Source organism: Streptomyces wedmorensis (assembly GCF_000716445.1).
Classification (GTDB): Bacteria; Actinomycetota; Actinomycetes; order Streptomycetales; family Streptomycetaceae; genus Streptomyces; species Streptomyces wedmorensis.
The window spans coordinates 1-54,383 of the sequence record NZ_JNWK01000048.1; the positions used below are offsets into that span (position 1 = coordinate 1).

General features: G+C 71.6%; 51 protein-coding genes and 1 pseudogene. 14 read left to right on the forward strand and 38 right to left on the reverse strand.

What is annotated here, in order from left to right:
• Nucleotides 1–641 (forward strand): TerD family protein (locus OO54_RS30445; protein WP_033208804.1); only part of this gene is annotated, 641 nt, incomplete at its 5' end.
• Nucleotides 642–662: 21 nt separating this feature from the next.
• Here OO54_RS30445 and OO54_RS30450 read toward each other — a convergent pair.
• The 4 genes from OO54_RS30450 to OO54_RS30465 all read right to left on the reverse strand — a co-directional run bounded on the left by OO54_RS30450 (nt 663) and on the right by OO54_RS30465 (nt 5,668).
• Nucleotides 663–1,682, reverse strand: coding sequence for a 1-aminocyclopropane-1-carboxylate deaminase (locus tag OO54_RS30450; protein WP_033208807.1), 1,020 nt, complete (start codon nt 1,680–1,682; stop codon nt 663–665).
• Nucleotides 1,683–1,834: 152 nt separating this feature from the next.
• A complete protein-coding gene (locus OO54_RS30455; RefSeq protein WP_033208810.1) occupies nt 1,835–2,536 on the reverse strand; it encodes a GntR family transcriptional regulator in 702 nt (233 codons plus the stop codon).
• Nucleotides 2,537–2,590: 54 nt separating this feature from the next.
• On the reverse strand, nt 2,591–4,027 hold the full coding sequence (locus OO54_RS30460; RefSeq protein ID WP_033208813.1) for an alkaline phosphatase PhoX: 1,437 nt from the start codon (nt 4,025–4,027) through the stop codon (nt 2,591–2,593).
• Nucleotides 4,028–4,213: 186 nt separating this feature from the next.
• Complete coding sequence (locus tag OO54_RS30465; RefSeq protein ID WP_033208816.1) at nt 4,214–5,668, reverse strand: hypothetical protein; 1,455 nt, start codon at nt 5,666–5,668, stop codon at nt 4,214–4,216.
• A gap of 209 nt (nt 5,669–5,877) precedes the next feature.
• On the opposite strand from OO54_RS30465, the gene OO54_RS30470 reads away from it, so the two are divergent.
• Nucleotides 5,878–7,716 (forward strand): endonuclease/exonuclease/phosphatase family protein, encoded by a 1,839-nt coding sequence (locus OO54_RS30470; protein WP_033208819.1) that lies wholly within the window; start codon nt 5,878–5,880, stop codon nt 7,714–7,716.
• Nucleotides 7,717–7,728: 12 nt separating this feature from the next.
• On the opposite strand, the gene OO54_RS30475 is transcribed toward OO54_RS30470, so the two are convergent.
• Nucleotides 7,729–8,442 carry an antibiotic biosynthesis monooxygenase family protein gene (locus tag OO54_RS30475; protein ID WP_033208820.1) on the reverse strand — a complete coding sequence of 238 codons (714 nt, stop codon included), beginning with the start codon at nt 8,440–8,442 and terminating at the stop codon, nt 7,729–7,731.
• Nucleotides 8,443–8,536: 94 nt separating this feature from the next.
• Between OO54_RS30475 and OO54_RS30480 the strand changes: the two genes are divergently transcribed.
• A complete protein-coding gene (locus OO54_RS30480; protein ID WP_033208821.1) occupies nt 8,537–8,980 on the forward strand; it encodes a GNAT family N-acetyltransferase in 444 nt (147 codons plus the stop codon).
• Between the two features lie 72 nt (nt 8,981–9,052).
• Here OO54_RS30480 and OO54_RS44100 read toward each other — a convergent pair.
• Nucleotides 9,053–9,220 (reverse strand): annotated as a pseudogene (locus OO54_RS44100) (SDR family NAD(P)-dependent oxidoreductase); the annotation flags it as partial.
• Nucleotides 9,221–9,354: 134 nt separating this feature from the next.
• Here OO54_RS44100 and dapA point away from each other — a divergent pair.
• Complete coding sequence (dapA, locus tag OO54_RS30485) at nt 9,355–10,239, forward strand: 4-hydroxy-tetrahydrodipicolinate synthase (protein ID WP_033208822.1); 885 nt, start codon at nt 9,355–9,357, stop codon at nt 10,237–10,239.
• Here dapA and OO54_RS30490 read toward each other — a convergent pair.
• The 4 genes from OO54_RS30490 to OO54_RS30505 form a co-directional block, all read right to left on the reverse strand.
• Complete coding sequence (locus tag OO54_RS30490) at nt 10,218–10,436, reverse strand: hypothetical protein (RefSeq protein ID WP_033208823.1); 219 nt, start codon at nt 10,434–10,436, stop codon at nt 10,218–10,220. The two genes, dapA and OO54_RS30490, sit on opposite strands and share 22 nt — an antisense overlap.
• Before the next feature lie 194 nt (nt 10,437–10,630).
• Entirely contained in the window at nt 10,631–11,614 is a 984-nt protein-coding gene (dapD, locus tag OO54_RS30495) for a 2,3,4,5-tetrahydropyridine-2,6-dicarboxylate N-succinyltransferase (protein WP_033208825.1), read from the reverse strand.
• 109 nt (nt 11,615–11,723) lie between these two features.
• Nucleotides 11,724–12,275, reverse strand: a complete 552-nt coding sequence (locus tag OO54_RS30500; protein ID WP_017238617.1) for a TetR/AcrR family transcriptional regulator — start codon at nt 12,273–12,275, stop codon at nt 11,724–11,726.
• A complete protein-coding gene (locus tag OO54_RS30505; protein ID WP_033208826.1) occupies nt 12,275–12,595 on the reverse strand; it encodes a DMT family transporter in 321 nt (106 codons plus the stop codon). The genes OO54_RS30500 and OO54_RS30505 overlap by 1 nt, the downstream gene beginning before the upstream one ends.
• Before the next feature lie 63 nt (nt 12,596–12,658).
• Here OO54_RS30505 and OO54_RS30510 point away from each other — a divergent pair, with 63 nt between their 5' ends.
• The gene (locus OO54_RS30510; RefSeq protein ID WP_051787298.1) at nt 12,659–13,723 is read left to right on the forward strand and encodes a DUF7847 domain-containing protein; all 1,065 of its coding nucleotides are present in this window, start codon (nt 12,659–12,661) and stop codon (nt 13,721–13,723) included.
• Nucleotides 13,724–13,788: 65 nt separating this feature from the next.
• On the opposite strand, the gene OO54_RS30515 is transcribed toward OO54_RS30510, so the two are convergent.
• The 9 genes from OO54_RS30515 to OO54_RS30555 form a co-directional block, all read right to left on the reverse strand.
• A complete protein-coding gene (locus OO54_RS30515) occupies nt 13,789–14,127 on the reverse strand; it encodes a metal-sulfur cluster assembly factor (protein WP_017238620.1) in 339 nt (112 codons plus the stop codon).
• Entirely contained in the window at nt 14,124–14,585 is a 462-nt protein-coding gene (gene sufU, locus OO54_RS30520; protein WP_017238621.1) for a Fe-S cluster assembly sulfur transfer protein SufU, read from the reverse strand. The genes OO54_RS30515 and sufU overlap by 4 nt, the downstream gene beginning before the upstream one ends.
• Before the next feature lie 10 nt (nt 14,586–14,595).
• Complete coding sequence (locus tag OO54_RS30525) at nt 14,596–15,864, reverse strand: cysteine desulfurase (protein WP_017238622.1); 1,269 nt, start codon at nt 15,862–15,864, stop codon at nt 14,596–14,598.
• Nucleotides 15,861–16,625, reverse strand: coding sequence for a Fe-S cluster assembly ATPase SufC (gene sufC, locus OO54_RS30530; protein ID WP_033208829.1), 765 nt, complete (start codon nt 16,623–16,625; stop codon nt 15,861–15,863). The genes OO54_RS30525 and sufC overlap by 4 nt, the downstream gene beginning before the upstream one ends.
• 7 nt (nt 16,626–16,632) lie before the next feature.
• Nucleotides 16,633–16,950, reverse strand: coding sequence for a bifunctional 3-phenylpropionate/cinnamic acid dioxygenase ferredoxin subunit (locus OO54_RS30535; RefSeq protein ID WP_017238624.1), 318 nt, complete (start codon nt 16,948–16,950; stop codon nt 16,633–16,635).
• Nucleotides 16,950–18,131 carry a Fe-S cluster assembly protein SufD gene (sufD, locus tag OO54_RS30540; RefSeq protein ID WP_033208830.1) on the reverse strand — a complete coding sequence of 394 codons (1,182 nt, stop codon included), beginning with the start codon at nt 18,129–18,131 and terminating at the stop codon, nt 16,950–16,952. The genes OO54_RS30535 and sufD overlap by 1 nt, the downstream gene beginning before the upstream one ends.
• 61 nt (nt 18,132–18,192) lie before the next feature.
• Nucleotides 18,193–19,608: a Fe-S cluster assembly protein SufB gene (gene sufB / locus OO54_RS30545; RefSeq protein ID WP_033208832.1), complete on the reverse strand. Its 1,416-nt coding sequence runs from the start codon at nt 19,606–19,608 to the stop codon at nt 18,193–18,195.
• A complete protein-coding gene (locus OO54_RS30550; protein ID WP_033208834.1) occupies nt 19,605–20,330 on the reverse strand; it encodes a helix-turn-helix transcriptional regulator in 726 nt (241 codons plus the stop codon). Before OO54_RS30550 ends, sufB begins: the two co-directional genes overlap by 4 nt.
• 103 nt (nt 20,331–20,433) lie before the next feature.
• Nucleotides 20,434–21,243 carry a DUF72 domain-containing protein gene (locus OO54_RS30555; protein ID WP_033208836.1) on the reverse strand — a complete coding sequence of 270 codons (810 nt, stop codon included), beginning with the start codon at nt 21,241–21,243 and terminating at the stop codon, nt 20,434–20,436.
• 106 nt (nt 21,244–21,349) lie between these two features.
• On the opposite strand from OO54_RS30555, the gene OO54_RS30560 reads away from it, so the two are divergent.
• The 3 genes from OO54_RS30560 (at nt 21,350) to OO54_RS30570 (ending at nt 24,094) form a co-directional block, all read left to right on the forward strand.
• Nucleotides 21,350–22,300, forward strand: coding sequence for an ABC transporter ATP-binding protein (locus OO54_RS30560; protein WP_033208838.1), 951 nt, complete (start codon nt 21,350–21,352; stop codon nt 22,298–22,300).
• Complete coding sequence (locus tag OO54_RS30565) at nt 22,297–23,061, forward strand: ABC transporter permease (RefSeq protein ID WP_033208840.1); 765 nt, start codon at nt 22,297–22,299, stop codon at nt 23,059–23,061. The genes OO54_RS30560 and OO54_RS30565 overlap by 4 nt, the downstream gene beginning before the upstream one ends.
• Before the next feature lie 64 nt (nt 23,062–23,125).
• Nucleotides 23,126–24,094: a COX15/CtaA family protein gene (locus OO54_RS30570; RefSeq protein WP_033208843.1), complete on the forward strand. Its 969-nt coding sequence runs from the start codon at nt 23,126–23,128 to the stop codon at nt 24,092–24,094.
• 58 nt (nt 24,095–24,152) lie between these two features.
• Here the strand turns inward: OO54_RS30570 and OO54_RS30575 are convergent, their stop codons facing one another.
• The 4 genes from OO54_RS30575 to OO54_RS30590 all read right to left on the reverse strand — a co-directional run bounded on the left by OO54_RS30575 (nt 24,153) and on the right by OO54_RS30590 (nt 27,668).
• Nucleotides 24,153–25,103 (reverse strand): immunity 49 family protein, encoded by a 951-nt coding sequence (locus OO54_RS30575; protein ID WP_234439427.1) that lies wholly within the window; start codon nt 25,101–25,103, stop codon nt 24,153–24,155.
• A gap of 12 nt (nt 25,104–25,115) precedes the next feature.
• Complete coding sequence (locus OO54_RS30580; protein WP_033208844.1) at nt 25,116–26,228, reverse strand: amidohydrolase family protein; 1,113 nt, start codon at nt 26,226–26,228, stop codon at nt 25,116–25,118.
• Nucleotides 26,229–26,298: 70 nt separating this feature from the next.
• A complete protein-coding gene (locus OO54_RS30585; protein ID WP_033208847.1) occupies nt 26,299–26,619 on the reverse strand; it encodes a hypothetical protein in 321 nt (106 codons plus the stop codon).
• 101 nt (nt 26,620–26,720) lie between these two features.
• Nucleotides 26,721–27,668, reverse strand: a complete 948-nt coding sequence (locus OO54_RS30590) for a heme o synthase (protein ID WP_033208848.1) — start codon at nt 27,666–27,668, stop codon at nt 26,721–26,723.
• A gap of 314 nt (nt 27,669–27,982) precedes the next feature.
• Here OO54_RS30590 and tkt point away from each other — a divergent pair, with 314 nt between their 5' ends.
• The 5 genes from tkt to pgl are packed head-to-tail and all read left to right on the forward strand — an operon-like array spanning nt 27,983 to nt 34,571.
• Nucleotides 27,983–30,070 (forward strand): transketolase, encoded by a 2,088-nt coding sequence (tkt, locus tag OO54_RS30595; RefSeq protein WP_033208850.1) that lies wholly within the window; start codon nt 27,983–27,985, stop codon nt 30,068–30,070.
• Between the two features lie 37 nt (nt 30,071–30,107).
• On the forward strand, nt 30,108–31,226 hold the full coding sequence (gene tal, locus OO54_RS30600; protein WP_033208852.1) for a transaldolase: 1,119 nt from the start codon (nt 30,108–30,110) through the stop codon (nt 31,224–31,226).
• Nucleotides 31,227–31,231: 5 nt separating this feature from the next.
• Nucleotides 31,232–32,764: a glucose-6-phosphate dehydrogenase gene (gene zwf / locus OO54_RS30605; protein WP_033208854.1), complete on the forward strand. Its 1,533-nt coding sequence runs from the start codon at nt 31,232–31,234 to the stop codon at nt 32,762–32,764.
• Nucleotides 32,761–33,804, forward strand: coding sequence for a glucose-6-phosphate dehydrogenase assembly protein OpcA (gene opcA, locus OO54_RS30610; RefSeq protein WP_033208857.1), 1,044 nt, complete (start codon nt 32,761–32,763; stop codon nt 33,802–33,804). The genes zwf and opcA overlap by 4 nt, the downstream gene beginning before the upstream one ends.
• Entirely contained in the window at nt 33,801–34,571 is a 771-nt protein-coding gene (gene pgl, locus OO54_RS30615) for a 6-phosphogluconolactonase (RefSeq protein ID WP_033208860.1), read from the forward strand. Before opcA ends, pgl begins: the two co-directional genes overlap by 4 nt.
• Before the next feature lie 73 nt (nt 34,572–34,644).
• Here pgl and OO54_RS30620 read toward each other — a convergent pair whose 3' ends face one another.
• The 15 genes from OO54_RS30620 to uvrC form a co-directional block, all read right to left on the reverse strand.
• Entirely contained in the window at nt 34,645–35,769 is a 1,125-nt protein-coding gene (locus tag OO54_RS30620; protein WP_033208863.1) for an acyltransferase family protein, read from the reverse strand.
• A 74-nt stretch (nt 35,770–35,843) separates the two neighbouring features.
• Nucleotides 35,844–37,409, reverse strand: a complete 1,566-nt coding sequence (locus tag OO54_RS30625) for a PH domain-containing protein (protein ID WP_033208866.1) — start codon at nt 37,407–37,409, stop codon at nt 35,844–35,846.
• Entirely contained in the window at nt 37,406–37,906 is a 501-nt protein-coding gene (locus OO54_RS30630) for a PH domain-containing protein (RefSeq protein WP_033208868.1), read from the reverse strand. Before OO54_RS30630 ends, OO54_RS30625 begins: the two co-directional genes overlap by 4 nt.
• A gap of 4 nt (nt 37,907–37,910) precedes the next feature.
• Nucleotides 37,911–39,575: a glucose-6-phosphate isomerase gene (pgi, locus tag OO54_RS30635; protein ID WP_399522062.1), complete on the reverse strand. Its 1,665-nt coding sequence runs from the start codon at nt 39,573–39,575 to the stop codon at nt 37,911–37,913.
• Nucleotides 39,576–39,623: 48 nt separating this feature from the next.
• On the reverse strand, nt 39,624–40,838 hold the full coding sequence (locus tag OO54_RS30640) for an MFS transporter (RefSeq protein ID WP_033208871.1): 1,215 nt from the start codon (nt 40,836–40,838) through the stop codon (nt 39,624–39,626).
• 136 nt (nt 40,839–40,974) lie between these two features.
• Nucleotides 40,975–41,310 (reverse strand): RNA polymerase-binding protein RbpA, encoded by a 336-nt coding sequence (locus tag OO54_RS30645; RefSeq protein ID WP_071891222.1) that lies wholly within the window; start codon nt 41,308–41,310, stop codon nt 40,975–40,977.
• A gap of 77 nt (nt 41,311–41,387) precedes the next feature.
• Complete coding sequence (secG, locus tag OO54_RS30650) at nt 41,388–41,618, reverse strand: preprotein translocase subunit SecG (RefSeq protein WP_017238647.1); 231 nt, start codon at nt 41,616–41,618, stop codon at nt 41,388–41,390.
• A 97-nt stretch (nt 41,619–41,715) separates the two neighbouring features.
• A complete protein-coding gene (tpiA, locus tag OO54_RS30655; protein WP_033208874.1) occupies nt 41,716–42,492 on the reverse strand; it encodes a triose-phosphate isomerase in 777 nt (258 codons plus the stop codon).
• A 6-nt stretch (nt 42,493–42,498) separates the two neighbouring features.
• Entirely contained in the window at nt 42,499–43,710 is a 1,212-nt protein-coding gene (locus tag OO54_RS30660; RefSeq protein WP_033208877.1) for a phosphoglycerate kinase, read from the reverse strand.
• A 105-nt stretch (nt 43,711–43,815) separates the two neighbouring features.
• Nucleotides 43,816–44,826 (reverse strand): type I glyceraldehyde-3-phosphate dehydrogenase, encoded by a 1,011-nt coding sequence (gene gap / locus OO54_RS30665; RefSeq protein ID WP_033208879.1) that lies wholly within the window; start codon nt 44,824–44,826, stop codon nt 43,816–43,818.
• Between the two features lie 218 nt (nt 44,827–45,044).
• Complete coding sequence (locus OO54_RS30670; RefSeq protein ID WP_033208882.1) at nt 45,045–47,996, reverse strand: M14 family metallopeptidase; 2,952 nt, start codon at nt 47,994–47,996, stop codon at nt 45,045–45,047.
• Between the two features lie 164 nt (nt 47,997–48,160).
• Nucleotides 48,161–49,150, reverse strand: a complete 990-nt coding sequence (whiA, locus tag OO54_RS30675) for a DNA-binding protein WhiA (protein WP_017238652.1) — start codon at nt 49,148–49,150, stop codon at nt 48,161–48,163.
• The gene (locus OO54_RS30680) at nt 49,141–50,166 is read right to left on the reverse strand and encodes a gluconeogenesis factor YvcK family protein (RefSeq protein ID WP_033208885.1); all 1,026 of its coding nucleotides are present in this window, start codon (nt 50,164–50,166) and stop codon (nt 49,141–49,143) included. Before OO54_RS30680 ends, whiA begins: the two co-directional genes overlap by 10 nt.
• Nucleotides 50,163–51,140: an RNase adapter RapZ gene (gene rapZ, locus OO54_RS30685; protein ID WP_051787300.1), complete on the reverse strand. Its 978-nt coding sequence runs from the start codon at nt 51,138–51,140 to the stop codon at nt 50,163–50,165. Before rapZ ends, OO54_RS30680 begins: the two co-directional genes overlap by 4 nt.
• Nucleotides 51,137–53,131 (reverse strand): excinuclease ABC subunit UvrC, encoded by a 1,995-nt coding sequence (uvrC, locus tag OO54_RS30690; RefSeq protein ID WP_033208887.1) that lies wholly within the window; start codon nt 53,129–53,131, stop codon nt 51,137–51,139. The genes rapZ and uvrC overlap by 4 nt, the downstream gene beginning before the upstream one ends.
• Before the next feature lie 58 nt (nt 53,132–53,189).
• On the opposite strand from uvrC, the gene OO54_RS30695 reads away from it, so the two are divergent.
• Nucleotides 53,190–53,954: an SDR family NAD(P)-dependent oxidoreductase gene (locus OO54_RS30695; protein WP_033208889.1), complete on the forward strand. Its 765-nt coding sequence runs from the start codon at nt 53,190–53,192 to the stop codon at nt 53,952–53,954.
• Nucleotides 53,955–54,383 lie beyond the last annotated feature (429 nt).

Genomic DNA, 54,383 nt, shown 5'->3' on the forward strand with positions numbered 1-54,383 from the left:
ACCCCCGGCTCGCCGCCCCGCCGGCCCCGCCCGCTCCCCCTGCCGCCGCCCCCGTCTCCACCGGCAAGATCAACCTCGACAAGGGCCGGGTCAGCCTCCAGAAGAACCAGACGGTGTCCCTGGTCAAGGGCGGCCGTCCGCTGCTCTCCCAGGTCAAGATGGGTCTCGGCTGGGAGCCCGCCTACCGGGGCAAGGACATCGACCTGGACGCCTCCGTCATCGCGTACGGCCCGCAGCGCAACCACCTGGACAGCTGCTACTTCGGCAAGCTGTCCATCCTGAACGGCTCGGTCAAGCACTCCGGCGACAACCTCACCGGCGAGGGCGCCGGCGACGACGAGGTGATCGTCGTCGACCTCGGCCGGCTGCCGGCCGACGCCACCGGCCTGGTCTTCACGGTCAACTCGTTCTCCGGCCAGAAGTTCACCGAGGTCGCCAAGGCCTACTGCCGGCTGATCGACGCGGCGACGGGCGAGGAGCTGGTCCGCTTCGACCTCACCACCGCCGAGCCGCAGACCGGCGTGATGATGGCCAAGCTGATCAAGCAGTTCTCCGGCGAGTGGGAGATGACGGCGATGGGCGAGTTCGTGAAGTCCCGGACCGTCCGGGGCATGGTGAAGCCGGCCGCCCAGGCACTCTGAGCGACCGGCCCCGCCGCGCGTCTACGAGAACAGCGCGCTGTAGGCGTTGAGGGCGGGCTGGCCGCCGAGGTGGGCGTAGAGCACGGTCGAGTCCCGGCCGATCTCTCCCCGGTCCACCAGGTCGACCAGGCCCGCCATCGACTTCCCCTCGTAGACGGGGTCCGTGACCATGCCCTCGGTGCGGGCGGCGAGCCGCATCGCGTCGAGGGTGGCCTCGTCCGGGATGCCGTACACGCCTCCGTGGTAGCGCTCGTCCAGTTCGACGTCGGCCGCCGTCACCTCGCGTTCGACACCGATGAGGGCGGCCGTGTTCCGGGCGATCCGGGTGATCTGCTCGTGGGTGGGGACGGGCTTCGCCGAGGCGTCGACGCCGATGATCCGGCGGGCCGGTCCGCCCTCCTCGGCGAGCGCGGCGAAGCCCGCGACCATGCCGGCCTGGGTGGAGCCGGTGACCGAGCACACCACCACCGTGTCGAAGAAGACGCCGAGCGCGCTCTCCTGTTCGGCCACCTCGTACGCCCAGTTCGCGAAGCCGAGACCGCCGAGCGGGTGGTCGGACGCGCCCGCCGGGATCGCGTACGGCTTGCCGCCGCCCTCCTCGACCTCCCGCAGCGCCTGCTCCCAGCTCTCCTTGAACCCGATGCCGAAGCCGGCCTTCACCAGGCGCACGTCGGCGCCGGTGAGGCGGCTGATGAGGATGTTGCCGACCTTGTCGTAGACCGCGTCGGGCCAGTCGACCCAGCTCTCCTGGACGAGGACGCACTTCAGGCCCGCGCGTGCGGCGACGGCGGCGACCTGACGGGTGTGGTTGGACTGGACGCCGCCGATCGAGACGAGGGTGTCGCAACCCTGCGCGAGGGCGTCGGCGACCAGGTACTCCAGCTTGCGGGTCTTGTTCCCGCCGTACGCCACGCCCGAGTTGCAGTCCTCGCGCTTGGCCCACAGCGTGGCCCCGCCGAGATGGTGCGTGAGCCGTTCGAGGGGGTGGACCGGGGAGGGCCCGAAGAGGAGCGGATAGCGGTCGAAGTCGGTGATCGGCAAAGCGGCTCCCGGTGGGTGACGGCGGCTGGTCGACGGTCCTGGACGCGCTACGGCGGGCGCTACGACGCCGGGCGCTGCTCGGGGGCCCGATCGGCACGGCGCCACGGTGGCGGGCCCTTCACGGGCGGCCCGCCTGATCGGCAAGACACCCCCTAGGGCGCCGGGGGCCGTGTGGGGGCCGGGATGCCGGTGACCTCGGCGACCTCGATGGCGTCGTCCGCGAGCTGTTCGAGGGCCGCCCAGATCTCGGTGGTGACCCGGACCGCCTCCTCCGCGTCCCCGGCCGCGCACGCGTCGATGAGCCGGGCGTGCAGTTCGGCCGATCCGCAGCTTCCGGCGTCGCCGAAGAGCCGCCGCTCGACGCGGCGGATGAGGGGGGTGTACCGGGCGATCGTGGCGGCGGCCGCGTGGTTGCCGCTGGCGACGACGAGGACCTCGTGGAGCTCGTCGTCGGCGTCGAGGGCGGCCTCCACGTCGGAGGCGCGGACGGCGGCGGCGAAGCGCTCGTTGGCCTCGCGCATGGCCCGGATGCCCTCGGGGCCCAGGAGGGGCACTCCGGTCCTGGCGGCGAGCTCGTGCATCACCCGGACCACCGAGGCGGCGTCCCGGACGACCCGGCTGACCGGCCGGGTGACCCGGGTGTAGCTCTGCGGCTTGGACTCGACGAGTCCCTCGTCGCCGAGCCGGACCAGGGCCTCGCGCACGGGTGCGCGCGAGAGCCCGAGCCGGTCGGCGAGATCGGCGTCCTTGAGCTGGGCGCCGGGCGCGAGGTCGCCGCGCACGATGGCCTCGCGCAGCGCCTCGTACGCCCGGTCACGCAGCAGGGTCCGGCCCACGGGTTGCAGAGCGTCCATGGACTGACATGTTAGATGTCAGTCCATGGACCTGAACAGGGATCAGTTTCGGCCTCAGCGACGGGGCTGGCGGCGCCACGGGCCGGTGATCGCCACCATGATGCCCGGATCCTGGATGTTGGCGAACAGCGTGTCGCCGTCGGGCGAGAAGGTCACCCCGGTGAACTCGCTGTCGTTGAGGTCGTTCCGGGCGATCGGGTACGTGCGGCCGGAGTCGGTGGCGCCGAAGAGGTGCTGGACCCCCTCGCCGTCCTCGGCGATGACGAGCCCGCCGTACGGCGAGACGGTGATGTTGTCGGGGCCGTCGTAGGCGCCGTCCTCGGCGGGCGTCGCGTTGACCCCGAGCAGCACCTTGAGGGTGAGGGTGCGGCGCTTCGGGTCGTAGAACCAGACCTGGCCGTCGTGCGCGGCGCCCGGGCTCTCCTCGCGCGCGTAGGAGGAGACGACGTAGGTGCCGCCGTCGGCCCACCACATGCCCTCCAGCTTGCGGGCGCGGGTGACCTGGCCGTCGGCGAACTGCTTGCGGACGGCGGTGGTGCGGCCGTCGCGGTCGGGGACGTCGACCCAGTCCACGCCGTAGACCGTGCCGATCCGGGTGGCGCGGGAGAGGTCGTCCACGAACCGGCCCGTGGAGTCGGTGCACTTGAAGGCCTGGAGCACACCGGCGTCGTCGGCGAGGGTACGGAGCTTGCCCCGGCCGTGCTCGAAGCCCGCCGGCGGCGTCCAGCGGAAGAGCAGCCCGTTGGGGTTGGAGGCGTCCTCGGTGAGGTAGGCGTGGCCGCGCTTGGGGTCGACGACGACGGCCTCGTGGTCGTAGCGGCCGAAGGCCTTGACCGGCTTCGGGTCGCGGTTGGCGCGGCGGTCGCGCGGGTCGACCTCGAAGACGTAGCCGTGGTCCTTGGTCATGCCGTTGACGCCGGCGCGGTCGGAGTTCTCCTCGCCGGTCAGCCAGGTGCCCCAGGCGGTGCGGCCGCCCGCGCAGTTGGTGGAGGTGCCGGCGATGCCGACCCACTCGGCGACGGTGCCGTCGCGGTGCACCTCGACGACCGTGCAGCCGCCGGCCGCGGCCGGGTCGTAGACGAGGCCCTCGGTGAGCGGCACGGGGTGCGCCCACTTGGCGCGGGGGCCCTTGAGCTCGTGGTTGTTGACCAGGTACGTGGTGCCGCGCGGGCCGGCGAAGGCGGCCGTGCCGTCGTGGTTGGACGGCGTGAACTCGCCGCTCTCCAGACGGGTCACACCGCTGTGCGTGATGACGCGGTACGAGAACCCGGCGGGCAGCGCGAGTATCCCCTCGGGGTCGGCTTCGAGCGGCCCGTACCCGAGCGCGTGCCCGTGGCCGTGGCCGTGGCCGTGCCCGGCCCCGTACGCCTCCGGCTCGTCGGACGCGAGCGCCTCGGGCGCGGTGGCGAGAGCACCGACGGCACCGGTGAGGGCGAGGCCCGCGCCGGCGGCGGCGGACTGCTTGGTGAACTCTCTGCGGTTGAGGGGCATGGTGTGGCTTTCTCCCTGTGGTGGCCGGATCTCGCGGGCCACCCTGCCGCGCGCCCGCGAACACCGCCTGAACACCACGGGAACACCGGTGGGCGCCACCGCCCCACTCCCACCGCTCCCACCGACACCGGCCGGGCCGACCGCCGGCCCCTCCGCCGGGACACCCCGGCCGGCGTCGACGGCGGGTCAGGAGCCCGATCGCGACCGGGTCTTGAAGGCGGCCTTGCGGGCGTCCTTGGCGGCGGCCTTGTCGCGGTGGAGGCGGCCCATCGCCTCCAGGACCTCCGCGGTGGCCGGGTGCTCCACTCGCCAGGCGGTCTCGAAGAAGCCGCTGTGGCGTCCGGTCAGGCCCTCGATCAGCTCCTGGAGCTCCTCGAGGTCGCCGTCCGCGCCGAGCTGGGCGGCGATCGTGTCGATGGCCAGCCAGAAGATCATCGCCTCCGAGGGCGCGGGCACGTCGGAAGCGCCCCGCTCGGCGAGCCAGACCCGTGCCAGGCCGCCGAGTTCGGGGTCGTCGAGCACCTCCCGTACCGCGGGCTCCGCCTCGGTGCCGACCAGGGACAGCGTCTGCTGGCAGTGCAGCCGGCGCAGCGGCGAGGCCGCGTCCGCGCCGCGGGCGGCGGCGAGGAGCTCGCGGGCGGCGGTGACCGCGTCGCGGCCGGTGAGCCAGGCGGCGGTCTCCTCGCGGGCCGCGGCCTCCGGGTAGCCGGCGATCCCGTCCAGGAGCGCGTCGGCGCCCTTCTCGGCCAGGTCGCCGACGGCGGGCGCGTCCACACCGGCCTCCAGCATGCGGGCCCGGACGCCGTACAGCCCGAGGGGGGTGAGGCGGACCATGCCGTACCGGGAGACGTCCTCGTCGTCGACCGGCGGCGCGGGCTCCTCGCCCTCCTCGGCCATCAGGGCCTCGTCGACGGGCTGGTACTCCACGAGCCCGATCGGTTCGAGGAGCCGGAACTGCTCGTCGAGCCGCATCATCGCGTCGGAGACCTGCTCCAGGACGTCGTCGGTCGGCTCGCCCATGTCGGCGGGGACGACCATCGACGCGGCGAGCGCGGGCAGCGGCACCGGGCCTTCGCCCGCGCCGCCCTCGCTGGCGGTCAGCAGGTAGAGGTTGCCGAGGACGCCCTCGAGGAAGTCGGCCTCCACCTCGGGGTCCCAGTCCAGCGCCTCGAAGTCGATCTCGCCGTCGTCGCCGACGATCGCGTCCAGGTCGTCGAGGACGGGGGCGACGGCGTCGGCGAAGACCGCGTCGAAGCCGTCCAGCCAGAGCGCGAGGACGTCCTGGGGCGAGCCGCCCGTGACGAGCGCCAGGTTCTCGCCGGCCGCGGCCCGCCCGGGGGTCACGCCCTCCTCGGTCTCCTCGCCGTCCTCGACGTCCACGAGGCCGGTGTCGACCGCGAGCCGCCAGGCGTCGGCGGCCAGGATCTCGGCGTCCTCCTCGTCGGCGAGACCCAGGACCTCGACGGCCTCGGCGAGTTGCTCGTCGACGAGCTCGCCGCCCGCGTCGACCCGGGTGTCGGGCCCGGCCCAGCGGGCGAGCCGTACCGCCTGGACGAGGAGGGGGGCGGCCAGGGCGTCCCGCGCCAGCTCCGCGTCCGCACGGAGCCGAACGGGGGGAAGGGTGGGGTGGTCCGCTGACATCTGGGGGGTCTCCTCGACGCGTGCGTGGGTGTGGGCGAAAGGGCTCAAAGAGCGGTCTCAGCGTAGACGCATCCGGGGGTCCGTCCGCCGGTTCACGGATCCGTCAGCCTTCGTACACCCGTCGACTCTTGACAAGTCCACCGCTCTCGAAAGACATTGACGCGCGTAGATCCATCTGCCGATCGTCCAAACACCCTCGGAGTGCTCTGATGTCTTCCTCCATACCGAGATCCGCCGCGGTCTCCGCCGTCGTCGCCGCCGCCCTCGCCGCCGGTCTGCTCGCGAGCTCGTCGAGCGCCGCCGCCGAGGACGCCGCTGCCGGTGTCCGCATCCACGACATCCAGGGCACGACCCGCGTCTCCCCGCTCGTCGGCAAGCAGGTCACGGGCGTCACGGGCATCGTCACCGGCGTCCGCACCTACGGCTCGCGCGGCTTCTGGATCCAGGACCCCGAGGCCGACGCGGACCCGGCCACCAGCGAGGGCGTCTTCGTCTTCACCAGCTCCGTCCCGACCGTCGCCGTCGGCGACGCGGTCAGCCTGAACGGCACCGTCACGGAGTACGTCCCCGGTGGCCTGAACTCCGGGAACCAGTCGCTCACCCAGATCTCCAAGCCGGTCGTCACGGTCCTCTCCAAGGGGAACGCCGTCCCGGCCCCCGTCACGATCTCGGCCTGGTCGGTGCCGGACGAGTACACCCCCGAGGGCGACCCGGCCGCGGGCGGCTCGATCAACGGCCTGACCCTGGACCCCGAGACGTACGCCCTGGACTACTACGAGTCCCTCGAGGGCACCAACGTCCGGATCGACTCCTCGCGGGTGGTCGGCGCCACCGACGCGTACGCGGAGCTCTGGGTGACGGTGAAGCCCTGCGAGAACGACAACGAGCGCGGCGGCACGGTCTACGGCTCGTACGAGTCCCAGAACACCGGCCGGCTCCAGATCCAGTCGCTGACCCCGCTCGCCCAGCAGCCGTTCCCCAAGGCGAACGTCGGCGACCGGCTGACCGGCACGACCGAGGGCCCGCTCGACTTCAACCAGTTCGGCGGCTACACGCTGACGGCCCGCACCCTGGGCACGGTCGTCGACGAGGGCCTGGAGCGCGAGACCACGGACAAGCAGCACAAGAACGAGCTGGCCGTGGCGACGTACAACGTCGAGAACCTCGACCCGACCGACCCGCAGGAGAAGTTCGACGCGCTCGCGAAGGCGGTCGTCCACAACCTCGCCTCGCCCGACATCGTCGCCCTGGAGGAGATCCAGGACAACAACGGCGCCAAGAACGACGGCACGGTCGCCGCCGACCTGACGGTGAAGAAGTTCACCGACGCGATCGTGGCCGCCGGCGGCCCGGCGTACGAGTGGCGCTCGGTCGACCCGCAGAACGGCAAGGACGGCGGTGAGCCCGGCGGCAACATCCGTCAGGTCTTCCTCTTCAACCCGGAGCGGGTCTCCTTCACGGACCGCGCGGGCGGCGACGCGACCACCGCCACCGCCGTGACCGGCACCAAGGGCCGCGCGGCCCTGACCCTCTCCCCCGGCCGCATCGACCCGGCGAACGCCGCATGGGAGGCGAGCCGCAAGCCGCTCGCGGGCGAGTTCGTCTTCCGCGGCCGCACGGTCTTCGTGATCGCCAACCACTTCGGCTCGAAGGGCGGCGACGAGTCCATCGTCTCGCACCACCAGCCGCCGAACCGTTCCTCCGAGGCGAAGCGACTCCTCCAGGCGCAGGCCGTCAACGCCTTCGTGAAGGACATCGTCGCGGTCGAGAAGCAGGCCGACGTCCTCGTCGTCGGTGACATCAACGACTTCGAGTTCTCCGGCACGGCGCAGGCGCTGACCGACGGCGGCGCGCTGTACCCGGCCGTGAAGTCGCTGCCCCGCAGCGAGCGCTACTCGTACGTCTACCAGGGCAACAGCCAGGTCCTCGACCAGATCCTGACCAGCCCGGGCGTGCACCACTTCGAGTACGACAGCGTGCACATCAACGCGGAGTTCGCCGACCAGGACAGCGACCACGACCCGCAGATCCTGCGTTTCCGTCCCTGACGGACCGACCGGTCACACGCCCGCGCTGAGACTCAGCGCGGGCGTGTACCGGCGCATCCGGCCTCCCGTGAGCCCCGGGTGGTGGTGCACCCGCTTCCAGGCCCCGCTCTGCCGGGCGTCGTCCGCCAGCCACTCCTCATGGGCCTGCTCGCTCTCCCACTCGGCGTAGTTCAGGACCCGGCCGCCGTCGACCGACAGATGGAACTGTCCGCTGATCCCGCCGGACACCCGCCCCGCCGCCGCGTCCTCGTCCAGTGCGGTGAACACGCCGTCCACCCAGTCCTCCCTGCGTCCCGTCGTGGGCCCGTCGAAGTCGGCCTCGACGATCACGACGACCCCGGGCAGCTCCCCCGTGCCCGTCCCGCCGCGGACGGCGGAGCGGTGTATCGGCGCGTAGCGGCGGAGCTCGACCCGCTCGATGCCGGGTACGGCGGCGTCGATCTCGGCGTTCCGGTCGTCGCGGTGGGTGCGGACGAAGTCGTCGTAAGCCTGCTGCTCGGTCCACTGCGAGTAGTGCAGCAGCGTGTCCCCGTCGGTCCCGATGGCGATGCTGTACGACAGCAGGCCGAGGTCCGGCCACGCGCGGCTCTCCCAGGCGGCCCTGACGGCCTCGACGGCGGCGCGCTGGCGCTCGGGGGTGCCGACCCGCCAGGTGCTGACGAGGACGGCGCCGACTCCGGGGCGGTGGAGGTCGGGACGGGCATCGGGGCGTGCGACGGCGTTCATGGAGTGGTCTCCTCCTGCTCGGTGCGGATGACTCGACCCTCCCCCCTCAACCATGCTTGAGGTCAAGGGAATCCACCGTGCGAGACTCGGCACCATGATCCTCCGCCCCGCCACCCGCGCCGAACTCCCCGCCGTCCTCGCCCTGCTCGCCGACGAGGAGAAGGTGGTGGACCCCGGCTCGATCGTCGTCACGCCCGCGTATGAACGGGCCTTCGCGGACATCGAGGGCGACCCGCGCAACGAGGTGCTGGTCCTCGTGGACGGCGACCTCGTCGTGGGCTGCCTCCAGGCCACGTACATCCCCGGCCTCGGCAAGGGCGGCGCCGAGCGGGCCCTGATCGAGGCGGTCCGGGTCAGGGCCGACCGGCGCGGCGGCGGTCTCGGCCGGGAGCTGATGGAGCGGGCCTCGGCGCGCGCGAAGGAGCGCGGCTGCGCGCTCGTCCAGCTGACCAGCGACAAGCAGCGGACGGACGCCCACCGCTTCTACGCCTCACTGGGCTTCGCGCGCAGCCACGACGGCTTCAAGCTGAAGCTCTGACGGGCGGGCCCCAGGCCCCGTCCGGAAGTCCCGCCCGGCTCTCCCTTTCCGGACGGGACCCGGCCCTGATCCGCCGGGCAGCTCGGCGGCGAGCCGCTCCCCCGCCTCGACCGAGCGCGCGGAGTTGACGACGACCCGGTATCCGGCGTCGGCGAGACGGCGGGCGACGGCGGCCCCGATCCCCGAGGACGAGCCGGTGACCAGGGCGACGCGCTGGTCGGTCGTGTGCTGTGACGTCATGTGGTGCGTTCTCCATGTCCCCCTGTCGCGCCCGCCGATCATGCCGGACCCTTGCCACCCTTCAGCAGTTCTTATTCCTCGAACCAAGAAGATCTAAGTGGACCTACATGGTCCGGTGCGCTCAGACTTTCCGGATGACGACTGCACGCCCTTTCGGCCGCGCCCTCTGCGCGATGATCACCCCGTTCACCCCCTCCGGCGCGCTCGACCTCGACGGAGCGGGCGAGCTGGCCGCGCGGCTCGTCACGGAGGGCTGCGACGGCCTGGTCCTCAGCGGGACCACCGGCGAGTCGCCGACCACCACGGACGCCGAGAAGGCCGCGCTCGTGCGGGCCGTCCGGGAGGCGGTCGGCCCCGGCCCGTCGCTCGTCGCGGGCGTCGGCACCGCCGACACCCGGCACACCGCCGAGCTGGCCCGGCAGGCCGGGCGGGCCGGGGCCGACGGACTGCTCGTCGTCACCCCGTACTACAGCCGCCCGCCCCAGGCGGCGGTCGAGGCGCACTTCCTGAAGGTCGCGGACGCGACGGACCTGCCCGTGATGGTCTACGACATCCCCGGCCGCACCGGCACCCGCGTCGAGCCCGCGACGATGCTGCGGCTCGCCGCGCACCCGCGGATCGTCGCGGTGAAGGACTGCGCGTACGACCTGCTCGGGTCGGCCCGGGTGATCGCGGAGAGCGGGCTGGCGTACTACTCCGGCAGCGAGGAGCTGAACCTGCCGCTGTACGCGGTCGGCGGCGCGGGCTACGTCAGCACGGTGGCGAACGTGGCGCCCCGTCAGCTGCGCGCCGTCCTCGACGCCTTCGACGCCGGGGACACCGCCGGGGCGGCCCGGCTCAACGCCCGGCTCCTGCCGCTCACCGAACTGATGATGGCCTCGGGACTGCCCGGCACGGTCACCGCCAAGGCACTGCTCGGCGGCCCGGTCCGGGACCCGCTGCAGCCCGCCGACCGGGAGGCGGTCGACGGGCTGCGGGCGGCGTACGAGTCGCTGCTTCAGGCGGAGTCGGCGGTGTAGGTCCTGCCGAGGACGGCGGCGTGCTCCAGGACGTCCTCCAGGGGGTCGTCGATCTGCCCGGTGTGGAGCGAGAGGCTGGGGCCGTTCGTCACGGTGGGCCCGTTGTGCGTGTGCGTCTCGTCCGCCAGGGCCGCACCGGCCGGCAGCAGGACCGCCGCCATCGTGAGCACCCCGACGACCGTGGGTTTCGTCCTCATGTCGACTCCTCGCCTTGTCCACCCGATGGAACCATGCGTTCCACTCTGTTAACGCAGAGTCATCGCAACGGTTCCCGTGGGGGTGGCACGTGGCGGCGGGCACGCGGCTCGCCGCCCTGCGCGGAAAGCGGCTGACCGCCCTCCCGGCCGTGTGAGGGCGGGGGGCGGTCAGTCGTGCGCGTCCTGCCGGTGGCTCAGTTGTGGCTGTGCAGGATGTCGTTCAGTCCGCCCCAGACCGCGTTGTTCGGGCGGGCCTCGACGGCACCGGTGACCGAGTTGCGGCGGAAGAGGATGTTGGAGGCGCCGGAGAGCTCGCGGGCCTTCACGATCTGACCGTCGGGCATGGTGACCCGGGTGCCGGCGGTGACATACAGGCCGGCCTCGACGACGCACTCGTCGCCGAGCGCGATGCCGACGCCCGCCTCGGCGCCGATCAGGCAGCGCTCGCCGATCGAGATGACGACGTTGCCGCCGCCCGAGAGGGTGCCCATGGTGGAGGCGCCGCCGCCGATGTCGGAGCCGTTGCCCACGACGACACCGGCGGAGATCCGGCCCTCGACCATGGAGGTGCCGAGGGTGCCGGCGTTGAAGTTGACGAAGCCCTCGTGCATGACGGTGGTGCCGGCGGCGAGGTGGGCGCCGAGGCGGACGCGGTCGGCGTCGGCGATGCGGACGCCGGCGGGCACGACGTAGTCGGTCATGCGGGGGAACTTGTCGATCGAGGTCACCTGGAGGTGCAGGCCCTCGGCGCGGGCGTTGAGGCGCACCCTCTCGATGTCGTCGACGGCGACCGGGCCGAGCGAGGTCCAGGCGACGTTGGCGAGCAGGCCGAAGACGCCGTCCAGGCTCTGGCCGTGCGGCTTGACCAGCCGGTGGCTGAGCAGGTGCAGACGCAGGTAGGCGTCGTGGGCGTCGAGCGGCTTGTCGTCGAGCGAGGCGATCACGGTACGGACGGCGACCACCTCGACGCCCCGGCGGGCGTCCACGCCGAGGGCCTTGGCGGCGCCCTCGCCGAGGGCGTTCGCGGCCTCGTCGGGGGTGAGCCGCTCGGTGCCGGCGGGGCCGGGAGCGTCGGTCAGCTCGGGTGCGGGGAACCAGGTGTCGAGAACGGTGCCGTCGCCGGAGACGGTGGCGAGGCCGGCGGCGACGGCGCCGGTGGTGCGAGGAGCAGTGGTCATGACGGAAAACCTAACCGGCGGGCCCCCGCGCGGGCCAACCGGTCTCAGGTGTCGGTCGAGCGTATGGGCGGTTCCGACGAGCCGGCGGGGGACCGTTTCGGCACTTCCTTCAGGCCTCCGTGCGGAGGATCCGCGCCAGCACGAGGCGTGCGTACTCCTCGTCGTAGCCGCCGTCGGTGAGCAGCACCTGGAGGCAGATGCCGTCCATGACGGCGACCAGGGCGCGGGCGGTGACGGGGTCGGTGCGGTGGGCCAGGGCGGCGACGACGGACTCGCCCCACTCGGCGGCGACCGGGCGCAGGGCGGGGCGGCGCAGGGCGGCGAGGTAGAGCTCGTACTCCAGCTCCACGCGGGCGCGTTCGCCGCCGAGCCACTCCGCCAGGAGCCGGGCGAGCGCGGCGGCGAGGTCCACGTCCGGGTCGGTGAGGGCGGGGTGCTCGCGGAGCAGCCGTCCGAAGCCCTCGTTGGCCTTGCGCAGCGCCGCGACGAGGAGTTCGTCGAGGGAGGCGAAGTGGTAGGTGGTGGAGCCGAGGGGCACATCGGCCTCGGCGGCCACCGTGCGGTGGCTCAGGCCGCCGATCCCGGAGCGGCCGGCCACGGTGAGGGCGGCGTCGACGATCCGCTCGCGGCGCTCGGGGTCGTACCGCCGCGCCCGTGCCATCAGTGCGCCCCGCCGAGGTTGAGGACGGCGACGCCGGCGATGATGAGGACGATTCCGGCGATCTTGGCGGCGTTGAGGCTCTCGCCGAGGAAGAGGAAGCCGATGACGGCGACGGCCGCGGTGCCGACGCCGGACCAGATGGCGTAGGCGGTGCCGACCTGGAGGGTCTTGAGCGCCTGGGCGAGGAGCGCGAAGGCGACGAGGTAGCCGACGCCGGTGACGAGCGACGGCCAGAGCCTGGTGAAGCCCTCGCTGTACTTCATCGAGGTGGTGGCCAGTATCTCCGCCACGATGGCGCCCGCAAGGAGTCCGTATCCCACGCGTACGAGCGTACACAACGTTGCGTACGGACGTACGCAACGGGCACCGATACGGTGTCCCGCATGACGTATCCCCCTGGTCCGCCCTACGGCTACGGCTACCCGCCGCCGCCCCCGCCGCCGAAGCCCGGCGTGATACCCCTGGCACCGCTCTCCTTCGGCACGATCCTGGGCGGTGCCTTCACGACCTTCGGCCGCTACTGGAAGCAACTGCTCGGGGTGACCGGCGCCGTCTACGGTGGTGCGCTGGTGGTCGTCGGCGCGGCGATCGGCATCGCGTACGCCGCCGTCGGCGACGTCCTCCCCGCCGTCTTCGACCTGCCGGCCGGCCAGGAGCCGCAGTGGGACGACGTCCGTCCGCTGCTCGTCGCCTTCGGCTGCGTCTGGCTCGCCGCGATGCTCGCCATGGTCTGCGCCAACGCCGTGGTGGCGGCGGCCTGCCCGGCCGTGATCCAGCAGGCGGTCCTCGGCCGGCCCACCACCTTCGGCGCGATCTGGCGCCTCTCCTGGGCCCGCATGCCCGCCGTCCTCGGCACGGTGCTCCTGACCAGCCTGCTCCTGTTCGTCCCGATGGTCCTCGCCGTCGTGGCCTTCGTCGGGACGGTCGTGGCGCTGCTGCTGGCCGCGGACGACGCCACGGGCACCCCGATGGCCGGCCTCCTGCTCGTCCCCCTGGTCGCGATCGGCGTGGCCCTGCTCCTCTTCCCGTTCGCGCTGTGGATCTGGGTGAAGTTCAGCCTGGCCCCGGCGGCGGCGGTGATGGAGGGGCAGGGCGCGATCGCCTCGATGCGCCGCTCCTCGCACCTGGTCCGCGACTCCTGGTGGCGGATCTTCGGCTGCCTGCTCGCCATCGGCGCGATGGCCGCGGTGGCGAGCTGGCTGATCCAGCAGATGCTCTCCCTGCTGGTCACAGCCCCGCTCGCGGCCATCGACTTCTCCGCCGACGACGCCGGCGCGGCCATCGCGTCCTTCGCCGTCTTCTTCCTCTTCCTCGCCATCGGCCAGCTCGTCAGCCAGGGAATCGTCTCCCTCTTCCCTCTGCTCGTCGCCGGCCTGCTCTACGTCGACCAGCGGATCCGCAAGGAGAACCTGGCACCGGAACTCGCCCGCGCGGCCGGGCTCTACTAGGAACGGCCCGCGGACACGCGAAACGGCCGTGCCCCGAAGGGCACGGCCGTTCACCCGCGAACGGGTCAGACGTTGAAGCCGAGCGCGCGAAGCTGCTCGCGGCCGTCGTCCGTGATCTTGTCCGGACCCCACGGGGGCATCCAGACCCAGTTGATCTTCAGCTCGTTGACGATGCCGTCCGTCGCGGACTTGGCCTGGTCCTCGATCACATCGGTCAGCGGGCAGGCCGCCGACGTCAGGGTCATGTCCAGCGTCGCGACGTTCGAGTCGTCGATGTGGATGCCGTAGATCAGGCCCAGGTTGACGACGTCGATGCCCAGCTCGGGGTCGACGACGTCGTACAGCGCCTCACGGACTTCTTCCTCGGAGGCCGGCTTCATCGTGGCCTCGGCGTTCTCGGTCATGCCGACTTCCTCTCCGCGTCGCCCAGCGCCTGGGCCGTCGCGTCCTTCCACGCCATCCAGCTGAGCAGCGCGCACTTCACACGGGCCGGGTACTTGGAGACTCCGGCGAACGCGACCGCGTCCTCCAGGATCTCCTCCATCGCGTCGTCCGGCTCGATCTGGCCCTTGGACTGCATCAGCTCCAGGAACGTGCCCTGGATCTTCTGCGCCTCGGCCAGCTCCTTGCCGACGAGCAGCTCGTTGAGGACGGACGCCGAGGCCTGGCTGATCGAGCAGCCCTGGCCCTCGTACGACACGTCCTCGATGCGCGAGCCGTCGTACTTCACGCGGAGCGTGATCTCGTCGCCGCACGTCGGATTGACGTGGTGCACCTCGGCGTCGCCGTCCCGAAGACCGCGCCCGTGCGGGTGCTTGTAGTGGTCCAGGATGACGTCCTGGTACATCGAATCGAGCTTCACGAGCCGTCCCCTAGCCGAAGAAGTTCCGTACGTGCTCCAGACCCTCGACCAGGGCGTCGACCTCGGCCGGGGTGGAGTACAGATAGAACGACGCCCGCGTGGTCGCAGGAATTCCGTACCGCAGGCAGACCGGCCGCGCGCAGTGGTGACCGACCCGGACCGCGATGCCCTGCTCGTCGAGGACCTGGCCCACGTCGTGCGGGTGGATGTCGCCCAGCGTGAAGGAGATCGCCGCGCCGCGGTCCTCGGCCGTGGTGGGGCCGATGATCCGCAGGTCCGGGACCTCCTGGAGGCGCCGGACGGCGTACTCGGTGATCGCGTGCTCGTGGCGCGCGATGTTCTCCATGCCGATCGCCGACAGGTAGTCCACGGCCGCGCCGAGGCCGACGGCCTGGGCGATCGGGGGCGTACCCGCCTCGAACTTGTGCGGTGCCGGCGCGTACGTCGAGGAGTGCATCGAGACGGTCTCGATCATCTCGCCGCCGCCGAGGAAGGGCGGGAGGTCCTCCAGGAGCTCCTGCCGTCCCCACAGCACGCCGATGCCGGTCGGGCCGCACATCTTGTGGCCGGTGAAGGCCACGAAGTCGGCCTGGAGCGCCTGCACGTCCAGGACCATGTGCGGGGCCGCCTGGGAGGCGTCGATGCAGACGAGCGCGCCGACCTCCTGGGCGCGGCGGATGATGGTCTCCACCGGGTTGATCGTGCCCAGCAGGTTCGAGACCAGCGTGAACGAGACGATCTTGGTCTTCTCGGTGATGACCTCTTCGATGTTCGAGAGGTCGAGACGGCCGTCGTCGGTGAGGCCGAACCACTTCAGCTTCGCGCCCGTGCGCTGCGAGAGCAGCTGCCACGGCACGATGTTGGAGTGGTGCTCCATCTCCGTGATGGCGATCTCGGTCTCGTGGTCCACGCGGTAGGGCTCGTCGGCCCAGCCCAGCATGTTGGCCACGAGGTTGAGCGACTCCGAGGCGTTCTTGGTGAAGATCACCTCGTCGCGGCTCGGCGCGTTGATGAACGCCGCGACCTTGTCACGGGCGCCTTCGTACAGCGCCGTCGCCTCCTCGGCGACCGTGTAGACGCCGCGGTGGACGTTGGCGTTGTGACGCTCGTAGTACGTGTTGAGCGCGTCGAGGACCTGCCGCGGCTTCTGCGAGGTCGCCGCGGAGTCGAGGTACACGATCTTCTTGCCGTCGTGGACCACGCGATCCAGGAGCGGGAAGTCCTTGCGGATCGCCTCGGTGTCGAGGAGGCCGGAGAGCCCCAGATGGGCAGAAGTCACGCGGACGCGCCACCCTTCACGTACTTGTCGTAGCCCTCGTTCTCCAGCTGGTCGGCGAGCTCGGCGCCGCCGGACTCGGCGATGCGGCCGTTCGCGAAGACGTGCACGAAGTCGGGCTTGATGTAGCGCAGGATGCGCGTGTAGTGGGTGATCAGCAGGGTGCCGACCTCGCCGGTCTCGCGGACGCGGTTGACGCCCTCGGAGACGATGCGGAGCGCGTCGACGTCCAGGCCGGAGTCGGTCTCGTCGAGGATCGCGATCCTCGGCTTGAGGAGCTCCAGCTGGAGGATCTCGTGGCGCTTCTTCTCACCGCCGGAGAAGCCCTCGTTGACGTTGCGCTCGGCGAAGGCCGGGTCCATCTGGAGCTGCTCCATGGCGGACTTGACCTCCTTCACCCAGGTGCGCAGCTTGGGGGCCTCGCCGCGGACGGCGGTGGCGGAGGTGCGCAGGAAGTTGGAGACCGAGACGCCGGGGACCTCGACCGGGTACTGCATGGCGAGGAAGACGCCGGCGCGGGCGCGCTCGTCGACCGACATCTCCAGGACGTCCTCACCGTCGAGGGTGACGGTGCCGCCGGTGACCGTGTACTTCGGGTGGCCGGCGAGGGAGTACGCCAGGGTCGACTTGCCGGAGCCGTTGGGGCCCATGACGGCGTGGGTCTCGCCCTGCTTGATGGTCAGGTCGACGCCCTTGAGGATCTCGCGGGGGCCGTTCTCCGCCTCGACGGAGACGTGCAGGTCGTGGATTTCAAGCGTAGCCATGGGTGACTCAGGACTCCTGGGTGACGGAGACGAGCACATCGTCCCCTTCGATCTGTACGGGGTATACGGGGACGGGGCGCGTCGCGGGAAGGCCGGAGGGCTTGCCCGTGCGCAGGTCGAAGCTGGAGCCGTGCAGCCAGCACTCGATGGCGCAGTCCTCGACCTCGCCCTCCGAGAGGGAGACGTTCGCGTGCGAGCAGATGTCGTTGATCGCGAACACTTCGCCCTCGGTGTGCACGAGGGAGATCGGCGTGCCGTCGACCTCGACCCGCTTGGGGGTGTCGGCCTCGAGCTCGCTCAGCGCGCAGACTCGTACGAAGGCCATCAGACGGAGGCCTCCAGCTCGGCCTCGATCTTGGCGATCAGGCGCTCCTGGACGTCCGGCAGACCGATCTGCTGGACCAGCTCGGCGAAGAAGCCGCGGACGACGAGGCGGCGGGCCTCGGCCTCCGGGATGCCGCGGGCCATCAGGTAGAAGAGCTGCTCGTCGTCGAAGCGGCCGGTGGCCGAGGCGTGACCGGCGCCGGCGATCTCGCCGGTCTCGATCTCCAGGTTCGGCACGGAGTCGACCCGGGCGCCGTCCGTGAGGACCAGGTTCCGGTTGAGCTCGTACGTGTCGGTGCCCTCGGCGGCGGCCTGGATGAGCACGTCGCCGATCCACACGGCGTGCGCGTCCTGGCCCTGCAGCGCGCCCTTGTAGGCCACGTTGGACTTGCAGTGCGGGGTGTTGTGGTCGACCAGGAGGCGGTGCTCCTGGTGCTGCCCCGCGTCGGTGAAGTAGAGGCCGAAGAGCTCGGCCTCGCCGCCCGGAGCCGCGTAGGAGACGCGCGGGTGGATGCGGACGACGTCGCCGCCGAAGGTGACGACGACCGACTTGAAGGAGGCGTCGCGGCCGACCAGCGCGTTGTGCTGGGCGACGTGGACCGCGTTCTCGTCCCAGTCCTGGACGGAGACGACGGTCAGCTTGGCGCCGTCGCCGAGGACGTAGTCCACGTTGGCGGCGAGCACGGCGTCACCGGTGTGGTCGATGACCACGACGGCCTCGGCGAAGGCGCCGAGCTCGATCACCTGGTGGCCGAAGGCGACCCCGCCGACGCCGTGCACCGAGATGCGGATCGGCTCGGTGAGGACGGCCTCCTTGGCGACGGTGACGACCGAGGCCTTCTCGAAGGACGTGTACGCCTGGGCGGCGACGCGGTCGACGGGCGTGCCGGCCTTGCCGAGCCGCTGGTCGTCGCGGCCGACGGTCTCCACGGTGACGCCCTCGGGGGCCTCGATCTCGACCTTGACGCCCTCGCCGGAGGCGATCGCCGTGCCGTCGTGGAGGCCGCGCAGACGCGCCAGCGGCGTGAACCGCCACTCCTCTTCACGGCCGTGCGGGACGGGGAAGTCCGCGACGTCGAAGGACGGGGGCGCGCTCATGCGCGTGGCGACGGTGGACTCTGCGGCCACCGCGATCGAGCCCGCGGTGGTGGAACCCGCCGGGATGTTCTGAGCCTCAGCCATGGCTGTCGTGTTGCTCTCTTCCTGCGTACGTGTGAGTCGGTCGCTGCGGGTGCGGTGGCTCTTAGCCGACCGCGCCTTCCATCTGCAGCTCGATCAGCCGGTTGAGCTCCAGGGCGTACTCCATCGGCAGCTCCTTGGCGATGGGCTCGACGAAGCCTCGAACGATCATCGCCATCGCCTCGAACTCGGTGAGGCCGCGGCTCATGAGGTAGAAGAGCTGGTCCTCGGAGACCTTGGAGACGGTGGCCTCGTGGCCCATGGAGACGTCGTCCTCGCGCACGTCCACGTAGGGGTACGTGTCGGAGCGGGAGATCGTGTCGACGAGCAGCGCGTCGCAGAGCACGTTCGACTTGGAGCCGGGGGCGCCCTCGCCGATCTCGATGAGACCGCGGTAGGAGGTGCGGCCGCCGCCTCGCGCCACCGACTTGGAGACGATGTTGGAGGAGGTGTTCGGGGCCATGTGGACCATCTTGGCGCCGGCGTCCTGGTGCTGGCCCTCGCCCGCGAAGGCGATGGACAGGGTCTCGCCCTTGGCGTGCTCGCCCATGAGGTAGACGGCCGGGTACTTCATGGTGACCTTGGAGCCGATGTTGCCGTCGACCCACTCCATGGTGGCGCCCTCGTAGGCGACGGCGCGCTTGGTCACCAGGTTGTAGACGTTGTTCGACCAGTTCTGGATGGTCGTGTAGCGGCAGCGGCCGCCCTTCTTGACGATGATCTCGACGACCGCGGAGTGCAGCGAGTCCGAGGAGTAGATCGGGGCGGTGCAGCCCTCGACGTAGTGGACGTAGGCGTCCTCGTCGACGATGATCAGCGTCCGCTCGAACTGGCCCATGTTCTCCGTGTTGATGCGGAAGTAGGCCTGGAGCGGGATCTCGACGTGCACGCCCTTCGGCACGTAGATGAAGGAGCCGCCGGACCACACGGCCGTGTTCAGCGAGGCGAACTTGTTGTCGCCGACCGGGATGACGGTGCCGAAGTACTCGCGGAAGAGCTCCTCGTGCTCCTTCAGCGCGGTGTCGGTGTCGACGAAGATGACGCCCTGCTCCTCCAGGTCCTCGCGGATCTGGTGGTAGACGACCTCGGACTCGTACTGGGCGGCGACACCGGCGACGAGGCGCTGCTTCTCCGCCTCGGGGATGCCGAGCTTGTCGTACGTGTTCTTGATGTCCTCCGGCAGGTCCTCCCAGGACTCGGCCTGCTTCTCGGTGGACCGCACGAAGTACTTGATGTTGTCGAAGTCGATGCCGGAGAGGTCGGAGCCCCAGGTCGGCATGGGCTTCTTGTCGAAGAGCCGCAGACCCTTGAGACGCAGCTTCAGCATCCACTCGGGCTCGTTCTTCTTCGAGGAGATGTCGCGGACGACGTCCTCGTTCAGACCGCGCTTGGCGGTGGCACCGGCGGCGTCGGAGTCGGCCCAGCCGTACTCGTACCGACCCAGGCCCTCGAGCTCGGGGTGGCTGATCTCGGTGGTCATGCGGGGTTCCTCCCGGCCGTACTGACAGATGCTGATGAACTGGTCTGTGGGGCGCCGTGCGGGATGAACGTGGTGCAGACGCCGTCACCATGCGCGATGGTGGCCAGACGCTGGACGTGCGTTCCCAGGAGGCGGGAGAAGAACTCCGTCTCCGCCTCGCACAGCTGTGGATACTGCTCGGCGACGTGGGCGACCGGGCAGTGGTGCTGGCAGAGCTGCTCGCCGACCGGCGCGTTCCGCGCAGTGGCAGCGTACCCGTCCGCCGTCAGGACCTTGGCCAGCGCCTCGGTCCGCTGCGCCGGCTCGGCCGACTCGACGGCCTCGCGGTACGCGCCCGCCTGGGCCTCGATCCGGTCGCGGGCGAAGGCGGCGACGGCCGCCTCTCCGCCGGCGTTCCGCTCGATCCAGCGGAGCGCCTCGACGGCGAGGGAGTCGTACGACTGGTCGAAGGCGTCCCGGCCGCCGTCGGTCAGCGCGAAGACCTTCGCCGGGCGGCCGCGGGCGCGGGTGCCGTAGACGCGCTTCTCGCGCGCCTCGACGACCTTCTCCGCGACCAGCGAGTCGAGGTGGCGGCGGACGGCGGCCTGCGTGAGGCGGAGCCGTTCGGCCAGGTCGGCGACGGTCGACGGCCCGTGGTCCAGGATCGACCGCGCGACCCGGTTGCGCGTCGAACGCTCACGGGTCGCGAGTTCCTCCACCGGAGCCGCGCCAACGTTTTTCACAACGCCATTGTTGCGTAATTAATCGGCGAGTGACAAGCGCCGCAGGATTCGGCGGCGGTGCCGTACATCACTCAGGTAAGGCTTACCTGACCTGCGGAAACGATCATTCGTGGGATGAATCACGGCCGCCCCGACCAGCGGTTTCCCAGCCGTCCGCCGGCTCGGCCGGCAGGGCCACCGTCCGGCCCGCCTCGCTCATCAGACGGCGGAAGGAGGCCGCGTCGCGGACCGCCTCGACGCCCGGATCGTTGTTGAAGTAGACGTACGCGTCGGCCCCCTCCGGCCAGCTCCCGGCGATCCGCCCGGCCCACCCCTCCAGCGCCCGGCGGCCGTACGCGGGCCAGGGCCGGGCCCGGCCCTCGTGCAGCCGCAGATAGCCCCAGTCCGCCGTCCGCCACAGCGGCGTCACCGGCCTCGACCGCCGGTCCGCCCAGCAGAGCGCGGCACCCCTCTCCACCAGCACCGCCTCGGTCCGGTCCGTCCACCACGAGGCGTGCCGGGGCTCGACGGCGACCCGCACCCCCGCCGGGAAACAGGCGAGGACCGCGTCGAGCAGCCCCGGGTCGGCCCGCAGCGACGGCGGGAACTGGAGCAGGACCGGCCCGAGCCGGTCCCCGAGCGCCTCCGCCCGCCCCGTCAGCTGCGCCACCAGCTCCTCCGGCTCCCGCAGCCGCTCGACGTGCGTCAACCGGCGGTTCGCCTTGACCGCCATGACGAAGCCCTCGGGCGTCCGCTTCCGCCAGGTGGCGAAGGTGTCCCGCTCGGGCAGCCCGTAGAAGACGCTGTTGTTCTCCACGGTGGCGAACCGGCGCGTGTACTCCTCCAGCCAGAGCCGCTGCGGCACACCCTCGGGATAGAACGTCCCCCGCCAGTCCTTGTACTGCCACCCCGAAGTGCCCACGAAGACCGTCATACGGAGCCGCTGCCCCGTCCGCGGCCGCTCATCCGGCACCGCCCGGCCCCGCCCCGGGCCGGGGGCGCGGCCCGGGGCGTACCGGCGGGTCCTTAGACTTCCCGGCATGCACGGGAAGCCCGCACCGAGTGAATCCGCCGACACCGCCGTCCGCGTCCGCGGCCTGGTCAAGCGGTACGGCGCCAAGACCGCCGTCGACGGCCTCGACCTCGACGTGCGCACGGGCACCGTCACCGCCGTCCTCGGCCCCAACGGGGCCGGCAAGACCACCACCGTCGAGACCTGTGAGGGATACCGCAGGCCCGACGGCGGCACCGTCCGCGTCCTCGGCCTCGACCCGGTCGCCGACGCGGCCGCCCTGCGCCCCAGGATCGGCGTGATGCTCCAGTCGGGCGGCGTCTACTCAGGCGCCCGCGCCGACGAGATGCTCCGCCACATGGCGAAGCTCCACGCCCACCCCCTGGACGTCGACGCCCTGATCGAGCGCCTCGGCCTCGGCTCCTGCGGCCGTACGACCTACCGGCGCCTCTCCGGCGGCCAGCAGCAGCGCCTCGCGCTCGCCATGGCCGTCGTCGGCCGCCCCGAGCTGGTCTTCCTCGACGAACCGACCGCCGGGCTCGATCCGCAGGCCCGGCGCGCCACCTGGGAGCTGGTCCGCGAGCTGCGCGCCGACGGCGTGACCGTGGTCCTCACCACCCACTTCATGCAGGAGGCCGAGGAACTCGCCGACGACGTCGCCATCGTCGACGCCGGCCGGGTCGCGGCCCAGGGCAGCCCCGAGCAGCTGTGCCGCGGCGGCGCCGAGAACACCCTGCGCTTCACCGGCCGCCCCGGGCTCGACCTCGGCTCGCTCCTCAAGGCCCTGCCGGACGGCACCGCAGCCGCGGAGCCCCTCCCCGGCACCTACCGGATCACCGGCGACGTCGACCCCCAGCTGCTCGCCACGGTCACCAGCTGGTGCGCCCAGCACGGCGTCATGCCCGGCGGCATCTCCGTCGAGCGCCACACCCTCGAGGACGTCTTCCTCGAACTGACTGGCAAGGAGCTGCGGTCGTGAGCACCGGTACCTACTCCCCCAAGCCGGGGGCCGCCCCCGTCGGGCGGATGATCGCCGCGCAGACCTCCCTGGAGACCAGGATGCTGCTGCGCAACGGCGAGCAGCTGCTGCTGACCGTGATCATCCCCTCGCTGCTCCTGGTGCTCTTCTCGACCGTCGACATCGTCGACACCGGCTCCGACGAGGCCGTCGACTTCCTCGCCCCCGGCGTCCTCGCGCTCGCGGTGCTGTCGACCGCGTTCACCGGCCAGGCGATCGCCACCGGCTTCGAGCGGCGGTACGGGGTGCTCAAGCGGCTCGGCGCCTCACCGCTCCCCCGCTGGGCGCTGATGACCGCCAAGACGCTCGCCGTCCTCGTCACCGAGGTGCTCCAGGTCGCGCTCCTCACCGCGATCGCCCTGGCGCTGGGCTGGTCGCCGCACGGGAACCCCCTGTCGGTCCTGCTGCTCCTGCTCCTGGGCACGGCTGCCTTCTCGGGCCTCGGCCTGCTGATGGCGGGCACGCTCAAGGCGGAGGCGACGCTGGCCGCCGCCAACCTGGTCTTCCTGCTGCTCCTGGTGGGCGGCGGGGTCATCGTGCCGCTGGACAGGTTCGGCGCCGCGGGCGACGTGCTCGCGCTGCTCCCGATCTCCGCGCTCTCGGACGGTCTGCGCGACGTCCTCCAGCACGGGGCCTCGATGCCGTGGGGCGACGCGCTGATCCTGGCCGTCTGGGGGGTCCTGGGCCTCGGCGCGGCGGCGAGGTTCTTCCGCTGGGAGTAACCGTAAGGTTCCGTTCCGCCATATACGCCCCCCTCGTGAAAGCGCGCACAAGCGCCGCCCTACGATAGGGCCCGTGCTGACCCCCCTCGCCTACATCGCCCAGCGCTGGACGCCGTCCCCCCGGACGCTCCGGCGCGCCGCGCTCTCCGCCGTCGTGATGAGCGTCTTCATCATCGTCACGGGTGGCGCGGTCCGGCTGACCGGTTCCGGTCTCGGCTGCGACACCTGGCCGAAGTGCACGGACGACAGCCTCATCGTGACGCCCGAGCAGGGCTACCGCGGCGTCATCGAGTTCGGCAACCGGATGCTGACGTACGTGCTGTCGGCGGCCGTCGGCTGGGCGATCGTCGCCGCCCGGTCCACCAAGCCGTGGCGCCGGAACCTGACCCGCTGGGCCTGGGCGCAGTTCTGGATCGTGATGAGCAACGCCGTGATCGGCGGCATCACCGTGTGGATGGGCCTCAACCCGTGGACGGTGGCCGGCCACTTCATCGCCGCGAACTCGCTGCTCACGGTCGCGGTGATCACCTGGCACCGGGCCGGCGAGGGCGACACCGCGCCCCGGCCGCGGGTGCCGCGCCCGGTCCGCAAGCTGTCCTGGGCGATCACGGTCACCTCGGGTCTGCTGATCGTGCTCGGTACGACGGTGACCGGCGCCGGCAAGCACGCCGGCGACAGCAGCGACGTGCCGCGCATGCCGTGGGACTGGACGGACGCCGCCCACGTCCACGCGATCGCCGCCTGGGTCGTCTGCGCCCTCGCGCTCGCCATGTGGCTGGTCCTGCGCGTGGTGGACGCCCCCGACGACACCAGGGCCCGCGCCCGCGACCTGCTGATCGTGCTGCTCGCGCAGGGCGGGATCGGCTACGTCCAGTACTTCACCGGCGTCCCCGAGCTCCTGGTCGCCGTCCACATGCTCGGCTCCTCGCTGATGTGGGTCGCGGTGCTGCGGCTGGCCCTGAGCCTGCGCGAGCGCCCGGTCCCGGCCCCGGAGATCCCCGCGCAGGCCGACTCCGCGCTCACGGCCGCCTGAGACCACGCCCGGGACCGCCCGGACCCCCGCCCGGCGGGCGGGGGTCCGGGCGGTCCGGCTATGCGGACACCGGCGCGCGCAGCAGCGCCTCGGGCAGGTAGCCGGAGCGGACGGCGGGCTCCCAGCCGTGCGCCAGACGGGCGAGGGAGGCCAGGGCGACGGTCACCACGGGCAGCAGGCTCCTCGGCTCCGGATCGGCGCCGACGTCCTCCCGGTGCGCGTCGAGCCGCGCCACGAGGGCCCGCTCGAAGGCCTCGCGGTCGTCGTCGAGCAGGACGCGCAGCAGCCGCTGGTCCGGGGTCAGCGCACCAGCCCCGTCGAGGCGGGCCGCGGCAGCGGCGAGTTCCTCGGCACCGGGGCGGCGCAGCGGGAGCTCGCCGGGGACGGCGCCGGGCACCGGGCCGTGCTCCACCGTCAGGTAGAGGCACAGGGCGTCCATCTCGGCGAGGTCCGCAGGCTCCGAGACGGAGTCGAAGCGCGAGTACGGGACCCCGGAGCGGATCGCAGGTGCGTAGTCCTCGTGGAGCAGCGGGCCGATCACCCGCCGGCGCTCCCGGACGAGGCCGCTGATCAGGCAGAGCGCGAACGCCTCCACCCAGGTCCGCGCGGTGGGCACCCGGTGTCCCCGGTCCCAGCTCTCGTCGAAGAGCTGGTCGTCGCTGCTCAGGGTCTCCCCCGTGAGGGGCAGCGGGACGTCCCAGTCACCCTCGGGGAAGCAGCCGATGCCCAGGATGCCGAGGGCGCACTCGGCGGCGGTGAGCAGCGCCTCGCGGGACGGCTCCGTGGCGAGCTCGGGGTCCTCCAGGGTGCGGGCCCCGACGTGGTCGAGGAGTTCGTCGCGGGTCTCCCCGAGGCCGGTCAGCGACATGCCGCTGCCGTACCGGAGGTCGTGCCAGCGGCCGAAGGTCCGCCCCCTGATGCCGTCGAGCGCCCGCTCGATCCTCGCCCCGTCGACCTCGTGCACGGTCGTCTCCTGCATGGCTGCCGCCTCCCCCATGATCGTTTCCATCTGCTCCGCACGTTACCGACGGGGACTGACAGCGGGTCCGAGCCGGTAGACGCGCCGGGCGTTGTCCCCCGCGATCATGGTCGCGACGCGCTGGGCGTCCGTACGGGACCAGGCGCCGTCGGCGACCCAGTCGCCGAGCACCCGGGAGAGCGCCGAGCGGAAGGTGCTCGCGGCGACCACGTGGAGCTCGGGCAGCGCGTGGGCGCCGCTGGAGAAGAGCAGCTTGCCGAAGGGCGCCCGTTCGAGGACTTCGGCGAGCGCGGCCGCCGCCCGGGCGCCGGTGTGGGCGAGGACGGGGCCGAGGTCCGCGTACACGTGCGCGTGGACGGCGGTCAGCCGCGCCGCCTCGCGGTGGTACGGGTACGCGTGCAGCAGCACGAGGTCGGCGCCGAGTCCCGCGGTGGCGGTGGCGAAGCCGGCGACGGCGGACGGGTCCCGGTCGCCGGTGTGCAGCTGGAGGGGGCGTCCTGCGGTGACGGCGACCCAGAGCAGGTGGCGCAGCAGGACGGGGTCGGTGAGGCGGTCGCCGGCGGCGCGACCGGCGAGCCAGCGGCCGGCGGCGCCGCGGACCTCGCCGGGTCCGGGGGGTTCGGGGGTGTGCGCGAGCCCCCGGCGTACGCCCGCCTCGGAGGCGAAGGCCACGGCTTCGGCGGCGGCGCCGTGGACGGCCTCGGCGAGGTCGGCGAGGAAGGCCTCGACGGTCCCCGAGGTGTCGGCGACCTGTTCGGCGAGGTGTTCGAGGCGGACGATCTCGTGGGCCTCGGCGGCGCCGGCGGCGGCGATCTCGGCGGGTCCCGTGAGGTCGCCGGGGAGCCCGGTGTCGACCAGGTAGGTGGAGATGCCGGAGGCGCGCAGGAGCCTGCGGCCCGCTTCGGCGACGCCGAGTTCACGGCGGCGGGCGAGGTAACGGGCGGGCGGGCAGTGCGGTTCGAGGCCGAGCAGCGGCGGGCACCAGCGGCGTACGGCGAACCCGGTCTGGGTGTCGAAGAACGTGGTGCCGGCGGCGGGCAGCGCGGCGGTCCCGCCGAGCTGGGCGCCGAGCCGGGCCTCGAAGGTGCCGAGGCCGAGCTCGGTGCGGAGCACTCCGTGGCAGTACTGGTCGACCAGGGTCGGCGTGTCGATCATCTCGGGGGGCTCCCTGTGTGGACGTGTCTCCACACGTCCTAACGGGTGAGCCCCGCGCGAGGTTGTTGCCTCAGCGGTCGGAGGGTCCGCCGATCTGGATGCCGGCCATCCGGGTCCACTCGTACGGGCCGGTGGTGACCTTGGCGGCGAACTCGCCGTCGAACTCCTCGTGGAGGGTCAGTCCGGCCTTCTCGGCCGCCTGTCGCGCGACCTCGTAGGTCGGCGCCACCAGGTCGCCCCAGCCGCCGTCGGTGCCGACGAGGACGATCCGGGTGCCGGCCTGGCCGATGTGCGCGAGGTGTCCCTCGGAGCCGCCGTGCGCCTTGGAGAAGGCCCGGATCTCCTTGGCGAGCCTGGCCGCCTTGCGCTCTGCCTGCTTCGTTTCTGCCATGACAGGGATGCTACCGAGGCGTAGATCGAGTGGCGACGGCCGGGTCACGTGGCCTATCCCACGTGACCCGGCCGCCGGCCGGACATCTCATCTGAGCGCGATCAGCGCAGGAACGGGTCCACCGCGACCGCCACGAAGAGCAGCGACACATAGGTGATGGACCAGTGGAAGAGGCGCATCTCCTTGAGCTTGGCGCCGGTGGCGCCGTTCTTGGCGCGGTTGAGCAGGGCGTGCGCCTCCCACAGCCACCAGCCGCCGGTGAGCAGTGCCACGGCGGTGTAGAACCAGCCCGTGTAGCCCAGCGGGGTGAGCAGCAGCGAGACGGCGACCATGACCCAGCTGTAGAGCACGATCTGCTTGGCGACGACCTTGTTGGAGGCGAGCACCGGCAGCATGGGCACGCCCGCGCGTGCGTAGTCGTCCTTCACCTTCATCGACAGCGGCCAGTAGTGCGGCGGCGTCCAGAAGAAGATGACGAGGAAGAGGATGACCGCGGCCCACGACATCGAGTTCGTGACGGCCGACCAGCCGATGAGCACCGGCAGGCAGCCCGCGATGCCGCCCCAGACGATGTTCTGGGCGGTGCGCCGCTTCAGGATCATCGTGTAGATCACGACGTAGAAGAGGAGCGCGCCGAGCGAGAGCGCGGCGGAGAGCCAGTTGACGAGCAGGCCGAACCAGAGCGTGGAGACCACGGCGAGGGTGAGGCCGAAGACCAGGCCCTCGCGCGGGGTGAGCACGCCGGTGACCAGCGGCCGCTGGGAGGTGCGGTCCATCAGGGCGTCGATGTCGCGGTCGATGTACATGTTCAGCGCGTTCGCGCCGCCCGCCGACAGATAGCCGCCGAAGCAGGTGGCGAGCACCAGCCAGAGGTCGGGCACGCCCTGTTCGGCGAGGAACATCACCGGGACGGTGGTGATGAGCAGAAGTTCGATGATCCGCGGCTTGGTCAGCGCCACGAATGCCTTGACGCGGGCGCCGAACGGCCGATGGCCCCCCGGGCTGGGAGTCAAGACGACCCCTGCGGGTCGGGACTCGACGGCCGTCACGCACACCCCTGACAGAGAAATTCCCAGCAAGCTCCCCGGATGAAGGCGGGGTGAAGCTTGCGCGTACCACGCCACTGTAGACGTTGCCCAGACGCCGATCTTCGCGGGGGTGGGGTCGTGTTGGAGGGGTACGTCCCAAGGGGTGGACGCCGCTCGGGAGGCGAACTCTCACACCCGGCGGCAGTCTTGCCGTGTCCGCTCATTTGAGGGGCGCGCACACGAAAAGAGGGGCGTTCCGGCGGGGGTAGGCTCGACAACGCCGGTACACCCTCAGTCACCGGCCCAAGACATGTGGAGAGGAGCCCTGACCCAGGGTGAGCACTAAGCCGACCACCACAGACCTCGAGTGGACCGAGTTGGACCAGCGGGCCGTCGACACCGCCCGCATCCTGGCCGCGGACGCCGTACAGAAGGTCGGCAACGGCCATCCCGGTACGGCGATGAGCCTGGCGCCCGCCGCGTACACCCTCTTCCAGAAGGTGATGCGGCACGACCCGGCCGACCCCGAGTGGGTCGGGCGCGACCGGTTCGTCCTCTCCGCCGGCCACTCGTCCCTGACGCTGTACACCCAGCTCTACCTGGGTGGCTTCGGTCTCGAGCTGGACGACCTGAAGTCCTTCCGCACCTGGGGCTCGAAGACCCCGGGCCACCCGGAGTACGGCCACACCGCCGGCGTCGAGACCACCACGGGCCCGCTGGGCCAGGGTGTGGCGAACGCGGTGGGCATGGCGATGGCCGCCCGCTACGAGCGCGGTCTGTTCGACCCGGAGGCCGCCACCGGCGCGTCCCCGTTCGACCACCGGATCTACGCGATCGCCGGTGACGGCTGCCTCCAGGAGGGCATCTCCGCGGAGGCGTCCTCGCTGGCCGGCCACCAGAAGCTCGGCAACCTGATCCTGCTGTGGGACGACAACCACATCTCGATCGAGGGCGACACCGAGACGGCCGTGTCCGAGGACACGATGAAGCGGTACGAGGCGTACGGCTGGCACGTCCAGCGCGTCGAGCCGCAGGCCAACGGCGACCTGGACCCGGCCGCGCTGTACGCGGCGATCAAGGCCGCCGAGGCCGAGACCGAGCGTCCGTCGTTCATCGCGATGCGCTCGATCATCGCCTGGCCCGCTCCGAACGCGCAGAACACCGAGGCCGCGCACGGCTCGGCGCTCGGCGACGCGGAGATCGCGGCCACCAAGCGCGTCCTCGGCTTCGACCCGGAGCAGACCTTCGAGGTCTCCGACGAGGTCATCGCGCACACCCGGTCGCTCGGCGACCGCGGCCGCGAGGCCCGCGCCGCCTGGGACAAGTCGCTCGCCGAGTGGCGCACGGCCAACCCGGAGCGCGCCGCCGAGTTCGACCGCATCGAGGCGAACGAGCTGCCGGCCGGATGGGCCGACAAGCTTCCGGTCTTCGAGCCGGGCAAGGGTGTCGCCACCCGTGCCGCCTCGGGCCAGGTCCTCAAGGCGCTCGGCGCGGTCATCCCGGAGCTGTGGGGCGGTTCGGCCGACCTCGCCGGCTCGAACAACACGACGATCGACAAGGACTCGTCGTTCCTGCCCGAGGGCAACCCGCTGCCGGAGGCCGACAAGTACGGCCGCACGATCCACTTCGGCATCCGCGAGCACTCCATGGCCGCGGAGATGAACGGCATCGCGCTGCACGGCAACACGCGCGTCTACGGCGGCACCTTCCTGGTGTTCTCCGACTACATGCGCAACGCCGTGCGTCTGTCCGCGCTGATGCACCTGCCCGTGACGTACGTCTGGACCCACGACTCGATCGGTCTGGGCGAGGACGGCCCGACGCACCAGCCGGTGGAGCACCTGGCCTCGCTGCGCGCGATCCCGGGCCTGAACGTGGTCCGTCCCGCCGACGCCAACGAGACGGCGATCGCCTGGCGCGAGATCATGCAGCGCCACACCAAGGTCTTCGGCAAGGGCGCCCCGCACGGCCTCGCGCTCACCCGCCAGGGCGTGCCCACGTACGCGCCGAACGAGGACACCGTCAAGGGCGGCTACGTCCTGTTCGACGCCGAAGGCGGCGACGCGCAGGTCGTGCTGATCGGTACGGGCTCCGAGGTGCACCTGGCCGTCGAGGCCCGCGAGCAGCTCCAGGCCGCCGGCGTCCCGACCCGCGTGGTCTCGATGCCGTGCGTGGAGTGGTTCGAGGAGCAGGACCAGGCGTACAAGGACTCGGTCCTGCCGCCGTCGGTCAAGGCCCGGGTCGCCGTCGAGGCGGGCATCGGTCTCACCTGGCACAAGTACGTCGGCGACGCCGGCCGGATCGTCTCCCTCGAGCACTTCGGTGCCTCGGCGGACGCGAAGGTCCTCTTCCGCGAGTTCGGGTTCACGCCCGAGGCGATCGTCGCCGCCGCCCGGGAATCGATCGACGCCGCCGCGCGCTGACGCCCATACGTACGACTTAATTGGAGATGCAACTCTCATGACAGACGCTCTCAAGCGCCTCTCCGACGAAGGCGTCGCGATCTGGCTGGACGACCTCTCGCGCCAGCGGATCACGTCCGGCAACCTGGCCGAGCTGATCGACCAGAGCCACGTGGTCGGTGTCACCACCAACCCGTCCATCTTCCAGAAGGCCATCTCGGAGGGGCACGGCTACGACCAGCAGCTCGCCGACCTCGCCGCGCGCAAGGTGACCGTCGACGAGGCCATCCGCATGATCACGACGGCGGACGTCCGTGACGCCGCCGACATCCTGCGGCCGGTCTTCGACGCGACGGACGGTCAGGACGGCCGGGTCTCCATCGAGGTCGACCCGCGCCTCGCCCACGAGACGGCCGCGACCATCGCCGAGGCCAAGCAGCTCGCCTGGCTGGTGGACCGCCCCAACACCCTCATCAAGATCCCGGCCACCAAGGCGGGCCTGCCGGCGATCACCGAGGTCATCGGCCTCGGCATCAGCGTCAACGTCACGCTGATCTTCTCGCTGGAGCGCTACCGCGCGGTCATGGACGCCTACCTGGCGGGTCTGGAGAAGGCCCGCGAGCGCGGCCTCGACCTCTCCAAGATCCACTCGGTGGCCTCCTTCTTCGTCTCCCGCGTGGACTCGGAGATCGACAAGCGCCTGGACGGCGTCGGCACCGACGAGGCCAAGGCGCTGAAGGGCAAGGCCGCCCTGGCCAACGCCCGTCTGGCCTACGAGGCGTACGAGGAGATCTTCTCCTCGGAGCGCTGGGCCGCCCTCGACAAGGCGCAGGCCAACAAGCAGCGTCCGCTGTGGGCCTCGACCGGCGTCAAGGACCCGGCGTACAAGGACACGCTGTACGTCGTGGACCTCGTCGCGCCCGGCACCGTCAACACCATGCCGGAAGCCACCCTGGAGGCCACCGCCGACCACGGCGAGGTCACCGGTGACACCATCCGCGGCACCTACGAGCAGTCGCGCGCCGAGCTGGCCGCCGTCGAGGAGCTGGGCATCAGCTACGACGACGTCGTCCAGCTCCTGGAGGACGAGGGCGTCGACAAGTTCGAGGCGTCCTGGAACGACCTGCTCAAGTCCACCGAGGCGGAGCTCCAGCGCCTCGCACCTTCGGAGGCGTAAGCACTTTGAGCGCAGTCCACGGAGCCAACCCGCTCCGTGACGCCGCAGACCGACGGCTCCCGCGCATCGCGGGGCCGTCGGGCCTGGTGATCTTCGGCGTCACGGGCGATTTGTCCCGTAAGAAGCTGATGCCCGCCGTCTACGACCTGGCCAACCGCGGCCTGCTGCCGCCGGGCTTCTCGCTCGTCGGCTTCGCCCGCCGCGAGTGGGCGGACGAGGACTTCGCGCAGGAGGTCTACGAGGCCGTCAAGCAGCACGCGCGCACCCCCTTCCGCGAGGAGGTGTGGCAGCAGCTCATCCAGGGCATGCGGTTCGTCCAGGGCGACTTCGACGACGACACGGCCTTCGAGCAGCTCAAGTCGACGATCGAGGAGCTCGACAAGGCACAGGGAACGGGCGGCAACTTCGCCTTCTACCTGTCCGTGCCGCCGAAGTTCTTCCCGCTCGTCGTCCAGCAGCTCAAGAAGCACGGGCTCGCCGACCAGAAGGACGGCTCCTGGCGCCGCGCGGTCATCGAGAAGCCCTTCGGGCACGACCTGGCCTCCGCCAAGGAGCTCAACGAGGTCGTCCACGAGGTCTTCCCGCCCGACGAGGTCTTCCGGATCGACCACTACCTCGGCAAGGAGACCGTCCAGAACATCCTGGCGCTCCGCTTCGCGAACACCCTCTTCGAGCCGATCTGGAACCGGTCGTTCGTCGACCACGTGCAGATCACCATGGCCGAGGACATCGGCATCGGCGGCCGGGCCGGCTACTACGACGGCATCGGCGCCGCCCGTGACGTCATCCAGAACCACCTGCTCCAGCTGCTCGCGCTGACCGCGATGGAGGAGCCCGCCTCCTTCGACGCCGACGCGCTGGCCGCCGAGAAGACCAAGGTCCTCGGCGCGGTGAAGCTGCCCAAGGACCTGGGCCAGTCCACGGTCCGCGGCCAGTACGCGGCCGGGTGGCAGGGCGGCGCGAAGGCCGTCGGCTACCTCCAGGAAGACGGCATCGACCCCCAGTCGAAGACCGACACCTACGCGGCCATCAAGCTGGAGATCGACAACCGCCGCTGGGCGGGCGTCCCGTTCTACCTGCGCACCGGCAAGCGTCTGGGCCGCCGCGTCACGGAGATCGCGGTCGTGTTCCAGCGCGCCCCGCACTCCATCTTCGACCACACCGCGACCGAGGAACTCGGTCGCAACGCCATCGTCATCCGGGTCCAGCCGGACGAGGGCGTGACGATGCGGTTCGGCTCCAAGGTGCCCGGCACCCAGATGGAGATCCGGGACGTCTCCATGGACTTCGCGTACGGCGAGTCCTTCACGGAGTCCAGCCCCGAGGCGTACGAGCGGCTCATCCTCGACGTCCTGCTCGGCGACTCGAACCTCTTCCCGCGGGTCGAGGAGGTCGAGCTGTCGTGGAAGATCCTCGACCCGATCGAGCAGTTCTGGGACAAGCACGGCAAGCCCGCGCAGTACCAGTCCGGGACCTGGGGTCCGGTCGAGGCGGACGAGATGCTCGCACGAGACGGCAGGAGCTGGCGCCGGCCATGAAGACCGACCTGACGGACACCACGTCCTCCAAGATCAACAAGGCGCTGGTGCTCGGGCGGCGGGCGATCGGCACGCCGGCCGTCGGCATGGTGCTCACCCTCGTGATCGTCACCGACGAGGAGAACGCCTACGACGCGCTGAAGGCGGCCAACGACGCGTCCCGCGAGCACCCCTCGCGGACGCTCGTCGTCATCAAGCGGGTCTCGCGCTCGCCGCGGGACCGCGCCAAGGCGCGGCTCGACGCCGAGGTCCGCCTCGGCGCCGACGCCAGCACCGGCGAAACGGTTGTGCTCCGGCTGTACGGCGAGGTCGTCGACCACGCCCAGTCGGTGGTGCTGCCGCTGCTCCTCCCGGACGCCCCCGTCGTCGTCTGGTGGCCGGTGAACGCGCCGACCGACCCGGCGAACGACCCGCTGGGCTCCCTCGCCCAGCGCCGGGTGACCGACACGTACGCCGCCGAGCAGCCCATCCAGGAGCTGACGGCGCGCGCGGACCGTTACACCCCGGGCGACACGGACCTCTCGTGGACCCGGATCACCCCGTGGCGTTCGATGCTGGCCGCCGCGCTCGACCAGGTCGTCTGCGAGGTCACCTCCGCCGAGGTGGAGGGCGAGGAGTTCAACCCCAGCGTCGAACTGCTCGCGATGTGGCTGGCGGAGCGGCTGAAGGTGCCGGTGCGGCGCTCGAAGTCGACCGGCCCCGGCCTGACCTCCGTGCGCATGGAGACCAGCTCGGGTCCGATCGTCCTCGACCGGCCGGACGGCTCGCTCGCGACGCTCTCCATCCAGGGCCAGCCGGACCGTGCCGTGGCGCTGAAGCGCCGCGAGACGGCCGAGCTGATCGCGGAGGAGCTGCGCAGGCTCGACCCGGACGACACGTACGCGACGGCGCTGAAGTTCGGCCTCGAACGTCTCGACGAGGAGGCGGCGACCCTCGCGCCCGAGCCGAAGGTCCCCGGACCCGTGGCCGCCGAGGCGCCCGAGCCGGCCGCCAAGCCCGCCGCGAAGAAGGCCCCGGCCAAGAAGGCGGCGGCCAAGTGAGCACCCCTCAGCTGGTGGTCCACCGCGACAAGGAGCTGATGGCGCAGGCCGCCGCGGCCCGGCTGATCACCCGGATCGTGGACGCCCAGGCCACCCGCGGCTCGGCCTCGGTCGTGCTGACCGGCGGCCGCAACGGCAACGGCCTGCTCGCGGCGCTCGGTTCGGCGCCCGCGCGGGACGCGATCGACTGGTCACGGCTCGAGCTGTGGTGGGGTGACGAGCGCTTCCTGCCCGAGGGCGACCCCGAGCGCAACGTCACCCAGGCGCGTGAGGCGCTGCTCGACCGGGTGCCGCTCGACCCGGCGCGGGTGCACGCCATGCCCGCCTCGGACGGCCCGTACGGCGATGTCGACACCGCCGCGGCCGCGTACGCGGCGGAGCTGGCCGCCGCCGCGGAGCACGGCGCCGTGCCGGCGTTCGACGTGCTGATGCTGGGCGTCGGCCCCGACACGCACGTGGCCTCGCTCTTCCCGGAGCTGCCCGCGGTCCGTGAGACCGAGCGGACGGTGGTCGGGGTGCACGGCGCGCCCAAGCCCCCGCCGCTGCGGGTCTCGCTGACCCTCCCGGCGATCCGGGCGGCGAAGGAGGTCTGGCTGCTCGCGGCCGGCGAGGACAAGGCGAAGGCGGCGGCCATCGCGCTGTCGGGCGCGGGCGAGGTGCAGGCCCCGGCGGCCGGCGCCTACGGCCGCTCGCGCACGCTGTGGCTGCTCGACGACGCGGCGGCCTCGGAGCTGCCGCGGAGCCTGTACCCGCCGGCTTCGGCCTGACGCACGACGGCGGAGGCCCGGTTCACCTGCTGGTGAACCGGGCCTCCGCCGTTCGGTACGGGTCGCGGCGCGGTCAGCGGCGCCTGCGGAGCGACAGGCGCGTCTTCCCCAGGACCAGTCGGCGTCCGGGCTCCTCCACGTACGTGTAGAGGAGGGCCGCCAGGGCGAGGGAGATGACGAAGGCCAGTCCGGCGAGGCCGAACGCCGGCAGGGTGTCGAACTTGGGCTTGTCGCCCACCCACAGTCGCAGGGAGTGCATCACGAGCAGGTGGACCATGTAGAAGGCGAACGACCACTCGCCCAGCTTCACGAGCACCGGACGGCGCCACATCGACGGCTCCCCCTTGATGTCGGCGACGGCGCCGGCCGCGATCAGGAGGGTGAGGCCGATGAGCGGGGTCCAGGACAGCCCGCCGGGCACGAGCGGGGCGACGAAGTAGCCGATCAGCGTCAGGGCCATGGCGCCTTCGAGGCTGGGGCCGCGCCACTTGCCGAGCTGGACGAGCCTCGCCACCGCGACGCCGAGGATGAACTCGGGGAGCCTGGCCAGCGGGAAGCTGTAGAAGAACACGTCGATGTGCAGTGCCTTGTACACGTCCGGCTGGTAGATGACGGTGAGGACGCACAGCACCGCCACCGTGGTCAGGACCTTCGGTCCCACGCGCCGCAGCACCGCGTAGAGCAGCGGGAAGCACGCGTAGAAGAACGCCTCGCAGACCAGGGACCAGCTGACCGGGTTGGCCGCCTGCCACCACTCGAACTTCCAGGAGCTCACCAGGAGCAGGTTCGCCGCGATCGCCTCGGGTGCGGCCCGCTCGCCGTCCCTCAGCCAGGGGAGGACGGTGAAGGCGAGGGCGAGGGCGACGACCGCGGTGACCACGTGGATCGGGTAGATGCGGGCGAGCCGACGCCGGAAGAAGGAGAAGAAGCGATCCTTCGGACGGGCCGACCAGGTCAGCACGAATCCGGAGAGGACGAAGAAGAACATGACGCCGACGCTGCCGGAGCGGGTGGCCCAGGCCACCAGCTTCTCGTCCTCGGGTCCGTAATATCCGAACTTGTACGTGTGGAACGCGAAGACCAGGAACGCCGCGGCCCAGCGCATGCCCGTGAGGGAGGGCAGCATGCCGCCCGCGCGTCCGGCCGAAGGGGCGGCCGGGGCTTCGGGCAGCGGCGCCTCGCGTATGAGCGTGGGCAAGAAAACACTCCGTTCGACGGTGGACCGGCAGGAGCGCGGTACACCGCGATCAGGCCCCGATTCAGGCGCACATATTACGGTGCATCGGTCACACGTTTCGCACAGGCTTCTCTTTCCCCTCGCACAGGCTTCGTTTCCAGGAAGGGTGCGAGGAGGTCCGGCACCGCCCCGGCGGCGAAGGTCAGGCCCTCGTTCTCGCCGGCGTCGAGGATGTCGTACGCGCCCGTGCCCGCCGCCGTCGTGGCGGTCAGGGTGAGGAGGCCGGCCCGGCGCTGGAAGTACGACTGCCGGACGGTCCAGCCGATGACGCCGGAGCGCTGGAGCGCGACCGTGGCGCGCCGGAGGCTGCCGGATCTGGTCACCAGGTAGGCGCCGCTGACGGCGTGCCCGAGGCCGCGGTACGCGTCGAGGGCGAAGAGCACGGCGATCGGTGCGAGGACGACCGCGCAGCCGGCGGCCACGTACAGCAGCACCGGGGTGAGGAGGAGGCCGAGGACGGCGAGGACCACGACCGGGGCCAGGGCCGCCCACAGGGCCCGGCGCAGCCGCCGGGTGCGGGCCGCCCGGGGGTGGACGGTGAGCGGCGCCGCGGTGGGCGGCTCCGGCTCGCGCAGGACCTGGGCGGCGACCCGGTCGGCGACGGCCCGCTCCACGGCCGGCAGCAGGTTCTTGAGGTCGGCGTGCTCGTCGCCGTCGTTCTGTGCGAGACCGGTGGCGACGGCGTCGACACGGGCGGCCCCGCACAGCCGCACGCCGAGCGGCTGGACCAGCTCGACCCCGCGCAGCCTCCGCTCCTCCAGGGAGACGGAGCGGGTGGTGAGGAGGCCGCGGGCGACCCGGAGGGTGCCGCCCGGTTCGCGCTCCAGGCGGTAGTTCCACCACATCTCGACCCAGAGGCCGAGGGCGCCGACGGCGCCGGTGACGGCGGCGAGAAGGACCAGGTCGACGATCATCCAGGCGAGGGAGACGTCCTGGAACCGGTCCCCTATCCAGTGGATGACCTTGCCCTGGGCGCCGAACCACTCGCTGACCTGCATGACGGCCCCGATGGCGGCGCCGCCGAGGGCCGGCACGAGGAAGGAGACGGGAGCGAAGCGGATCCAGCGCGGGTCGAGGGCGGCGAGCGTGTCGTCGCCGTCCGGGGTCCCGGAGGGCCCGGCGGAACGGGCGAGCAGTTCGCGCCGGAGCCGCTCGCCCTCGGCCCGGGTGACCAGGTCGAGTTCGAGGGGCGACTCGCCGCCGCTGTGCTCGCCGGTGCCGACGCGGACCTTGACGAGGCCGAAGACGCGCTGGAGGGGGTTGGCGCTCAGGTCGGCGCTGCGGACGCGCTCGCGGGCGAGCGAACGGCGCTGCACCACGAGCAGCCCGGTGTGGAGTTCGACCCGGTCCGGGCCGACGCGGTAGCGGGTGCGGCGGAAGCGGACCGTCTCGGCGACGACGGCGACGCCCAGGGCGAGGGCGGCCGCCGCGGCGACCCAGGCGAAGGCCTGCCACAGCGGGCGGTCCCCGGCCAGACCGAACGCGACGGGCAGCGCGGCGCCCACGAGGACGCCGCCGAAGAGGGCCACCCGCACGAGGACGGTACGGGGATCCAGGCGCCGCCATTCCCGGTCGTCCGCGTCACCGAGCCCTCCGCTCACGTGGCGTCCCCGGGAGTGGCCCGGGTGAGGAGGGTGAGCCGCTCGGCGAGTCCGGCGGCCAGCTCGTGGTCGAGGCCCTCGATGCGGATCGCGCCCTTGGAGGAGGCGGTGGTCACGGTGACCGTGGCGAGCCTCAGGTACTGCTCCAGCGGGCCCCGTACGGTGTCGACGGTCTGGATCCGGGACATCGGGGCGATCCGCCACTCCTGCCGGAGGGCCCCCGTGCGGACGTAGACCGCGTCGTCGGTGACCTCCCAGCGGTGCACCCGGAACCACCAGACGGGGAGGAACGCGGCGCAGGCCAGGCCCGGGGCCGCCACGGCCACGGCCGCGAGCAGCAGCCAGGACCGGGCGGGCCCGATGAACGCGCCGAGGACGGTGAGCACCGCCACCGGGACGGCGGTGGCCACCAGGAGCTGCCAGCGCCACCAGGTGACGGCCCGCTCGTCCACGGCGTTCCTGGGCGGCCGCAGCCGCACCGCGTTCTCCCCCGTCATGCGGTCAGCCCCGGTCGCGCAGCGACCGGTAGGCGCCGACGAGTCCGGCGGTCGAGCTGTCGAGGTGCTCGCCGCCCTCCCCGTCGGTCAGGACCGGCTCGATCCTCTTGGCGAGGACCTTGCCGAGCTCGACGCCCCACTGGTCGAAGGAGTCGATGTTCCAGACCGCGCCCTGGACGAAGACCTTGTGCTCGTAGAGCGCGATCAGCTGGCCGAGGACGGACGGGGTGAGCGCGTCGGCGAGGATCGTGGTGGTGGGGTGGTTGCCCCGGAAGGTCTTGTGCGGGACGAGCTCCTCGGGGACGCCCTCGGCCCGTACCTCCTCGGGCGTCTTGCCGAAGGCGAGCGCCTGGGTCTGGGCGAAGAAGTTGGCCATGAGCAGGTCGTGCTGGGCCACCAGACCGGGCTGCAGGTCGGCCACGGGCCGGGCGAAGCCGATGAAGTCGGCCGGGATGACCTTGGTGCCCTGGTGGATCAACTGGTAGTACGCGTGCTGCCCGTTGGTGCCGGGGGTGCCCCAGACGACGGGGCCGGTCTGCCAGTCGACCGGGTTGCCGTCGCGGTCCACCGACTTGCCGTTGGACTCCATGTCGAGCTGCTGGAGGTAGGCGGTGAACTTGGACAGGTAGTGGGAGTACGGCAGCACCGCGTGCGACTGGGCGTCGAAGAAGGCGCCGTACCAGACGCCGAGGAGGCCGAGCAGCAGCGGCGCGTTCTCCTCGGGCGGCGCGGTGCGGAAGTGCTCGTCGACGAGGTGGAAGCCGTCGAGCATCTCCCGGAAGCGCTCCGGGCCGATGGCGATCATCAGCGAGAGGCCGATGGCGGAGTCGTACGAGTAGCGGCCGCCGACCCAGTCCCAGAACTCGAACATGTTCGTGGTGTCGATGCCGAACTCCTCGACCTTCTCGGCGTTGGTCGAGAGGGCCACGAAGTGCTTGGCCACGGCCTCCTGGCCGGCGCCGAGGCCGCCGAGCAGCCAGTCGCGCGCGGAGGTGGCGTTGGTGATCGTCTCGATGGTCGTGAAGGTCTTCGAGGCGACGATGAAGAGGGTCTCGGCGGGGTCCAGGTCGCGGACGGCCTCGTGGAGGTCGGCGCCGTCGACGTTGGAGACGAAACGGAACGTCAGGTCCCGCTGGGTGAAGGAGCGCAGGACCTCGTAGGCCATGGCGGGTCCGAGGTCGGAGCCGCCGATGCCGATGTTCACGACGTTCTTGATCGGCTTGCCGGTGTGGCCGGTCCAGGAGCCCGCGCGGACCGTGTCGGCGAAGGCGCCCATCTTGTCGAGGACGGCGTGCACGCCCGGGACGACGTTCTCCCCGTCGACCTCGACGACGGCCCCGCGGGGGGCGCGCAGCGCGGTGTGGAGGACCGCCCGGTCCTCGGTGGTGTTGATCTTCTCGCCACGGAACATGGCGTCGCGGAGCTCGGCGACGCCGGTGGCGGCGGCGAGTTCGCGCAGCAGGGTCAGGGTCTCGCCGGTGACGAGGTGCTTGGAGTAGTCCAGATAGAGATCGCCGACCCGCAGGGTGTGGTCGGTGCCGCGCGTCGGTTCGGCGGCGAACAGCTCGCGCAGATGGGTCCCGCCCAGCTGCTCACGGTGCTTGCCGAGGGCAGCCCACTCGGGCAGCCGGTTGAGCCTGGTACGGCCTTCGGTAGTCATGTCGGACATCGCCCACTTCTTCTCGTACTGCTTGTCTGCCCCGCTGCACCCCCAAACCTAATTGATCAGAGGGGTCAGCGACGCGACGGCGAGCGCGAACAGCGCCGCCGCGAGGAGGGCGGGCGTGTGCGGACCCCAGCCGGCCGCCGCTCCACCGCCGAGGAGCGCCCCGAGCGGGGCGCCGGCGACCGCGAGGGTGCGGAAGGCCGCGGCGATGCGGCCGAGCATCCCCTCGGGGGCGCGCTCCTGCATGAGGGTGGTCTGCTGGACGTTCCACACCGTCCCCATGAAGCCGAACACCGCCATGGCGGCGATCGATGCCGCGAGGACCGGCACCGCCCCCATCAGGACCAGGCAGCCGGTCTGGACGGTCCCGGCGAGGAACACCGCGCGGACCCGACCGGTCCGTTCGGCGATCCGGCGGGCGAGGAATCCTCCGGCGACGCCGCCGACGGCGTAGGCGGTGATCGTGGCCGCGTATCCCGCGTTCCCCGCGTGGAGTCCCTCGGTGACGTGGACGACGAGCGTGGCGATGAGCGCGCCCATGCCGACGTTGCACAGGGTGGTGGCGGTGCAGAGCCACCGTAGGTGCCGGTCGCCGCGCAGGACCGCGAGCCCCTCGGCCATCTCCTTCCGGAGGGTGGAACCGGCGGGTCTGGGCGGCCGTTCGGGGGCCCCGGTGCGCAGGGAGGCGATGAGCAGCGCGGCCAGGACGTACGTGGCGGCGTCCGCCGCGTACGGCACCGCGACTCCGGCCAGGAGCAGGGCGGGTACCAGGGGCGCGGCCAGGAGCCCGCCGGCGAGCTGCTGACCGGTCATCAGGCGGGCGTTGGCCCCGGCCAGGGACTCCGCGGGGACGAGGGCCGGGAGCAGTGCGGTGGCCGCGTTGTCGAAGAGGGTCTGCAGGGTGGTGAGGGCGAAGGCGAGGACGAGCAGCAGGGCGATGCCGGCGTGTCCGAGCGCCACGGCGACGGCGAACGCGGCCATCAGGCCGCCGCGGACGAGGTCGACGGCCCACATGGCCCGCCGCTGGTCGACCCGGTCGGCCACGGCCCCGCCGAGGAGTCCGAAGAGCAGCCACGGCAGGAAGCCGCAGGCCGTGACGGAGGCGATGAGGACGGGGTCGTCGGTGACCGAGGCGGCGAGCAGGGGCATGGCGGCGGTGCGCAGCGAGTCGCCGAACCGCGAGACGACCGCGGCCGTCCACAGCCGTCCGAAACCGCCCCGCCAGGCGGGCACGGTCCGCTCGCCCACCGCGTCCGTCGTCGTCACGCCGCCCCCTCGATCGTGCGATCTCCTGCGCGACCGACGATAGGGGGCACCACTGACAACGGGGGAAAACCGAACGGGCCTCGCCCGCGAACTCGGTTCGCGGGCGAGGCCCGTTCGTCACACCGTCACACCACGCTCAGATCTCGCCGCGCAGTTTGGCGAGCGCCTCGGCGAGGATCGCCTCGCCGTCGGCGTCACTGCGCCGCTCACGCACATAGGCGAGGTGGGTCTTGTACGGCTCCGTGCGCGGCGGGTCCGGCGGGTTGTCCCGGTCCTGACCGGCCGGGAAGCCGCACCGTGGGCAGTCCCAGGTCTCGGGGATCGCCGCGTCGCTGGCGAAGCTCGGCTGCGTCTCGTGCCCGTTGGAGCACCAGAAGGAGATGCGGGCGCGCGGCGCCGATTCGCCCCGCTCGGCCTCACCCATCGGCCCCGCCCCGACCCGGCTTCCCCGGATCGCGTTGCCACTTGCCACGGTCGTAACTCCCTGCGTGATGGTGCTCGAAGATGCCCCAGTCTACGTAAGGCCCAACGCGCGTCCAGTGATTGGAGTTACCCGTCCAACTTCATCAGCAGACCAAGTACCACAATGCAGGCGAACCAGAGCAGACCGACCACGACGGTGATGCGGTCCAGGTTGCGCTCGGCGACCGAGGAGCCACCGACGGAAGACTGCATTCCGCCTCCGAACATGTCGGAGAGGCCGCCACCCTTGCCCTTGTGCATCAGAACGAGCAGCATCAGCAGCCCGCTGAAGACGATGAGGGCGATCGAGAACCCCATAACCACGGCTGGACCAACTTCCTCGGACTTATACGGACGGGGGCCGGGCACCTGCCCGACCCCCGCAAGGGTACGACGTAACTCCGCTACCGCATACTCACTGGTCGCGGAAGCGGACGATCTTGACGAACTCGTCGGCGTCCAGCGCCGCGCCGCCGACCAGGGCACCGTCGACGTCCGGCTGCGCCATGATCGCGGCGACGTTCCCGGCCTTGACGGACCCGCCGTACTGGATGCGGACCTTGTCGGCCAGCTCCTGCGAGTACAGCTCCGCGAGGCGGCCGCGGATCGCCCCGCAGACCTCCTGGGCGTCCTCGGGGGTGGCGACCTCGCCGGTACCGATGGCCCACACCGGCTCGTACGCGATCACGATGGTCTCGGCCTGCTCGGCCGGGACGTCCTTCAGACCGCCGTCGAGCTGGGCGAGGGTGTACTCGACCTGCTGACCGGCCTTGCGGATGTCCAGGCCCTCGCCGACGCAGAGGATCGGGGTCACGCCGTGCTTGAAGGCGGCCTTCACCTTGGCGTTGCAGACCTCGTCGTTCTCGGCGTGGTACTGGCGGCGCTCGGAGTGGCCGACGGCGACGTAGGCGCACTTCAGCTTGGACAGCATCAGGCCGGAGATCTCGCCGGTGTAGGCACCGGAGTCGTACGCCGAGATGTCCTGGGCGCCGTACTTGATCTTCAGCTTGTCTCCGTCGACCAGGGTCTGGACGGACCGCAGGTCGGTGAAGGGGACCAGGACCGCGACCTCACAGGCGTCGTAGTCCTTGTCGGTCAGGGCGAAGGCGAGCTTCTGGACGTGGGCGATGGCCTCGAGGTGGTTGAGGTTCATCTTCCAGTTGCCCGCCATCAGCGGGGTGCGGGTGCTCATAAAGGGTCAGCCCTCCAGTGCGGCGAGGCCGGGAAGCGTCTTGCCCTCGAGGTACTCGAGGGAGGCGCCGCCGCCGGTCGAAATGTGGCCGAATGCGTTCTCGTCGAAGCCCAGGATGCGGACGGCGGCGGCGGAGTCGCCACCACCGACGACCGTGAACGCGGGGGAGTCGACGAGCGCCTGGGCGACGGCCTTGGTGCCCTCGGCGTAGTCGGGGTGCTCGAAGACGCCCATCGGACCGTTCCAGAAGACGGTGCCGGCGTCGGCGAGCTTCGAGGCGTAGAGCTTACGGGTCTCCGGACCGATGTCCAGGCCCTCCTCGTCCGCCGGGATGGCGTCCGCGGCGACCGTCGTCGGGTTGGCCGGAGCCTTGGTCTTCAGGTCCGGGAACTCGGACGAGACCAGGACGTCGACGGGGAGGACGAACTCCACGCCGCGCTCCTTGGCGCGCTTCAGGTAGTCGAGGACCGCCGGGATCTGGTCCTCCTGGAGCAGCGAGACGCCGACCTCGTGGCCCTGGGCCTTGAGGAAGGTGTACGCCATGCCGCCGCCGATGAGGATGCGGTCGGCCTTCTCCAGGAGGTGGTCGATCACGCCGAGCTTGTCGGAGACCTTGGCGCCGCCGAGCGCGACCACGTACGGCCGCTGGACGTCCTCGGTGAGCTTCTTCAGGACGCCGACCTCGGTGGCGATGAGGTAGCCCGCGGCGTGCGGGAGGCGCGCCGGGAGGTCGAAGACCGAGGCGTGCTTGCGGTGCACGGCGCCGAAGCCGTCGCCGACGTACAGGTCGGCGAGCTCGGCCAGCTGGTCCGCGAAGGCGCCGCGCTCGGCGTCGTCCTTCGAGGTCTCGCCGGCGTTGAAGCGGAGGTTCTCGATCACGGCGACCTGGCCGTCGCCGAGGGAGGCGACGGTGGCCTTGGCGGAGTCGCCGACCGTGTCGGTCGCGAACGCCACGTCGGCGCCGAGCAGCTCACCGAGGCGCGCGGCGGCCGGGGCGAGGGAGAACGCCGGGTCCGGGGCTCCCTTGGGGCGGCCCAGGTGCGAGGCGACCACGACGCGGGCGCCGGCGTCGGCCAGCGCCTTGACCGTGGGGACGACGGCGCGGATGCGGCCGTCGTCGGTGATGGTGGTGCCGTCGAGCGGCACGTTGAGGTCGGCGCGGACGAACACGCGCTTGCCTTCGACGCCCTCGTGGAGAAGCTCGTCGATCGTCTTCATCTGTTAACAGACTCCTTGGTACGCGGTGGAGCACACAAACAGGGCTCGCACAGCGCGGCGTTGCGCTGCCCGAGCCCTGCTCACATCGAAAGCCTGCCCTGAAGCTTAGAGCTGGCCGCCGACGAAGACGGTGAGGTCGACGAGACGGTTGGAGTAACCCCACTCGTTGTCGTACCAGCCGAGGATCTTGACCGTGTTGCCTTCCTGGACCATCGTCAGGGAGGCGTCGAAGGTGCAGGACGCCGGGTCGCTGACGATGTCCGAGGAGACGATCTGGTCCTCGGTGTAGAAGAGGATGCCCTTGAGGTCGCCGTCGTCGGCGGCCTTCTTGAACGCGGCGTTGACCTCGTCCTTGGTGACCTCGCGGCCGAGGGTGACGACCAGGTCGGTGGCGGAACCGGTCGGGACCGGGACGCGCATGGCGATGCCGTCGAGCTTGCCCTTGAGCTGCGGGAGGACCAGGGCGGTGGCCTTCGCGGCACCCGTCGTGGTCGGGATGATGTTCTCCGCGGCGGCGCGGGCGCGGCGCAGGTCCTTGTGCGGGAAGTCCAGGATGCGCTGGTCGTTCGTGTACGCGTGGACCGTGGTCATCAGGCCCTTGACGATGCCGAAGTTCTCGTCGAGGACCTTCGCCATGGGCGCGACGCAGTTGGTGGTGCAGGACGCGTTGGAGATGACGTGGTGCTGCGCGGCGTCGTACTTGTCCTGGTTGACGCCCATGACGATGGTGATGTCCTCGTCGGTGGCCGGAGCCGAGATGAGGACCTTCTTGGCGCCGCCGGTGATGTGCTTCTCGGCGTCGGCCTTCTTCGTGAAGATGCCGGTCGACTCGATGACGATGTCGACGCCCAGCTCGCCCCAGGGGATGTCGGCCGGGTTGCGCTCGGAGAGGACCTTGATGGTGTGGCCGTCGACGGTGATGGTGTCGGCGGTGTGGGTGACCTCGGCCTTGAGGCGTCCCAGGATGGTGTCGTACTTCAGCAGGTGTGCGGTGGTCGCGGTGTCACCCAGGTCGTTGACAGCCACGATCTCGATGTCGGCACCCTGCTCAAGGAGCGCGCGGAAGTAGTTCCGGCCGATGCGGCCAAAGCCGTTGATGCCTACGCGGATCGTCACGAACCGATCTCCTCGTTAGCTACGCCGGTGTGCTCGACGCCGGCGAGATTTTTGTTTTTTGGGATGTCCCCGACCGCTTACGACCCTACCCCCCCAGGGGCCGGTGAGTGACATCGGCCGCATCCGGACGAGCCCGGAAAGTGAGGGAATATGGCCGACGGCCCGTACCTACCAACGGGTACGGGCCGCCTTGGGACCTTTGTCCCCACTACTCTCCGTCAGCGGCGGAGGACCGCGAGGGCGCGGCCGACGAGGCGTGCCCGATCGGCCTCGCCGGGCACGTGCTCCAGGCCGAAGCCCAGGAGGACGGTGTCACGCGTGGTGACCGCGGCCTGGGAGTGGAAGAGCGCCGCGGAGCGCGTCCAGTCGGAGGCGTTGCCGGGGCTGCCGGCCGGGGCGCCCGGCACGGTCCACGCGCCGAAGGCGGTCTCGAAGCCCTCCGCCTCGGTCGTGGTGCCGGTGACGAGCCGGGTGTCGTCGACGAAGGCGCCCGTCTCGCCCGACCCGGGGTCGGAGACGTACGAGATCGAGAGCTCGACCTGCTTGCCCGCCCAGGCGCTCAGGTCGACGGAGGCCTGGCGCCAGCCGTTGGACGGGCCGGTGAAGGCGTTCCAGGAGCCGGTGGTGCCGGACGGCGCGCAGCCGTCCTCGCCGACGGTGAGGTAGTGGGCGAGGAAGGGGTGGCCGCGGACGTAGTAGCCCTCGCCGCAGTCGGCCGGGGGTTCGGCCGAGGTGCCGCCGTTGAGGTCGGGCAGGGTGGTCCAGTCGTCCTGGCCGACGGTGTGGGCCTCGACGACGAGGTTGTCGTAGCCGGGCTCGGTGTCGTAGCTGACCTGGAAGTCGAGGCGGGGCTGCTGGGCGGCCGCGACGCCGGTGAGGTCGACGGTCCTGGCGAGCCGGGCCCAGGTGTCGTCGGCGTGCTTGACGGCGGCGAAGGTGGTCCCCTCGGCGGGCTCGAACGGGGTCCGGATGCCCGGGTAGTCACCGGCGGAGGCGCTGCTCGCGAACTGCGGGAAGAGCTTCGGCTTCAGGGTGTCCGAGGTGACCGTGTACGCGCCCGCGTTGTCGAGCGGGTTGTCGGCGGCCGAACCGAGGGGCGCGCCGATGCCGGCGAAGGCACCCGTTCCGGCGAAGGCGGGCGGGTTCTTGAGGCCCGCCCGGTGGTACGCGCCGAGGTAGTACTGGGCGAAGTCGTTGGACTCGGCCCGGCCGATCCGGGTGAGCCCGCCGGACTTCTCGCCGGCGTTGACCAGCTTGCCGCCCTCGTTGAGGTAGGCGCGGACGGCGAGCTGGGCGGCTCCGGAGGGGCGCTCGGCGCCGGTGTACCAGACGACCGTGCGGAAGTGGGAGAGGACCCCGAGGGCGTCCGGGGTGCCCTGGGTGGCGACGTCCCAGACGGCGGCGGAGCGGCCGTTGTCGGCGACCGCCTTCACGTACGCGGCGGTGTGCCGGGCGGCCGTGGTGCCGCCCTCGTCGGCGAGGACGAGCACGTCGCCGCGGGGGCGCTCGGCCACCTTGTAGGTGAAGGGGGCGGAGGCGGTGGCCCGGCCCTCCCGGGTGCGGGCGGTGAACCAGACCTCGACGGAGTCGCCGGGGCGGGCGCCCTCGACCTCGGCGCGGTACTCGTCGAAGTAGAGGTTGTCCTCGCCGCCGAAGGTCTCGCCGCCCTTCCAGGCCGCGAGCTCCTCGCTGTGGGTGCGGCCGCCGTTGATCCGGTACTTCAGCGTCTTGGCGCGCAGCGACTTGCGCGCGGTGACGGCGACCTCCTGCTCCCCGCCGCGGGCGTAGGAGGTGGCGAAGGTCTTCGGGGTGAGGTCGGGCGCCTCGATGCCGACCGGGGAGACGGGCCGGTCCGGGTGGGCGGCGGTCTCGGCGACGGCGAGCGCGAAGGGGATGTTCTTGGCGAACTCGGCCTGGATCAGCTTCTCGTCGTCCGGGAAGGTGAAGACGGAGGCGCAGTCGGCCGGGTTCCAGGCGTCGTTCGGGTCGACCCGGGAGGCGGTGGCGCAGGTCGACATCTCCGGGGTGAACATCTGCATCCCGTTGACGTTGGCGGCGTGTCCGTCCGCCTCGCCGTTGGTGATGTAGAGCTCCGAGGAGACCTGCGGGCGGTAGCCGGGCACGGCGGAGTTCTGCGGGGTGCCGGCGAGCGCCTTGAGGGCCACGTCGTCGGGGGTGTCGGTGGCGACCTGCCAGCCGACGCCGTACAACAGGAGCTGGGCGGCCGAGTGGTAGTTGATGCCGTACGCGAAGCCGATGCGCTTCTGGAACGCGTCGAGCGCCCTGGTCTCGGGCTCCGACATGGGCCCCTTGCCGCGGTAGGTCTCGTCGGCGAGGTCGGGCGACGAACCCTCGTTGTCGTAACCCCACTTGTAGGCGAAGTTGCGGTTGAGGTCGACGCCGTCGCCGGTGGCGATCCGCCCGTCCCCGTCGTTGTCGCGGAGGTTCTTGCGCCACTGCCGGTTGTCGGGGTCGGCGTGCGTGAAGTCGTAGCCGTCCGGGTTGGCGGAGAGCACGAACCACAGCTCGGTCGAGTCGACGATCCGGGTGATCCGCTCGTCCTTGCCGTAGTTGTCGAGGTAGTGGTGGAGCAGCCGCCGGGTCATCTCGGGGGTGATCCACTCGCGCGCGTGCTGGTTGGACATGTACAGCGTGGCGGGCTTGGAGCCGTCCTTGACGCGCTGCGCGCCCTTGCTGACCTTGAGGGCGAGGATGTCCTGGCCCTTGACCGTCTTGCCGATGGAGACGACCTTGGTGATGCCGGGGTTGGCCCGGGCGGCGTCCAGGACCTCCTGCTTGAGGCCGTTCGGACCGCCGTACGGCCGGAAGACGCCGTCCCCGGCGGCGTCGACCCGCTTCTCGGCCTGGGCGGTCAGCCGGTGCTCGGTGAGCTCGACGCCCTGGCCGCGCAGCTGCCCGGCCTGCCGGCCGGTGAGGAAGAGCTCGACCGTCGCGGAGCCCGTCGCGGGCACCTGCTCGGTCATCTCGTGGGCGTCGGCGCCGGCGTCGAGGAGCAGCGGCACCTGCTCCTTGGTGACCACCGCACGCCACACGGAGAGGTCGTCGCCGCCGTCCCGGTCGTTCGGCTGCGCTCCGGCGACGGGTGCCGCCGCCACTCCCGCGATCAGCAGTGAAGCCGCGGCGAGGATCGATCTCGCTCTGCGTCTCATGAGCCCCCCTTGCTGTTGTCCGTCACGAAGGTGAACAGACGCCAGGCTCATGGGCGCCCATGGGCCTGTCAAGGGTGCCTCGCGGGGGTACGAAAAAGCTGCCGGTGCCTCAGAAAGGCACCGGCAGCTCGGAGTTCACCGTTCCGTACGGCGACGGGATCCGGTCAGCCGACCAGGCTGTCGTCGAGCTCCTCGGTCAGGTTGGACTCGGTCCCGGGGATGCCCAGGTCCTGAGCCCGCTTGTCGGCCATCGCGAGCAGCCGGCGGATCCGGCCGGCCACCGCGTCCTTCGTCAGCGGCGGGTCGGCGAGCGCGCCCAGCTCCTCGAGGGAGGCCTGCTTGTGCTCCATGCGGAGCCGGCCGGCCGCGGCCAGGTGCTCGGGCACCTCCTCGGCGAGGATCTCCAGGGCCCGCTGCACCCGGGCGCCCGCGGCGACCGCGGCGCGGGCCGAACGGCGCAGGTTGGCGTCGTCGAAGTTGGCGAGGCGGTTGGCGGTGGCGCGGACCTCGCGCCGCATCCGCCGCTCCTCCCAGGCGAGCACCGACTCGTGCGCGCCGAGCCGGGTCAGCAGGGCACCGATCGCGTCGCCGTCGCGGACGACGACCCGGTCCACCCCCCGCACCTCGCGGGCCTTCGCCGCGATCGAGAGCCGGCGTGCCGCGCCGACCAGGGCGAGAGCCGCCTCGGGGCCCGGGCAGGTGACCTCAAGGGAGGAGGACCTGCCGGGCTCCGTCAGCGAACCGTGCGCCAGGAAGGCGCCCCGCCAGGCCGCCTCCGCGTCACAGGTGGCACCGGAGACCACCTGCGGCGGCAGACCCCGGATGGGGCGGCCCCGGCCGTCCACGAGACCCGTCTGGCGGGCCAGCTGGTCGCCTCCGGCCACCACCCGCACCACGAACCGGGAACCACGGCGCAGCCCGCCGGGAGCCATCACGATCAGCTCGGAGCTGTGCCCGAAGATCTCCAGGATGTCCCGCTTGAGGCGGCGGGCCGCCATCGCCGTGTCCAGCTCCGCCTCGATCACGATGCGGCCGCTCACCAGGTGCAGCCCGCCCGCGAACCGCAGGATCGACGAGACCTCTGCCTTCCTGCAGCAGGTCCGGGTGACGGGAAGCCGGGAGATCTCGTCCTTCACCGCTGCCGTCATCGCCATGGGCCGATCCTTCCATGCATCCGAAAAATACGGTCGTACGCGGCGGCCAACAGCTCCGGGTCATGCTTCGCGGAGCCGTCGGGCCCGGCCACCGGCGCCAGCTCGACCGCGGCGCCGAGCCGCTTGGCGGCATCGGCGAGGGACTCGCGGTCGGGCACGGCTGCCTCGTCGGCGAGCACCACGTCCAGGGCGAGTTTAGGGGCGTGTCGTCCCAAAACCTCCAAATGACGCTGCGGGGAGAAGCCCTCTGTTTCTCCGGGCTGCGGCGCGAGGTTCAGCGAGAGCACTTTCCGGGCCTTCGTCTCGACCAGGGCGTCGAGGAGTTCGGGGACGAGGAGGTGCGGGATCACGGAGGAGAACCAGGAGCCCGGACCCAGCACGACCCAGTCCGCGTCGAGGACCGCCTCGACCGCCTCGGGCACGGCCGGCGGGTCGTGCGGCACCAGGTGCACGGACTGCACGTCGCCCGGCGTGAGCGCCACCGTCGCCTGCCCGGCCACGGTGTCCACGTCGTCCGGCCGCTCCGGATCATGGCCCCTGACCAGGGCCTGGAGCTCCAGGGGCACGGCGGACATGGGCAGCACCCGGCCCTGGGCGCCGAGCAGCCGCCCCACCAGGTCCAGGGCCTGGACGGGGTCGCCGAGCTGCTCCCAGAGGGCGACGATCAGCAGGTTGCCGACGGCGTGGCCGTTGATCTCGCCCTTGGACTGGAAGCGGTGCTGGATGACCCTGGCCCAGGTCTGGCCCCAGTCGTCGTCCCCGCAGAGCGCGGCGAGCGCCTTGCGCAGGTCGCCCGGGGGCAGCACGCCGAGCTCCTCCCGGAGCCGGCCGCTGGAGCCCCCGTCGTCCGCGACGGTGACGACGGCGGTGAGGTCGCCGGTGATCCGGCGGAGAGCGGCGAGCGAGGCCGAGAGGCCCATGCCGCCGCCCAGCGCGACGACCTTCGGCTGGGTGCCGCGCCTGCGGAGCGCACGCCGCACCGCGAGGGTGGACGTACGCCGACGGTACGGTTTCACTCGCGCCCCATGTCCCGGTGGACGACGACGGTCTCGACCCCTTCGGCCGCCAGGCGGGCGGCGAGCCGCTCGGCGGTGGCCACGGAGCGGTGCTTGCCGCCGGTGCAGCCCACGGCGACGGTGACGTACCGCTTGCCCTCGCGGCGGTAGCCCGCGGCGATCAGCTGGAGCAGCTCCGTGTAGCGGTCGAGGAACTCCTTGGCGCCGGGCTGGTTGTAGACGTAGTTCGACACCTCCTCGTTGAGGCCGGTGAAGGGACGCAGCTCGGGGACCCAGTGCGGGTTCGGCAGGAAGCGCATGTCGACGACGAGGTCGGCGTCGACCGGCAGGCCGTACTTGAAGCCGAAGGACATCACGGTGGCCCGCAGCTCGGGCTCCTCGTCGCCCGCGAACTGGGCGTCCATCTTGGCGCGCAGCTCGTGGACGTTGAGGCTGGAGGTGTCGATCACCAGGTCGGCGTCGCCGCGCAGCTCGCGGAGCAGGTCGCGCTCGGCGGCGATGCCGTCGGTGATCCGCCCGTCGCCCTGGAGCGGGTGCGGCCTGCGGACCGACTCGAAGCGCCGGACCAGGGCGTCGTCGGACGACTCCAGGAAGACGATCCGGCGGGTGACCTGCTTGGCGTCGAGGTCGGCGAGGGACTCCCTGAGGTTGTCGAAGAACTGCCGGCCGCGGACGTCGACGACGACGGCGATCCGGGCGACGTTGCCCTGGGACCGGGCGCCGAGCTCCACCATGGTGGGGATCAGCGCGGGCGGCAGATTGTCCACGACGAACCAGCCGAGGTCCTCCAGGCACTTCGCCGCGGTGGACCGGCCGGCTCCGGACATGCCGGAGATGATCACCAGCTCGGGAATGGCCGCCTCGGCGCCGTTGTCGCCGGGGGTCTCCTTCGTGCCCGTACTCACGTGTCCTGCTCCGTCTTCTCGGTCGTGCTGGTCTTGCGGTTCGTTCCGGTCCTGCTCGTGCGCGGTCATGCCGTGCCGTCCCCGTCTTCCATGATCTCTCCTGTCGCCGTGTTCACGGCGGGTGCGGCCGGGGCCGCCTGGGCGAGGGCCACGACGACCGCCTGCGCGGTCTTCCGGCCCATGCCGGGGACTTCGCAGATCTGCTCGATTGTCGCCTGCCGGAGCCGCTTCACCGAGCCGAAATGCTTGATCAACGCCTGTTTCCGGGTGTCGCCGAGACCCGGGACCGCGTCCAGGGGGCTGGTCCGGATGCGTTTCGTCCGCTTGGACCGCTGGTAACGGATGGCGAAGTCGTGAGCCGTGTCACGCACCCGCTGAAGGAGGTAGAGGCCCTCACTGGAACGCGGCAGCACCACCGGATCGTCGTCGCCGGGCAGCCACACCTCCTCCAGGCGCTTGGCGAGCCCGCAGACCGCGATGTCGTCGATGCCCAGCTCGTCGAGGGCCCGACGGGCCGCGGCGACCTGCGGCTGCCCGCCGTCGACCACCACGAGCTGCGGCGGGTACGCGAAGCGCTTGGGCCGCCCGTCGTCCTCGGCCGGGACCTCGCCGTCGCCGGGCCCCTCCCCGTCGGCGGCCGGCCCCCACTCCCCCGTCCTGTCCTTCTCGGCGAGGTAGCGCTTGAACCGGCGGCTGATCACCTCGTGCATCGACCGGACGTCGTCCTGGCCCTCGAAGCCCTTGATCTGGAAGCGGCGGTACTCGCTCTTGCGGGGCAGCCCGTCCTCGAACACCACCATCGAGGCCACGACGTCCTCGCCCTGGAGGTGCGAGATGTCGAAGCACTCGATCCGCAGCGGCGCCGACTCCAGGTCCAGGGCCTCGGCGATCTCCTCCAGGGCCCGGGAGCGGGTGGTCAGGTCGCTGGCCCGCTTCGTCTTGTGCAGCACCAGCGCCTGCTGCGCGTTGCGCGCGACCGTCTCCATCAGGTCCTTCTTGTCGCCGCGCTGCGGGACCCGCAGCGAGACGCCGGCCCCGCGGCGGCCGGAGAGCCAGGCCGTGACGGCCTCGACGTCCTCCGGCAGCGCCGGGACCAGGACCTCCTTCGGCACCGTGTCGCCGCTCTCCTCGCCGTACAGCTGCTGGAGCGCGTGCTCGACGAGGCCGGCCGTGTCGACGGCCTCGACCTTGTCCGTGACCCAGCCGCGCTGGCCCCGGACACGTCCCCCGCGGACGTGGAAGATCTGGACGGCGGCCTCCAGCTCGTCCTCGGCGAGGGCGATCAGGTCGGCGTCGGTCGCGTCGGCGAGGACGACGGCGCTCTTCTCCATCGCCCGGCGCAGCGCCTCTATGTCGTCCCGGAGCCTGGCGGCCTTCTCGTACTCCATGTCCTCGGCCGCGATCGTCATCTGCTTCTCGAGCCGGCGGATGTACGTGCCGGTGCGGCCGGCCATGAAGTCGCAGAACTCATCCGCCAGTTCACGGTGCTCCTCCGGCGTCACCCGGCCGACGCAGGGCGCCGAGCACTTGCCGATGTAGCCGAGGAGGCAGGGCCGGCCGGCCGACGCCGCGTTCCGGAACACGCCCGCCGAGCAGGTGCGGACGGGGAAGACCCGCAGCATCAGGTCGACGGTCTCGCGGATCGCCCACGCGTGCCCGTACGGCCCGAAGTACCGCACGCCCTTCTTCTTCTGGCCGCGCATGACCTGGACCCGCGGGAACTCCTCGTTCAACGTCACCGCGAGGTACGGATAGCTCTTGTCGTCCCGGTACTTGACGTTGAACCGCGGGTCGTACTCCTTGATCCAGGTGTACTCCAGCTGCAGCGCCTCGACCTCGGTCGACACCACGGTCCACTCCACCGAGGCCGCGGTCGTCACCATCGTGGCCGTGCGCGGGTGCAGGCTCGTGAGCGGCTGGAAGTAGTTCGCCAAGCGCTGGCGGAGGGACTTCGCCTTGCCCACGTAGATCACCCTGCGGTGCTCGTCGCGGAACTTGTAGACCCCCGGGGAGTCGGGGATCTGACCCGGCTTGGGGCGGTAGCTGGAGGGGTCTGCCATGCTCCCCACCCTACTGGCGGGGACCGACACTCCGGCCTCGCGCACTCGTTTGCGAAGCATGGCGAATCATGATGCGGAAACGACTCACGGACGGCTCGCGGACCGGGTGTGCGTGATCACGGGCGCGGCGAGCGGCATCGGACGGGCGACGGTCGAACGGTTCCTCCGCGAAGGGGCCCACGTGGTGGCCGCCGACCGCGACGCGGACCGCCTCGCGACGCTGGAAGGGGTCGTCCCCGTGGTCGGCGACGTGTCCCGGGACGACGACGCCAAGCGGATGATCGCCACGGCGGTCGACCGCTTCGGACGGCTCGACGTCCTCGTCGCCAACGCGGGCGTGATCCCGCTGCTCTCCATCACCGAGGCGGAGGCGTCCGACTTCGACGAGGTGATGGCCATCGATGGCCGAGGCATGTTCCTGACCTGCAAGTACGCCATCGAGGCCATGCTCGTCTCCGGCGGCGGGGCCATCGTCTGCACCTCGTCCATCTCCGGCGTGGCCGGCCAGGCGCGGCAGGCCGTCTACGGCCCCGCCAAGTTCGTCGCCACCGGCCTCACCAAGCACCTCGCGGTGGAGTGGGCGCAGCACGGCATCCGCGTCAACGCGGTGGCACCCGGGACCATCGAGACCGAACGGGTCGCCGCCGCGCGGCACGAGCCCGGCGGGCCCGAGTACCTCGCCGAGGTCGTCCGCGCCCATCCCATGGCGCGCTTCGGCGAGCCCTCCGAGGTCGCCTCCGCCATCCTCTTCCTCGCCTCCCCCGACGCCTCCTTCATCACCGGCGCCATCCTCCCCGTGGACGGCGGCTACCTGGCCCACTGACCACCGTCCACCCGTCGCCGTACGGGCCTGCGCCCGCCGCACCCCCGTGTGGGGCGGTGCGTGTGGGGCGGTGCCCACCCCCGCGCCCGTCGCCCGCTGCCGTGTGGGCCTGCGCCCGCTGCCGTGTGGGCCTTCGCCCTCGCCCACCGCCGTGTGGGCGATCGTCCCGCTGGGGCGGGACGGGTGGGCACACGGGACGGCGCCCTCGGCGGCGCCTCCGCCCCTTGTGCCTGGACCCGCCCCGATACGGCGTCGCACTCCGGGTGCGGGTTCAGGCGCGGAAGCCTGGGCCCGGCAAGGGCCGCCGTCCGTTGTGCCCACCCGTTCCGCCCCAGCGGAACGAATGCCCACAACGGGCGGGGCGAAGGCCCACAACGCGGGGGCGGGGCCGCAACGGGCGGGGCGCAGGCGCGGGGGTGGGTACCGCCC

Excerpts from the sequence above, each read along its gene's own strand:
- OO54_RS30515 (WP_017238620.1), bottom strand. The coding sequence starts at position 14,127 with ATGACCGAGAACGCCGAGGCCACGATGAAGCCGGCCTCCGAGGAAGAA.
- OO54_RS30575 (WP_234439427.1), bottom strand. The coding sequence starts at position 25,103 with ATGGAAACGATCATGGGGGAGGCGGCAGCCATGCAGGAGACGACCGTG.
- OO54_RS30660 (WP_033208877.1), bottom strand. The coding sequence starts at position 43,710 with ATGAAGACGATCGACGAGCTTCTCCACGAGGGCGTCGAAGGCAAGCGC.
- OO54_RS30630 (WP_033208868.1), bottom strand. The coding sequence starts at position 37,906 with ATGACGGGGGAGAACGCGGTGCGGCTGCGGCCGCCCAGGAACGCCGTG.
- tpiA (WP_033208874.1), bottom strand. The coding sequence starts at position 42,492 with ATGAGCACCCGCACCCCGCTGATGGCGGGCAACTGGAAGATGAACCTC.
- rapZ (WP_051787300.1), bottom strand. The coding sequence starts at position 51,140 with ATGACCGCGCACGAGCAGGACCGGAACGAACCGCAAGACCAGCACGAC.
- OO54_RS30535 (WP_017238624.1), bottom strand. The coding sequence starts at position 16,950 with ATGGCCTTCGTACGAGTCTGCGCGCTGAGCGAGCTCGAGGCCGACACC.
- OO54_RS30500 (WP_017238617.1), bottom strand. The coding sequence starts at position 12,275 with ATGGCACGGGCGCGGCGGTACGACCCCGAGCGCCGCGAGCGGATCGTC.
- whiA (WP_017238652.1), bottom strand. The coding sequence starts at position 49,150 with ATGGCGATGACGGCAGCGGTGAAGGACGAGATCTCCCGGCTTCCCGTC.
- OO54_RS30475 (WP_033208820.1), bottom strand. The coding sequence starts at position 8,442 with ATGAACGCCGTCGCACGCCCCGATGCCCGTCCCGACCTCCACCGCCCC.
- dapD (WP_033208825.1), bottom strand. The coding sequence starts at position 11,614 with ATGACCACTGCTCCTCGCACCACCGGCGCCGTCGCCGCCGGCCTCGCC.
- OO54_RS30510 (WP_051787298.1), top strand. The coding sequence starts at position 12,659 with ATGACGTATCCCCCTGGTCCGCCCTACGGCTACGGCTACCCGCCGCCG.
- OO54_RS30560 (WP_033208838.1), top strand. The coding sequence starts at position 21,350 with ATGCACGGGAAGCCCGCACCGAGTGAATCCGCCGACACCGCCGTCCGC.
- dapA (WP_033208822.1), top strand. The coding sequence starts at position 9,355 with ATGACGACTGCACGCCCTTTCGGCCGCGCCCTCTGCGCGATGATCACC.
- OO54_RS30695 (WP_033208889.1), top strand. The coding sequence starts at position 53,190 with ATGGCGAATCATGATGCGGAAACGACTCACGGACGGCTCGCGGACCGG.
- OO54_RS30460 (WP_033208813.1), bottom strand. The coding sequence starts at position 4,027 with ATGCCCCTCAACCGCAGAGAGTTCACCAAGCAGTCCGCCGCCGCCGGC.
- sufC (WP_033208829.1), bottom strand. The coding sequence starts at position 16,625 with ATGGCTACGCTTGAAATCCACGACCTGCACGTCTCCGTCGAGGCGGAG.
- tal (WP_033208852.1), top strand. The coding sequence starts at position 30,108 with ATGACAGACGCTCTCAAGCGCCTCTCCGACGAAGGCGTCGCGATCTGG.
- sufD (WP_033208830.1), bottom strand. The coding sequence starts at position 18,131 with ATGGCTGAGGCTCAGAACATCCCGGCGGGTTCCACCACCGCGGGCTCG.
- OO54_RS30465 (WP_033208816.1), bottom strand. The coding sequence starts at position 5,668 with ATGTCAGCGGACCACCCCACCCTTCCCCCCGTTCGGCTCCGTGCGGAC.
- pgi (WP_399522062.1), bottom strand. The coding sequence starts at position 39,575 with ATGTCCGACATGACTACCGAAGGCCGTACCAGGCTCAACCGGCTGCCC.
- OO54_RS30555 (WP_033208836.1), bottom strand. The coding sequence starts at position 21,243 with ATGACGGTCTTCGTGGGCACTTCGGGGTGGCAGTACAAGGACTGGCGG.
- OO54_RS30470 (WP_033208819.1), top strand. The coding sequence starts at position 5,878 with ATGTCTTCCTCCATACCGAGATCCGCCGCGGTCTCCGCCGTCGTCGCC.
- OO54_RS30585 (WP_033208847.1), bottom strand. The coding sequence starts at position 26,619 with ATGGCAGAAACGAAGCAGGCAGAGCGCAAGGCGGCCAGGCTCGCCAAG.
- sufB (WP_033208832.1), bottom strand. The coding sequence starts at position 19,608 with ATGACCACCGAGATCAGCCACCCCGAGCTCGAGGGCCTGGGTCGGTAC.
- OO54_RS30455 (WP_033208810.1), bottom strand. The coding sequence starts at position 2,536 with ATGGACGCTCTGCAACCCGTGGGCCGGACCCTGCTGCGTGACCGGGCG.
- OO54_RS30670 (WP_033208882.1), bottom strand. The coding sequence starts at position 47,996 with ATGAGACGCAGAGCGAGATCGATCCTCGCCGCGGCTTCACTGCTGATC.
- uvrC (WP_033208887.1), bottom strand. The coding sequence starts at position 53,131 with ATGGCAGACCCCTCCAGCTACCGCCCCAAGCCGGGTCAGATCCCCGAC.
- OO54_RS30490 (WP_033208823.1), bottom strand. The coding sequence starts at position 10,436 with ATGAGGACGAAACCCACGGTCGTCGGGGTGCTCACGATGGCGGCGGTC.
- opcA (WP_033208857.1), top strand. The coding sequence starts at position 32,761 with ATGAAGACCGACCTGACGGACACCACGTCCTCCAAGATCAACAAGGCG.
- secG (WP_017238647.1), bottom strand. The coding sequence starts at position 41,618 with ATGGGGTTCTCGATCGCCCTCATCGTCTTCAGCGGGCTGCTGATGCTG.
- OO54_RS30480 (WP_033208821.1), top strand. The coding sequence starts at position 8,537 with ATGATCCTCCGCCCCGCCACCCGCGCCGAACTCCCCGCCGTCCTCGCC.
- OO54_RS30580 (WP_033208844.1), bottom strand. The coding sequence starts at position 26,228 with ATGATCGACACGCCGACCCTGGTCGACCAGTACTGCCACGGAGTGCTC.